41 protein-coding genes, 2 tRNA genes, 1 rRNA gene and 1 riboswitch are annotated in these 42713 nt (G+C 69.9%); of the genes, 20 read left to right on the top strand and 24 right to left on the bottom strand.

Annotated elements, in window-relative coordinates:
- The 8 genes from C1J01_RS14735 to pepN all read right to left on the bottom strand — a co-directional run.
- A partial coding sequence (locus C1J01_RS14735) for a serine/threonine-protein kinase (protein WP_146615592.1) occupies positions 1-1124 on the bottom strand: 1124 nt, incomplete at its 3' end.
- Between the two features lie 45 nt (positions 1125-1169).
- A complete protein-coding gene (locus C1J01_RS14730) occupies positions 1170-3389 on the bottom strand; it encodes a glycoside hydrolase family 31 protein (protein ID WP_111179524.1) in 2220 nt (739 codons plus the stop codon).
- Entirely contained in the window at positions 3386-4471 is a 1086-nt protein-coding gene (locus C1J01_RS14725; protein WP_220039917.1) for a glycoside hydrolase family 15 protein, read from the bottom strand. The genes C1J01_RS14730 and C1J01_RS14725 overlap by 4 nt, the downstream gene beginning before the upstream one ends.
- 39 nt (positions 4472-4510) lie before the next feature.
- Positions 4511-5773 carry an ABC transporter substrate-binding protein gene (locus tag C1J01_RS14720; protein ID WP_111179522.1) on the bottom strand — a complete coding sequence of 421 codons (1263 nt, stop codon included), beginning with the start codon at positions 5771-5773 and terminating at the stop codon, positions 4511-4513.
- 11 nt (positions 5774-5784) lie between these two features.
- Complete coding sequence (locus tag C1J01_RS14715; protein WP_111179521.1) at positions 5785-6591, bottom strand: carbohydrate ABC transporter permease; 807 nt, start codon at positions 6589-6591, stop codon at positions 5785-5787.
- Entirely contained in the window at positions 6584-7462 is an 879-nt protein-coding gene (locus tag C1J01_RS14710; RefSeq protein ID WP_220039916.1) for a carbohydrate ABC transporter permease, read from the bottom strand. Before C1J01_RS14710 ends, C1J01_RS14715 begins: the two co-directional genes overlap by 8 nt.
- The gene (locus C1J01_RS14705) at positions 7459-8676 is read right to left on the bottom strand and encodes an ROK family transcriptional regulator (protein ID WP_111179520.1); all 1218 of its coding nucleotides are present in this window, start codon (positions 8674-8676) and stop codon (positions 7459-7461) included. The genes C1J01_RS14710 and C1J01_RS14705 overlap by 4 nt, the downstream gene beginning before the upstream one ends.
- A 149-nt stretch (positions 8677-8825) precedes the next feature.
- On the bottom strand, positions 8826-11363 hold the full coding sequence (gene pepN / locus C1J01_RS14700; protein WP_111179519.1) for an aminopeptidase N: 2538 nt from the start codon (positions 11361-11363) through the stop codon (positions 8826-8828).
- Positions 11364-11454: 91 nt separating this feature from the next.
- Between pepN and C1J01_RS14695 the strand changes: the two genes are divergently transcribed.
- The gene (locus tag C1J01_RS14695) at positions 11455-12075 is read left to right on the top strand and encodes a mycothiol-dependent nitroreductase Rv2466c family protein (RefSeq protein ID WP_111179518.1); all 621 of its coding nucleotides are present in this window, start codon (positions 11455-11457) and stop codon (positions 12073-12075) included.
- A 127-nt stretch (positions 12076-12202) separates the two neighbouring features.
- On the top strand, positions 12203-13606 hold the full coding sequence (locus tag C1J01_RS14690; RefSeq protein WP_111179517.1) for an aldehyde dehydrogenase family protein: 1404 nt from the start codon (positions 12203-12205) through the stop codon (positions 13604-13606).
- A 55-nt stretch (positions 13607-13661) separates the two neighbouring features.
- Here C1J01_RS14690 and C1J01_RS14685 read toward each other — a convergent pair whose 3' ends face one another.
- Positions 13662-14393: an SDR family oxidoreductase gene (locus C1J01_RS14685; RefSeq protein WP_111179516.1), complete on the bottom strand. Its 732-nt coding sequence runs from the start codon at positions 14391-14393 to the stop codon at positions 13662-13664.
- Between the two features lie 9 nt (positions 14394-14402).
- Positions 14403-14888 carry a peptide deformylase gene (def, locus tag C1J01_RS14680; RefSeq protein WP_111179515.1) on the bottom strand — a complete coding sequence of 162 codons (486 nt, stop codon included), beginning with the start codon at positions 14886-14888 and terminating at the stop codon, positions 14403-14405.
- Between the two features lie 90 nt (positions 14889-14978).
- Here def and C1J01_RS14675 point away from each other — a divergent pair, with 90 nt between their 5' ends.
- Positions 14979-15446 (top strand): ribose-5-phosphate isomerase, encoded by a 468-nt coding sequence (locus C1J01_RS14675; protein WP_111179514.1) that lies wholly within the window; start codon positions 14979-14981, stop codon positions 15444-15446.
- Here C1J01_RS14675 and C1J01_RS49830 read toward each other — a convergent pair.
- Positions 15443-15589, bottom strand: coding sequence for a hypothetical protein (locus C1J01_RS49830; RefSeq protein WP_181448750.1), 147 nt, complete (start codon positions 15587-15589; stop codon positions 15443-15445). The genes C1J01_RS14675 and C1J01_RS49830 overlap by 4 nt on opposite strands.
- Before the next feature lie 35 nt (positions 15590-15624).
- Positions 15625-16854, bottom strand: a complete 1230-nt coding sequence (locus C1J01_RS14670) for a GNAT family N-acetyltransferase (RefSeq protein WP_111179513.1) — start codon at positions 16852-16854, stop codon at positions 15625-15627.
- 118 nt (positions 16855-16972) lie between these two features.
- Here C1J01_RS14670 and C1J01_RS14665 point away from each other — a divergent pair, with 118 nt between their 5' ends.
- Entirely contained in the window at positions 16973-18088 is a 1116-nt protein-coding gene (locus C1J01_RS14665) for a PP2C family protein-serine/threonine phosphatase (RefSeq protein WP_181448749.1), read from the top strand.
- 111 nt (positions 18089-18199) lie between these two features.
- Here C1J01_RS14665 and C1J01_RS14660 read toward each other — a convergent pair whose 3' ends face one another.
- Complete coding sequence (locus tag C1J01_RS14660; protein WP_111179512.1) at positions 18200-18796, bottom strand: response regulator transcription factor; 597 nt, start codon at positions 18794-18796, stop codon at positions 18200-18202.
- Between the two features lie 152 nt (positions 18797-18948).
- On the opposite strand from C1J01_RS14660, the gene C1J01_RS14655 reads away from it, so the two are divergent.
- The 3 genes from C1J01_RS14655 to C1J01_RS14645 are packed head-to-tail and all read left to right on the top strand — an operon-like array spanning position 18949 to position 21044.
- Positions 18949-20253, top strand: coding sequence for a M50 family metallopeptidase (locus tag C1J01_RS14655; protein ID WP_111179511.1), 1305 nt, complete (start codon positions 18949-18951; stop codon positions 20251-20253).
- A gap of 7 nt (positions 20254-20260) precedes the next feature.
- On the top strand, positions 20261-20614 hold the full coding sequence (locus tag C1J01_RS14650; RefSeq protein WP_111179510.1) for an MmcQ/YjbR family DNA-binding protein: 354 nt from the start codon (positions 20261-20263) through the stop codon (positions 20612-20614).
- A 52-nt stretch (positions 20615-20666) separates the two neighbouring features.
- Positions 20667-21044 (top strand): HIT family protein, encoded by a 378-nt coding sequence (locus tag C1J01_RS14645; protein WP_111179509.1) that lies wholly within the window; start codon positions 20667-20669, stop codon positions 21042-21044.
- 201 nt (positions 21045-21245) lie between these two features.
- Here the strand turns inward: C1J01_RS14645 and C1J01_RS14640 are convergent, their stop codons facing one another.
- From C1J01_RS14640 to C1J01_RS14620, 5 genes are all read right to left on the bottom strand, one after another.
- A complete protein-coding gene (locus C1J01_RS14640; RefSeq protein WP_146615591.1) occupies positions 21246-21977 on the bottom strand; it encodes a hypothetical protein in 732 nt (243 codons plus the stop codon).
- Between the two features lie 494 nt (positions 21978-22471).
- Positions 22472-22849, bottom strand: a complete 378-nt coding sequence (locus C1J01_RS14635) for a hypothetical protein (protein WP_111179507.1) — start codon at positions 22847-22849, stop codon at positions 22472-22474.
- 442 nt (positions 22850-23291) lie between these two features.
- A complete protein-coding gene (locus tag C1J01_RS14630; protein WP_111179506.1) occupies positions 23292-24248 on the bottom strand; it encodes a coiled-coil domain-containing protein in 957 nt (318 codons plus the stop codon).
- A 4-nt stretch (positions 24249-24252) separates the two neighbouring features.
- A riboswitch (cyclic di-AMP (ydaO/yuaA leader) is annotated at positions 24253-24395 on the bottom strand.
- A 69-nt stretch (positions 24396-24464) separates the two neighbouring features.
- Positions 24465-25538, bottom strand: coding sequence for a galactose-1-phosphate uridylyltransferase (galT, locus tag C1J01_RS14625; protein WP_111179505.1), 1074 nt, complete (start codon positions 25536-25538; stop codon positions 24465-24467).
- The gene (locus C1J01_RS14620; RefSeq protein WP_111179504.1) at positions 25535-26314 is read right to left on the bottom strand and encodes a DeoR/GlpR family DNA-binding transcription regulator; all 780 of its coding nucleotides are present in this window, start codon (positions 26312-26314) and stop codon (positions 25535-25537) included. The genes galT and C1J01_RS14620 overlap by 4 nt, the downstream gene beginning before the upstream one ends.
- Before the next feature lie 140 nt (positions 26315-26454).
- Here C1J01_RS14620 and C1J01_RS54100 point away from each other — a divergent pair, with 140 nt between their 5' ends.
- Positions 26455-26532, top strand: coding sequence for a 50S ribosomal protein bL37 (locus tag C1J01_RS54100; RefSeq protein WP_372513659.1), 78 nt, complete (start codon positions 26455-26457; stop codon positions 26530-26532).
- Between the two features lie 39 nt (positions 26533-26571).
- Here the strand turns inward: C1J01_RS54100 and C1J01_RS14615 are convergent, their stop codons facing one another.
- The 4 genes from C1J01_RS14615 to C1J01_RS14600 all read right to left on the bottom strand — a co-directional run bounded on the left by C1J01_RS14615 (position 26572) and on the right by C1J01_RS14600 (position 29074).
- Positions 26572-27882 (bottom strand): TrpB-like pyridoxal phosphate-dependent enzyme, encoded by a 1311-nt coding sequence (locus C1J01_RS14615; protein WP_111179503.1) that lies wholly within the window; start codon positions 27880-27882, stop codon positions 26572-26574.
- Positions 27883-27936: 54 nt separating this feature from the next.
- Positions 27937-28563 (bottom strand): nucleoside/nucleotide kinase family protein, encoded by a 627-nt coding sequence (locus C1J01_RS14610; protein WP_111179502.1) that lies wholly within the window; start codon positions 28561-28563, stop codon positions 27937-27939.
- A gap of 64 nt (positions 28564-28627) precedes the next feature.
- The gene (locus C1J01_RS14605; protein WP_111179501.1) at positions 28628-28879 is read right to left on the bottom strand and encodes a hypothetical protein; all 252 of its coding nucleotides are present in this window, start codon (positions 28877-28879) and stop codon (positions 28628-28630) included.
- A 121-nt stretch (positions 28880-29000) separates the two neighbouring features.
- Positions 29001-29074 (bottom strand) — tRNA-Gly (locus C1J01_RS14600).
- 89 nt (positions 29075-29163) lie between these two features.
- On the opposite strand from C1J01_RS14600, the gene C1J01_RS14595 reads away from it, so the two are divergent.
- Positions 29164-29240 (top strand) — tRNA-Pro (locus tag C1J01_RS14595).
- A 350-nt stretch (positions 29241-29590) separates the two neighbouring features.
- Here the strand turns inward: C1J01_RS14595 and C1J01_RS14590 are convergent.
- Positions 29591-30166, bottom strand: coding sequence for a DUF6461 domain-containing protein (locus tag C1J01_RS14590; RefSeq protein WP_111179500.1), 576 nt, complete (start codon positions 30164-30166; stop codon positions 29591-29593).
- A 72-nt stretch (positions 30167-30238) separates the two neighbouring features.
- On the opposite strand from C1J01_RS14590, the gene C1J01_RS14585 reads away from it, so the two are divergent.
- The 4 genes from C1J01_RS14585 (at position 30239) to C1J01_RS14570 (ending at position 33231) form a co-directional block, all read left to right on the top strand.
- The gene (locus C1J01_RS14585) at positions 30239-30490 is read left to right on the top strand and encodes an ATP-binding cassette domain-containing protein (protein WP_220039914.1); all 252 of its coding nucleotides are present in this window, start codon (positions 30239-30241) and stop codon (positions 30488-30490) included.
- Positions 30491-31055: 565 nt separating this feature from the next.
- Positions 31056-32321, top strand: coding sequence for a hypothetical protein (locus tag C1J01_RS14580; protein ID WP_111179499.1), 1266 nt, complete (start codon positions 31056-31058; stop codon positions 32319-32321).
- The gene (locus C1J01_RS14575; protein WP_111179498.1) at positions 32318-32698 is read left to right on the top strand and encodes a DoxX family protein; all 381 of its coding nucleotides are present in this window, start codon (positions 32318-32320) and stop codon (positions 32696-32698) included. The genes C1J01_RS14580 and C1J01_RS14575 overlap by 4 nt, the downstream gene beginning before the upstream one ends.
- A gap of 32 nt (positions 32699-32730) precedes the next feature.
- Entirely contained in the window at positions 32731-33231 is a 501-nt protein-coding gene (locus C1J01_RS14570; protein ID WP_235854446.1) for a DinB family protein, read from the top strand.
- A gap of 31 nt (positions 33232-33262) precedes the next feature.
- Here the strand turns inward: C1J01_RS14570 and C1J01_RS14565 are convergent, their stop codons facing one another.
- Entirely contained in the window at positions 33263-33739 is a 477-nt protein-coding gene (locus tag C1J01_RS14565; protein WP_111179497.1) for an ATP-binding protein, read from the bottom strand.
- Positions 33740-33971: 232 nt separating this feature from the next.
- On the opposite strand from C1J01_RS14565, the gene C1J01_RS14560 reads away from it, so the two are divergent.
- The 7 genes from C1J01_RS14560 to C1J01_RS14530 form a co-directional block, all read left to right on the top strand.
- Positions 33972-34838, top strand: a complete 867-nt coding sequence (locus C1J01_RS14560) for a Sco1979 family transcriptional regulator (RefSeq protein WP_111179496.1) — start codon at positions 33972-33974, stop codon at positions 34836-34838.
- Positions 34839-35004: 166 nt separating this feature from the next.
- Complete coding sequence (gene tig, locus C1J01_RS14555; protein WP_111179495.1) at positions 35005-36381, top strand: trigger factor; 1377 nt, start codon at positions 35005-35007, stop codon at positions 36379-36381.
- Positions 36382-36717: 336 nt separating this feature from the next.
- Positions 36718-37350, top strand: coding sequence for a ClpP family protease (locus tag C1J01_RS14550; RefSeq protein WP_111179494.1), 633 nt, complete (start codon positions 36718-36720; stop codon positions 37348-37350).
- Positions 37351-37362: 12 nt separating this feature from the next.
- Positions 37363-37986, top strand: coding sequence for an ATP-dependent Clp protease proteolytic subunit (locus C1J01_RS14545; protein WP_111179493.1), 624 nt, complete (start codon positions 37363-37365; stop codon positions 37984-37986).
- Between the two features lie 184 nt (positions 37987-38170).
- The gene (gene clpX, locus C1J01_RS14540; RefSeq protein WP_111179492.1) at positions 38171-39454 is read left to right on the top strand and encodes an ATP-dependent Clp protease ATP-binding subunit ClpX; all 1284 of its coding nucleotides are present in this window, start codon (positions 38171-38173) and stop codon (positions 39452-39454) included.
- Between the two features lie 174 nt (positions 39455-39628).
- On the top strand, positions 39629-42193 hold the full coding sequence (locus tag C1J01_RS14535; RefSeq protein ID WP_235854445.1) for a valine--tRNA ligase: 2565 nt from the start codon (positions 39629-39631) through the stop codon (positions 42191-42193).
- 432 nt (positions 42194-42625) lie between these two features.
- Positions 42626-42713, top strand: a 16S ribosomal RNA gene (locus C1J01_RS14530); the annotation flags it as partial.

Raw genomic sequence — 42713 nt, 5'->3', positions numbered from 1 at the left:
CCCCGGACGATCGACGGCGTGGCGGGGGCGAGATCGACGGGGGTGCCGCTGAGGGTCGGCGGCTGGACCACCTGGGTGCCGGTGGTGGGCTCGGCCGGCCGCAGCCAGACGGACCCGGCCACGCCCGCGGTCACCGCGACCGCCGCCGCCATGGTCAGCGCCACCCGCAGCGTGCGCCGGCGGCGCGAGGCGTCGATCCCGACCGGCGCCGTCGGGTGCGCGGCCGGGGCCGGGATCGGAGGCACGGTCGCCGGTGGGGTCGCCGGTGGGGTCGTCGGTGAGGCCGTCGTTGGGGCGAGGGGCATGTCCGGCGCGCGGCGCGCGGCCTCGGCCATCGCCGGCGCGCTCGGCCAGCGCGCCTCGGGCGCCTTCTCCAGCGCCCGCTCCACCACGTGGCGCACACCCGGCGGCACGTCGTCGGGCAGCGGCGGGACCGGGGAGTTGAGGTGCTTGAAGATGATCTGTACGGGGGTGTCGCCCTGGAACGGCAGCCGCCCGGTCAGGCACTCGTAGGCGACCACGCCCAGCGCGTAGACGTCGACCGCCGGGGTCACGTCGCTGGAGCTGGCCATCTCGGGCGCGCAGTAGCCGGCCGAGCAGAGCATCGTGCCGGTGGCCGTCAGGTGCCCGGCCGAGACGGAGTGGGCGATGCCGAAGTCGGTGAGCGCCACGCGGCCGTCGGGCCTGACCATGAGGTTGGCCGGCTTGACGTCGCGGTGCACGATGCCCTGCGCGTGGGCGGCCGCCAGCGCGCCGGCCACCTCGGCGACCAGTCGCATGGTGGCCTCCGGGCCGAGCGGGCCGCGCCGCAGGACACGGTCGAGCGACTCGCCGCTGACGTACTCCATGACGAGGAAGCTGACGCGGCGGCCCGCCACCTCGGTGGTGCCGTAGTCGTAGACGTCGACCACGCCCGGGTGGCGGAGCGTGGCCATGGCCCTGGCCTCGTTCTGGAAGCGCCGGGCGGAGGCGGCGTTCTCGGTGAGCGCGGGGATGAGCACCTTGACCGCGACCGTGCGCCCGAGGACGAGGTCGTCGGCACGCCAGACCTCGCCCATGCCGCCGCCGCCGAGGCGGTCTCCGAGCACGTAGCGGTCGATGAGGGTGGTCCCCGCGCCAAGCACGTTTCGAGGCTAACACCGCGGCTCAGCCCCCACCGGCAAGTCCGCTCAGTCCGCGAACACCGAGGCCAGGCGGTGCCAGTGGGCGGCGGCGCAGAGCACGGTGGGACGGTCCAGCTCGGCGGGCAGGCTCACCTCCCGGCCGCCGTCCAGGGAGCGTCCCGTCCAAACATCGATCCACTCACCGTCCGGGAGGTAAACCGTCACTTCGGAAACATCAGGTTCTGTCACCGGAGCCACCAGCAGCGCGTCGCCGAGCTTGTACTGCAGGGGCCGCCGCCAGACGCCCGGGTCGCGCGGGTGGTCGAAGAACAACCCCCGCATGAGCGGCGCGCCCCCGTCGATGGCCGCGCGGGCCTGCTCGGCGAGGTACGGCACCAGCCGCTCGCGCAGCTCGGCCAGCCGCCGGAACACCGGGATCACCCGCTCGTCGCCGGTCCGCTCGGCGACGTTCCACGGGGTGCGGTCCCGCAGGGGCCTGCGGTGGTGGTTGAACTCGGAGTGGTACTGCATGATCGGCATGAACGCCGCCGCCCCGGCCGCCCGCAGGTACAGCTCGGCGTCCGGCACCTCGCCGGAGAAGCCGGCCAGGTCCCAGCCCCAGTAGACGATCCCGCAGGCCGAGGCGGTGATCCCGGCCCTGATCGAGGACCGGAACGCCTCCCACGTGGAGTCCTCGTCGCCCGCCCAGAACGCGCCGTGCGGCTGCGAGCCGGCGAACCCCGCGCGGCTGAACGTCACCGGCGCCTTGCCGCACGACCTGAGCAGGTCGCCGAACGCGCGGGCGTAGTGGACGGGGAACAGGCCGTTGCCCTCGGCGCCGTCGCGCCCGTCGGCGTAGCGCAGGTCGTGGCCCCAGGCGTGCTCGCCGCCGTCGGTCTTGAAGCCGTCCACGCCGACCTCCTCCACCAGGTACCGGCGCTTGGCCGTCCACCAGTCGCGCACCTCCTGCGACGACAGGTCGGGCATGAGCGCGAGCGGGAACCACCAGCCCCGGTTGCGGTACGGCCGCCCGTCGGCCTCGCGCACGCCGTACCCGCGCTCGACGAGCTGCCCGGCGTCCACGGCGGCCTGGTGGCGAGGGTGAGGACGCATCTTCTGCAGCGGGATCTGCCACAGCAGCACCTTGATGTCACGGCGGTGCAGCTCGTCCACCATGCCCTTTTGGTCGGGCCACGGACCGTCCGCGGGGAAGACGTAGTCGGACAGACGGTGCGGCTCCTGCGAGGGTTCGTACGCGGCCCCCCGGAAGGCGGTGAACGTCGACTCGTCGCTCCAGGCCTCGATGACCAGCGCGCCCACGGGGATGCCGTGCGCGCGGTGGCGGTCCATCTCGGCCATCACGCGTTCCTGGGTGTTCCACTCGTTGCCGCTGGCCCACAGGCGGAACACCCACGACGGCAGTTCCTCGGGGCGTCCGACGTCTTCCAGGAAGGCGTGCAGCACGTCCGCCGGGCGGTCGCCGTCGTAGAGGCGCACGCCCAGGGCGCCGTCGCGGCCGACCTCGGCCTCGACGCGTACCCGCCCGGGCTCGGACGCCGCGACGTCGTACCAGGTGCGCCGGGTGGTCCCCACGTGCCAGCCCCAGCTCGACGGCCCGCCCACCACGAGCGCGAACGGCATCGGCAGGTACGTCCTGCCGTGCCGTCCCTGGCCCTTGTACTGCTCGAACACGACCGCGTCGAGCCGCCTGCCGCGCTGGTCGACCGCGTCGAACCGCTCGCCGAAGCCCACGACGTGCTCGTCCGGCCCGAGCTCCAGGTCGAAGCGCACGCGCAGCGGCCCGTCGGCGTCCGCCAGCCACCGCACGCTCCCGGGCACCACCCGGTCGCCGCCCTTGACGTCGAGCGTGCCGCCCCCGTCCGACCAGGTCGCCGCCGACACCTCGAACCACCGGCTGGTACGCGCCGAGCCGTCGGCCAGCGAGGCCCGGAAGCGGTAGGCGTACCGGCGCCCGGCGCGCAGGACGGGCGTGCGCACGGCCCAGGAGCCCGCGGCGGCGCGCGCGGCCCTGGCCTGGGCGGCGGCGAGATGCCCGCCGTCGGGGTCCGTTCCTGGCGCTGCTTTCGATCCGGTGTCGCGCCGCGTAAGGGGCAGCTCGACGGGCGCCGCGCCGTCGGCCGCCCACTCGGCGACGACCGCCACGACGCCCGCCGACGCGCGGACCCGCAGTTCCACCTCCTCACCGTCCAGCGGCCTGGCGGGTACGCGCTGGTCCTCGGTGGTGGCGTACGGGTGCCCGGACCCGTGCGGTCGATGGCGGATCATGTGCGCACTCCCAGCTCGTCGGCGAGGATCAGGTACATCCCGTGGGACCACAGCAGCGGCGTGGCCACCGGGCCCCAGCGGTCGAGCCACTCCTGGCGCCGCTCCGGCGCCAGCAGCAGGTCCGGCACCTGCTCGGGCAGGTCGCCCTCGGGGGTGGCCTGCGCGGCCATCCACTCCAGACAGCGCCGGGCCTCGGCGGTCCGCCCGGCCCTGGCGTGGTTCCAGCCGAGGAACCCGGACAGCAGCGGCCAGCGCCCGCCGCCGTAGAAGGTGTCGGCGAGGAAGCGGTACACGCCGCCTTCCATGGCCAGCCGCCGCTCCACCTCGGCGACCGTGGCCTCGCCCACCGGATGGCCGGCCGGGTAGAGCCCGAACGGCTCCACGCAGGCCAGCAGGCTGCCGTCCACGGCGTCGCTGCCGAGCCACTTGCGCAGGTGGCCGCCGTCCGCGACGCCCTCCCGGGCGACCAGCGCCTCGATGCCCGCGACGGCCTGCGCCGCCGCGGCCTCCTCTGCCGCGCTCAGCACGCCGAGCCCGGCGGCCGCGCGCAGGCCCGCGTGGACCGCGCCGAGCGTGGCCACATGGCGGTGCTCGACGTGCTCCTCCCACCAGTCGTAGCAGGGCAGGTGCCAGAACGCCGCCAGATACCGTACGGTCGCCCGCACCCCCTTCTCCACCGCCGGCACCATCCGGCCGTGGCGGGCGACGTGCTCACGCAGCGCCCACAGCCACGTGCCGTAGCCGTCGAGCTGGAAGTCCCACCAGTCGTCGTCGCCGTCCACGCCGTCCAGCGTGAACCGGGTCGGCAGCATCTCGGAGACGGGGACGGCCTCGCCGCGCGCGGCCCGCGCGACGAGGGCGTCCACCTGCCCGGCCCGGTCGCCGACGACGCGGGCGCACCAGGCATGGAAGGCGTCGGCCCCGGCCACGTCGCCGTGCCTGCTCACCCCCTCGGCGATGAAGGACCCGTCGCGCAGCCACGAGTAGCCGCGGTAGGCGGAGAAGGTGGGCGAGGCCGGATAGGCCCCGGTGGGGGACTGCAATCTGGTGATCACGTCGAGGCTGTGCGCGACGAGGGACAACGATTCTCCTGAAATGCCTAGAAAAGAGGGCGACGGTGGCTAGCTCAGCAGGGCGTCGACGTCGGCCGCCGCGGTCTTGAGCGCCTCCTCGACGGCGACGCGTCCGGCGACGGCCTCGCCGAGCTGCTCGGTCACGACGTCCTGCATCTCCTGCTGCCGCTTGACGACCGGCGGCAGCGCGATCGACTCCAGCGAGTCGAACACGGCCTGCCGGTTGGCCGGCTTCGGGTCCTTGAGGTAGCCGGAGAGCACCTGCTGGTCGGAGACCGGCGGCAGCTCCCACGACGACGCGATGCGCGTGGTCGCGGCGACGTCGGAGGCGGACAGGAAGCGGGCCCACGCGTACGCCTCCTTGCCGTGCCTCGTCGTGGCGGAGGCCGCGACCGCGTTGTAGAAGACCGCGCTGGCCTTGCTCGCGTCGCCGGGCTCGACGACCACGTCCCACTCGAACGGCACGTCCTTCAGGCCCGCGAACTGCCAGATGCCGTTGTGCCACATGGCGAGCTTGCCGGACTTGAAGAGGTTCGTGTCGTAGTCGGCGGTGCCGCCGATCTCCGCCTCCGTCGGCATGGTCGTGCCCACCTTGTCGACCAGCCACCGGGCGGCCTTGAGGCCCTGCGGGCTGTCGAAGGCCGCCTTCTTGCCGTCGGCCGACAGGAACTCGCCGCCCGCCTGCTTGAGCGTCTTGTAGAACTCGAAGAACGTGACCGGCTGGAAGTCGCCGTACACGCCGTTCTTCTTGTCGGTCAGCTTCCGCGCGGCCTCCTGCTCCTCGGCCCACGTCCAGTCGGCCGTGGGCGGGGCCACGCCCGCCTTGTCGAACAGGTCCTTGTTGTAGAAGAGCACGACCGTGGAGAAGGACGCGGGCAGGGCGTACTGCTTGCCGCCGTGCTTGAAGGCGTCGAGCGAGGCGGGGGAGTACACCGAGGTGTCGTCGCCCGCGCCCGCCGCGCCCAGGTCGAGCAGGGTGCCGGAGTCGGCGTAGGTGACGAAGTTCTCGTAGTTCAGCTCGAACGTGTCCGGCGCGGTGCCGCCCGCGATGCTGGTCTGGAGCTTGGTGAAGTACTCGTCGAAGGGCGAGGTCTCGACGACCACGTCCACCTTCGGGTTCTCCTTCTCGAACGCCTTCTCGATCGTCTCCAGGTCCTTGAGGTGGTCGGGAGCCGCCGAGAACGTGAAGTACCGCAGCGTGACCTTGCCGTCCTCGCCGGTCGCGGACCTGGTGGCGGAGCCCTGGGAGCAGGCGGAGGCGAGCAGCGCTACCGCGACGGCGGCCGTGGCGATGGTGCGATGTCTGGTCATGGGTGATTCCTTTACTTCAGCCCGCTCTGCGCGACGCTGGCGATGACGTGTTTCTCGGCGAAGACGTAGAGGACGAGAATCGGCACGACGCTGACCACGGAGCCGGCCATGACGACGTCCCACTCGGTGGTGAACTGGCCGTGCAGCGTGGCCAGGCCCAGCGGAAGCGTCATGAACTCGGGCGACTTGATGATGATCAGCGGCCAGAGATAGCTGTTCCAGCTGGCCATGAACCCGAAGATGGCGAACGTGGCCAGGGCGGGGCGGATGAGTGGCAGCACGACGTACGCAAAAATCCTGAAATGTCCGGCGCCGTCGAGCACGGCCGCCTCGTCGAACTCCCGCGGCACCTGCTGGACGGCCTGCCGCAGCAGGAACACCCCGAACGCCGAGGCGATGGTCGGCGCCAGGAGCGCGAAGTACGTGTCGACCAGCCCGAGCATGCGCATCTCGATGAACAGCGGCACCACCAGCACCGGCAGCGGCATCATCAGCGTCGCCAGGTAGACCGCGAACAACGCGCCCCTGCCGGGGAACGGCAGCCGGGCGAACGCGTAGGCGGCCATCGCGCTCGTGACCAGCTGCAACGCCGTGGACGCGACGCCGATCCAGAGGCTGTTGAGCACGATCCGCCAGAACGGCAGCGTCTCCAGCAGCTTGGCGTACGCGGCCAGGCTCGCCCCTTCCGGCGTGAAGTCGGGCGGCACGGCCAGCACCGCCTCGCCGGGCGTGATCGACGTGATCACCGCCCAGGCGAACGGGAACAGCATGACCAGCGCGCCCAGGCCGACCACCGCGTACTTGACGGCCTTACCCATAGGTCACCCACCTCCTCTGGCCCCGGATCTGCACGATCGTCACCAGCAGGACGAGGGCGAAGAGCAGCCAGGACAGCGCCGAGGCCGCGCCCGCCCTGCCGTAGCGGAAGGTGAGGTCGTAGATCTGCGACACCACGACCTGCGTGGCGCCGCCGGGACCGCCGCCGGTCATGATCTGGACCTGGTCGAAGACCTGGAAGCCGTTGATCAGGGAGATCACGATCACGAAGAACGTCGAGGGCGACAGCAGCGGCAGTGTGATGTGCCGGAAACGGCGCCAGGCGGTCGCGCCGTCGACCATGGCGGCCTCCTGGTACTCCCGCGGGATGGCCTGCAGGCCCGCCAGCAGGATGATCATCACGAAGCCGAGGTCCTTCCAGGCCGTGGCGATGATGATCGACGGCATCGCCCAGGCGGGGTCGGTCCACCAGCCGGGCCCGCTCACCCCGATGAGGCCGAGCGCCCAGTTGACGATGCCGCCGGCCGGGTTGAGCAGCCATTTCCACATCAGCGCGACGACCACCCAGCTCGTGATCACCGGCAGGAAGTAGACGCCGCGCAGCAGGCTCCGCCCCCGCATCGGCCGGTTGAGCAGGACGGCGAGGCCGAGGCCGCCCACGTAGACGAGGGGCAGGTAGCCGGCGATGAAGGACAGGGTGTGCAGGAAGGCGGCCCGCGTGCCGGGGTCGCCGATCAGCTCGGCGTAGTTGTCCAGGCCCACCCAGCGCATCTCGGAGATCAGGTCCCACTCGTGCAGGCTCGTCCAGAGCGAGCCGGCCATCGGGATCAGCGTGTACAGGGTCAGCGGGACGAGACTCGGCAGCAGGAACACCGCCACGGTCAGGGCGTAGCGCCAGCCCCGGCGGTTCACGGCCGGCCTCCGATGAGCCGGGCGCGCACCAGGCGGCCCTGCTCGCCGGCCGCGCCGACGGCGTCGAACGGGGTGGCGAGCACCAGCGCCGCCGCGCCCTGGGCCCAGCTGGTGTCGTCCCAGCCCTCGACCTCGACGGGGATGTCGCGCCGGCCCGGATACAGCTGCGACCGCAGCCCCGACTCGAAGCCGTCGTGCCACAGCGGCCAGTCGGCCGTGCCCTCGCCGAGCACGACCACGACCTCGGGGTCGACGATGTTGACCAGCCCGGCCGTGGCCCGGCCGAGGATGGTCGCCGCCCCGGCGAAGACGCCGGCGGCCGCCCGGTCGCCGGCCGCCCCGGCACGGCCGAGGGCCGACACCGCGCCGAGAGGGTCGGAGGCGTCGGCGACCGGCAGTCCTGCGGCGCCGGCGGCCGCCAGCAGGCCGGCCGAGCCGGCGAACGTCTCCAGGCAGCCCCGGGCGCCGCAGACGCACTCCGGGCCGTCCGGATCCACCGGCAGGTGGCCGAACTCGCCGGCTCCGCCCCTGGCCCCCCGGTACACCCGCCCGTCGGTGACGATCGCCGCGCCGACGCCGCGCCCGATCGTCACCACGAGGAAGTCCCGGTGCGTACGGCCCCGCCCGTACAGCCGCTCGGCCACCGCCAGCGCGTTCACGTCGTTCTCGACCAGCACCGGCAGCTCCAGGCGGCGGCGCAGCCGTTCGCCGACCGGCATGGCCTGCCAGCCGAGCGTCGGCGCGTTCACCGTGCCCACCGCCTGGTCCTCGACGCTGCCCGGCACCCCGACGCCGACGCCCAGCAGCGGCGCCCGGTCGGCCGCCGCGTCCGGCACCACCGAGGCGACCGCGTCAGCCAGGTCGTCGAGCGCGTCGCGTGCGGACGGCGCGAACGGGCGTTCCCACGATCCCAGGACCTCGCCGTCGAGCCTGACGTCGACGATCACCAGGCGGTCGGCCGTCACCTTCACGCCCAGCGCCCGCCCGGCGCCGCCCACCAGCCCGAGCCGCTGGGCCGGCCGGCCGCCGCGTGACGGCTTGAGGTCGAGCTGCTCCAGCATCCCGTGACCGATGAGCTCGCGGGTGAGCTGCGTGACGGTGGCGGGGCTGAGGTCGAGCCGGCGCGCTATCTCGGTGCGGCTGAGCGGGCCGACGGTGCCCAGGAGGGCGAGGATCGCCGTCCTGGTGAGGTCGCCGCGGTCAGTGCCTGCCATGGAGTGCTTACTTTCTTCAGGAGTAAAGTTAGTTCCGAAGAATCCTCCTTATGCCACATCTCTGTCAATCCGCCGTAACCGAACCGAAACCGGGCATGCGAAAGGCCCCCGCCCGGTGGGCGAGGGCCTTGTCGTGCGGCGCTGAGGCGTCAGGCGGAGGCGGCGTCCTTCGCGCGGTTGCGCAGCGCGCGGCTCACGCCGTCGGCGCCCTCCAGGACGAGGCGGCGCAGCGCCTGCGGCACCTCGCCGTCCTCCAGGAACCGGTTCGCGGCCTCGACCGTCGCCGGCTCGACGAGCAGCGCGGGGAAGCACCCGATCGCGAACGACGACGCCTGGTCGAACGTCCACTCGCGGTAGATCCGCCCCACCTCGGCGAAGTACTTCTCGCGGTACGGCGCCAGCAGCTCGGGGTGGTGCGGGTCCTGGAAGCCGTTGATCGTCGTGCGGGCGATGTGGTTGGCCAGCTTGCCGCCCACGATGCGCTCCCACGCCGCCGCCTTGGCCTCGGGCGTCGGGATCGCGGCCCGGCACAGCGCGGCCGAGCGCTCACCCGTCGCCGTGGGGTCGCGCTCCAGCTCGGCCGCGATGTCGGCCTCGCCGAGCTTGCCGCCGGAGACCAGCGCGTGCACGAGCGTCCAGCGCAGGTCGGCGTCCACGGTCAGGCCCTCGGGCACCGCCGTGCCGTCGAGGATGCCCCGCAGCGAGGCGAGGTCGTCGTCCGAGGTGGCCGCCGCCGCGAACGCCTGCAGGAAGGCGAGCTGGTGGTCCGAGCCCGGCTTCGCCGCGGTGAACATCGAGCGCAGCTCCTTGGCCAGCAGCGCCATGCCCTCGGCCCGCCAGGCCGGGTCGGCGTACTGCTGCACGGCCTGGACGGCCTGGCGCAGCACCGCCTGCAGGACCGTGATGTCGCTGACCGTGCCGGCGCCGGAGACGACCAGCCTGACGTAGTCGCGCGCGGACATCTCGCCGTCGCGCGTCATGTCCCAGGCCGCCGACCAGCACAGGGCGCGCGGCAGCGACTCGGTGAACGCGGCGATGCCGCCGTCGACCAGCGTGCGCAGCGAGCCGTCGTCGAGCCGGATCTTGGCGTACGTCAGGTCGTCGTCGTTGAGCAGCACCAGGTCGGGCTGCTCCTCGCCGACCAGCTCCGCCACCTTCGTACGCGCCCCGACCACGTCCAGCTCGACCCTCTTCGTCCGGGTCAGCCGGCCGTCCTGGAGCGAGTAGAGGCCGATCGCCACGCGGTGGGAGCGCAGCGTCGGGTAGTCGGCCGGGGCCTCCTGCAGCACCTCGAACGAGGTGAAGCGGCCCTCGGACACCTCGAACGAGGGGCGCAGCGTGTTGACCCAGGCGGTCTCCAGCCACTCCTTCGACCAGGCCGACAGGTCGCGGCCGGAGGTGCGCTCCAGGGCGTTGAGCAGGTCCTTCAGCTCGGTGTTGCCCCAGGCGTGCTCGGCGAAGTAGTCGCGCACGCCGGCCAGGAAGTTGTCCAGGCCCACGTAGGCGACGAGCTGCTTGAGCACCGAGGCGCCCTTGGCGTACGTGATGCCGTCGAAGTTGACCTCGACCGCCTGCATGTCGGGGATGTCGGCGGCGATGGGGTGGGTGGAGGGCAGCTGGTCCTGGCGGTAGGCCCAGGCCTTCTCCACGTTCGCGAACGTCGTCCACGAGCCCTTGCCCCACCGTGTGGCCTCGGCCTGGGCGAGCACGGACATGTAGGTGGCGAACGACTCGTTCAGCCACAGGTCGTCCCACCAGCGCATGGTGACGAGGTCGCCGAACCACATGTGGGCCATCTCGTGCAGGATCGTCTCGGCGCGCCGCTCGTACCTCGCGTCGGTGACCCGGGAGCGGAAGACGTAGTCCTCCAGGAAGGTCACGCAGCCGGCGTTCTCCATCGCGCCGGCGTTGAACTCGGGCACGAAGAGCTGGTCGTACTTCCCGAACGGGTAGCGCACGCCGAACACCCGGTGGAAGAAGTCGAAGCCCTGCCGGGTGACCTCGAGGATGTTGTCGGCGTCGAGGTGCTCGGACAGCGAGGCCCGGCAGTAGATCCCCAGGGGGATGCCGTCGTGCTCGGAGGTCACCTTGTGGTACGGCCCGGCCACCAGCGCGGTGATGTAGGTGGACATGACCGGCGTCGGGGGGAACGTCCACCGCTTGGCACCCGCGCCGGCGTCCTCGGTGCCGGAGGCGGCGGCGTTGGAGACGACCTCCCAGTCGCCCGGCGCCACCACGGTCAGCTGGAACGTGGCCTTGAGGTCGGGCTGGTCGAAGCAGGCGTACATGCGGTGGGCGTCGGCCGTCTCGAACTGGCTGTGCAGGTAGACCTTCTGGTCGACCGGGTCGACGAAACGGTGCAGCCCCTCGCCGGTGCGCATGTACGCGCAGTCGGCCTCGACGCGCAGCTCGTTGGACGCCGCCGTCGAGGGCAGCGGGAAACGGCCCTTCTCCGCGTCGTACGCCGCCACGTCGAGGTCCTCGCCGTTGAGCGTGACCTTGCGGACGACGGCGCCGTGCAGGTCGATGAAGGTCGAGGCGCCCGGTGTGGCGCTGGTGAAGCGGACCGTCGTGACGCTGTCGAAGCGCTCGTCCCCCTTCGTCAGGTCGAGGGCGACGTCGTACGACTCGACCTTCAGCGACCGGGCGCGCTCGCGCGCTTCCTCCCGGGTCAGGTTGCCTGCCAAGATGCGCTCCTTTTCACCACTTCGTCGGGGTTGTCCGTATCCTGTCATGGCCAGGGAATAGGACTAGAACCACCTCAGGTTATGGCCACACATGACTGAGAAGATGCCCGTGGACCTCTGGTTCGATCCCTCCTGTCCCTTCGCGTGGATCACGTCCCGCTGGTTGCTCGAGGTCGAGAAGGTACGCCCCATCGAGCCGCGCTGGCGGCAGATGTCGCTGTACTTCCTCAACGAGGAGAAGGACGTCCCCGCCGACTACCTCGAAAGGGCCGCCAAGGCCATGGGCTCGGTCAGGGTGATCGCCGCGGCCGCCGCCAAGCACGGCGAGCAGGTCATCGGCCAGCTCTACACCGGCATCGGCACCCGCCTGCACAACCAGGGCCTGAGCAAGGAGCCCGAGCGGCTGCGGGAGGTCATCGAGGGCGCGCTCGCCGACGCCGGCCTCGACACCGGCCTCGCCGACGCCATGCGCTCCGAGGAGTACGACGCCACGATCCGCGCCTCCCACGACGAGGGCATCGGCCTGGTGGGCCAGGAGGTCGGCACGCCGATCATCCGCGTCGGGTCCAACGCCTTCTTCGGGCCGGTCATCACGAAGGTCATCCGCGGCGAGGAGGCGGGCCGGCTCTGGGACGGCGTGCTCGCGGTCACGTCGTTCGACGACTTCTTCGAGCTGAAGCGCACGCGCACCAAGCGGCCGACGTTCGAGTGATATATCCCTTTTAAAGTGAAATAGGGACGTTTTCGGCAGGGGATAAGCCGGCACCGGTGGAAAAGGCTTATCCCCGGGTCGCGACGAGCTCTCGCATTGTCTCCCGTACGACTGTCAGGATGGGACCATGCGTCAGCTGTACATCGGCGGCTCCTGGACCGCTTCGGCATCGGACGAGCCCATCGAGGTCGTCAACCCGGCCACGGAAGAGATCATCGACCGGGTGCCGGCGGGCTCACCCGACGATGTCGAAGCGGCGGTCGAAGCCGCCCGGCGAGCGTTCCCGGCCTGGTCGCAGAGCGCCGCCGCCGAGCGTGGCAAGCTGCTCGGCGAAGCGGCCGAGCTGCTGAAACAGCGCTCGCAGGAGATGGCCGAGACGATCGCGACCGACATGGGCTCCCCGCTGGCCTTCGCGCTCAGGGTGCAGACCCTCATGCCGGCCACCGTCCTGAGCTCCTACGCCCAGCTGGCCGAGAGCCATCCCCGCGAGACCCGGGTCGGCAACTCACTGGTGGTGAAGGAGCCGGTCGGGGTCGTCGCCGCGATCACCCCGTGGAACTACCCGCTGCACCAGATCGTCTGCAAGGTGGCCCCCGCGCTGGCCGCCGGCTGCACCGTGGTGCTCAAGCCGAGCGAGGTGGCGCCGCTGGCCGCGTACGCGCTGGCGGAGATCTTCGACGAGGTGGGCCTGCCGCCGGGCGTGTTCAACCTGGTCAGCGGGCGCGGCCCGGTCGTCGGCGAGGCCATGGCCGCCCACCCCGACGTCGACATGGTCTCCTTCACCGGCTCCACCGCCGCCGGCCGCCGGGTCGCGGCGCTGGCCGCCGAGACGGTCAAGAAGGTCGCGCTGGAGCTCGGCGGCAAGTCGGCCAACATCATCCTGCCCGACGCCGACCTCGACCTCGCCGTCAAGGTGGGCGTCGCCAACTGCTTCGTCAACGCCGGCCAGACGTGCTCGGCCTGGTCGCGCATGCTCGTCCACCGCGACCGCTACGACGAGGCCGTGCGCCTGGCCGTCGAGCTGGCGCATGGCTACCGCGTCGGCGACCCGTTCGACGAGTCCACCAAGATCGGCCCGCTGGTGTCGGCGGTCCAGCGCGACCGCGTCGTCCGCTACATCAACCGGGGCCAGGAAGAGGGCGCCAGGCTGGTGACCGGCGGCACCGAACGGCCGCACGAGCGCGGCTTCTACGTCGAGCCGACCGTCTTCGCCGGTGTGGAGCCCGGCATGACGATCGAGCAGGAGGAGATCTTCGGGCCGGTCCTGTCGCTGATCCCGTACACCACGGAGGAGCAGGCCGTGCAGATCGCCAACGGCACGAAGTACGGCCTGGCCGGCGCCGTCTGGGCGGCCACCGAGGACCGCGCGCTCGCGGTCGCCCGCCGGTTGCGCACCGGCCAGGTCGCCGTCAACGGCGGCCGGTTCAACCCCCTCGCCCCCTTCGGCGGCTACAAGCAGTCGGGCGTCGGGCGCGAGCTCGGCGAACACGGACTCGAGGAGTACCTGGAGGTCAAGGCGCTGCAGCTGTAGCGCTCGCGGGCGCGGCGGGTGTGGGGCTCGCCGCACCGCGGCAGCCGTCACGCCGTCACACGTACAGGCCGCCGGTCGCCAGGAGGTTCTGCCCGGTGACCCAGCGCCCGTCGGGGCCGGCCAGGAACGCCACCACCGAGGCGATGTCGTCGGGACGGCCCAGCCGCCCCAGCGCGGTGAACGCCGGCGTGCGCTCCAGCGCCTCCGGCGGGTTGGCGCCCCGCAGCAGGTCGGTGTCGGTGGCGCCGGAGGAGACGGTGTTGACCGTGATGCCGCGCCCGCCCAGCTCGCGCGAGACCACCTTGGTGAACTGCTCGACGGCCCCCTTGCTGCCGCAGTAGAGCGACAGGCCGGGCGCGGGCACCTTGGTGTTGAGCGTGGACACGGTGATGATGCGCCCGCCGTCGCGCATCACCCGCGCCGCCCACCGCAGGGCCAGGAAGACCGAGCTGGTGTTGACCGCGAACACCCGGTCGTAGTCGTCGTCGGTGAGGTCGGCGACGGGTTTGTGCCCCTCGCCGGTGGCGGCGTTGTTGACCAGGATGTCGAGGCCCGGCAGCCGCGCCTCCGCCTCGGCGAACAACCGCTCCAGATCGGCCCTGCTCCCCAGATCGGCGCGTACGGCGTGCGCGCCCGTCGACTCGGCGACCTTCCGCGCCGCCTCCTCGGAGCTGCGGTAGCAGAAGACGACCTGCGCGCCGTCACGGGTGAGCCGCTCCACGACGGCCCTGCCGATGCCCCGGGATCCGCCGGTGACCACCGCGCCCTTGCCGGAAAGTACGCTCATGCCGCCAACCTACGCGCGCAACATGATCGAGCGGGCCTCGTTTCGCGGCAGGCGATCGATGTACAGCTTGCCGTCGAGGTGCTCGGTCTCGTGCTGGAAGCAGCGGGCGAGCGAGCCGCGCGCCTTGACGCGCACCGGCCGCTGCAGCCGGTCGATGCCCTCGACGGTCACGCCCGCGGCGCGACCGACGGTCGCGTAGATCGGCCGGCGCGTCCGGCGGTCGGGCACCGACAGGCAGCCCTCCTCGTCGAGCACCTCCTCCGGGTCGTCCACGGTCAGGACCGGGTTGATCACATGGCCCTTGCGCCCGCTGATGTCGTAGACGAACAGCCGGCGGGAGACCCCGATCTGGGGGCCGGCCAGGCCCACGCCCTGGACCGCGTACATGGCCTCGAACATCTCGTCGATCAGCCGGCGCAGCTCGCGGTCGAAGTCCGTCACCGGCTCGGCGGGCGTGCGCAGGACCGGGTCGCCGATGATGCGGATCTCTCGCATGGCTCTCTGCTTCCGTAAGGACTGGATTGGCGTACAGGCCCTTACTCTAGTCGGCGAGCCGCATCGCCGGGGCTGTGGAAGACTGGAGACGTGCGTGTCTACATCGGAGCCGACCATGCCGGCTATGAGCTGAAGAACCACCTGGTGTCCTGGTTGAAGGACCACGGCCACGAGGTGATCGACTGCGGTCCCTTCGTCTACGACGCCGAGGACGACTATCCCGCGTTCGTGCTGCGGGCGGCCGAGGGCGTGGCGGGCGACCCCGGCAGCCTCGGCGTGGTCATCGGAGGATCGGGCAACGGCGAGCAGATCGCCGCCAACAAGGTGCGCGGCATCCGCGCCGCGCTGGCCTGGAGCGACGACACCGCCCGCCTGGGCCGCGAGCACAACAACGCCAACGTCGTCAGCGTCGGCGCCCGCATGCACTCCACCGACGAGGCCACCCGCTTCGTGGAGATCTTCCTCAACACCGCCTTCTCCGGCGGTGAGCGCCACAGCCGGCGGATCGCCCAGCTCACCAGCTACGAGACGATCGGCCAGCTGCCCTCGCTGCCCTAACCCTTGCGCCGGGAATCGCGCCTCGGCATCTCGTCGCGCAGGGGCCGCCGATCGGCGGCCTCCTGCTGCTCCTTCGACGGCCGCGAAACGTCGCGGGCGCGCATGGCGACGACCGCGGTGATCTGAAGACTCTGCAGCGCCATGACCCGACACTACGCCGGAATCAGGCCCCGCGCTCTCAGAAGGTCAGCCCGCACCACGGCTTCGGGCTCCACGACAGGGCGGCGGCCAGTGCCCGCACCGCGCCGGGGGAGTGCTCGCGCAGCAGCCCCGCCTGCAGCCCCTCACCGAGCCGGCCGTCGCCCAGGTACGCCGACCCCAGCGCGGCCACCGGCAGCGTCACGTCCGGCGCGTCGTCCACCGGACGGCACACCGCTCCCGACGGGCCGGCGGTGAGCCGCCTGCGCCCCGCGTTCCACGGGCACACGTCGTCCTCGATCTCGAGCACCACGTCCACGGGCACCGCGTACGCGCGGGAGGCGAGCGCCTGGTCCACGTCGACCAGGCGTACCCACAGCTCGTCCGTCACCTCGGCGCGCAGCCGGCGCTGGTCGGCCAGCAGCGCGATGAGCGGGTCGTCCACCGGGCGGCCGCCCACCTCCACGCGGGAGACCAGGTCGCGTTCGAGCACGCTGCGCCACAGCAGGGCGTAGGCCGCGGGGTCGGCCGCCTCCAGCTCCTGGAGCTTCAGCTCGCCGTCGGGCAGGCCGTGGGCGTCCCAGGACATCTTCACGCGGAAGAGGGCGTAACCGCGCACACCGCCGTCGTCCTCGGCCAGCACCGAGCGCAGCGGGCCCGCCCCGCGCTGGTCGTACTCCTCGTCGGCCAGCACGGAGTCCCAGACCGTCTCGGGGCGCTCGTAGCGGCCGGGGCGGCGGGTCACGACGGAGGCGAACAACTTCTCCAGGTCGGCGCGGACGTCGGCGGGCCTGACGACCCTGAGCCTGAGCGAGGGGTCCTGCGGCCAGTCGCGCACGAACGCCGCATCGGGCTTGCGCAGGTGGAACGAGAGCTCGCTGCTGGCCCGGCCGTAGCCGTAGCGGCCGTAGATGGAGGCTTCGGAGGCGTAGAGGGCGGCGACGTGCTCGCCGCGCTCACGCACGTCGGCGAGCTGCCTGCGCATCAGGGACGACAGCACGCCCCGGCGCCGGTGGGACGGCAGCACGCTGACCGAGGTGACTCCCGCGACCGGCAGCGGCCCGCCCGGGACGGTCATCGTGAGGCTGAAGGCGGAGGCCGCTCCGACCAGCTGGTCGCCGTCGAAGGAGCCGATCGTGCGGTCGAACTCGGTCTGCGCCTTGAAGCGCGCGGACTGCTCGGGATGCGGCGTCCAGCCGAACGCCTCTTCGAGGACGCGGGTGAGGTCCGGCCACTCGGACTCGGCGATCGGACGGATGGGAAACGTCATCTGTCCACGGTAGGAGCGGGCAAAGCGGGTGGGCCACCGAATATCCGTGCTTAGCGATCAAGGCGTTGGTCAAGTGGGCTGCCCAAACATGGGTGAGACCGATACAGTCAGGCGCATCATGAGTTCCCGTACGGCGCCGCTGATCCCGCCCCGGGTCCGCGCCGTACTGGTGCGGGTTCCTTTTCTGGTGCCTGTAGTCCGGGTTGTCCGACGGGTGCTGCTGGCCCGCGACCGCAACCTGCTCATCACCCTCATCACGCTGGCCCTGGTCATCGGCGTGCTCGCGGCCGAGGTCTCGACCGCGTGGTTCTCGCCGTCGCTGCTCATCCTCGTCACCCTGGTCGGCGGGCTCCAGCTCCGGCTGCGCAGCCTCGTCAAGCTCCTGGTGGGCGTGGGCGCCTCGCTCGGCTACATCGCCCTCACCCTGGGGGCCGACCGGATCGGCCTGGGCCTGACCGTCACCATCGTCTTCACCACCGTGCTCGCCGTGCTCATGGCCCGCACCAGAGGCAAGCTCGGCGTGCAGGGGCTGCGCGGCGACGCGATGCTGCTGGAGCTGCGCGACCGGCTCAAGAGCCAGGGTGAGCTGCCGCCGCTGCCGAAGGACTGGGGCGGCAAGGTGGTGCTCAAGCAGGCGGGCGGGTCGTCGTTCGGCGGCGACTTCCTCGTCTCCATGCGCGACGGCGACTCCGTGGAGATCGCGCTGGTCGACGTCTCCGGCAAGGGCGTCGACGCCGGCACCAGGGCGCTGCTGCTGTCGGGCACGTTCGGCGGGCTGCTCGGCTCCGTCGACGACTTCCTGCCCGCGTGCAACGCCTACCTGCACCGCCAGCGCGCCGACGAGGGCTTCGTGACCGCGGTTCACGTACGCCTCGACCTGGCGACCGGCGACTACACGATCACCTCGGCCGGGCATCCGCCGGTGGTGAAGTTCGACGCCGGCACGGGCAACTGGCAGACCGCCTCGGCCAAGGGCGTCGTGCTCGGCGTCGTGCCCGACCTGCACTGCGAGCCCGACAGCGGCACCCTGCGCAAGGGCGACGCGCTGCTGCTCTACACCGACGGGCTGATCGAGCAGCCGGGGCGCGACATCGACGCCGGGCTCGACCGGCTGCTCGGCGAGGCCGAGCGGCTGCTGCCGTCGGGCTTCCGCGACGGCGCCCGTGCGCTGGTCAACGCCATGGCCTCGGGCCACAACGACGACTGCGCGCTGGTGCTCATCTGGCGCCCATGACGTTTCACACGGGTCAGGTCGTGATGACGGTCACTGGCCGCGGGCTCGGCCTGCCTGAAATCCTCTAGGACGTCGGGCTCCGGTGGAGCGGCGCGGCTCCACCGGAGCCCTTCACAACCACCCGTAGTCACTGGCGATGCGCACGGCGTCGAGCCGGTTGCGCGCGCCGGTCTTGCACATGATCCGCGACAGGTGGTTGCGGACGGTGCCGACCGACAGGAAGAGCTCGTCGGCGATCTCCGCGGAACGCGCGCCGCCCGCGGCGATGCGCAGCACGTCGAGCTCCCGCCTGGTCAGCGGGTTCGTCGCGCACTTGAGCGCGGCCAGGGCGACCTCCGCCTCGATGGCCCGGTGTCCGGCGGCGACCTGGCGTACGCCCTCCGTGAGGCGCTCCGGCGCCACGCACAGGCTCATGAACCCCAGCGCCGGCCCGGCCAGCGCCTCGCGCACCTGAGCGGGGTTGGGGTGGGCCGACAGGATGAGCACGCGGCACCGGGGCACCTGCTCGGCGAGCAGGCCGGCCGCGGGAGGGCCGGGCAGTCCGAGGTCGACGACGGCCACGTGGGCCCGCCCGGCCAGCGCCGCGCCGACCACCTCGTCCGCGTGCCCGACCTCGGCGACGACACTCAGGTCGGGCTCGGCCTCGAGGGTGGCGAGCAGGCCACGGCGTACCAAGAGCAGGTGTTCGGCGATGAGTATCCGGATCAAGACGTCCCCCTCAGTCGTCTCCCAGGGTGATCGTTTGATTGCGTACTGTCAATGCTTCCTCAAGTCGGGCAGCCGTGGGGTGTGCGGGTTTCGACTACTCTGGGGACACCGGACTCCTCGTCCTCCCTGTCGTCTGCCTGGAGCGCGCCTAGATGAACTGGCTCTACGTCGTGGGGATCGTCCTCTTCCTCCTCGGCCTGATGTTCTCCATCGCGCTGCACGAGCTCGGCCACCTCGTGCCGGCCAAGCTCTTCGGGGTGCGGGTGACCCAGTACATGGTGGGCTTCGGCTCCACGGCCTGGTCACGGCGGAAGGGCGAGACCGAGTACGGCATCAAGTGGATCCCGTTCGGCGGCTACATCCGCATGATCGGCATGCTGCCGCCGCGGCCGGGCGACGACCCGACCAAGGTCCGGAGCACCGCGACGGGGCCGTTCCAGGGCCTCATCGAGTCGGCTCGCGAGGCCGCGCAGGAAGAGGTGCGGCCGGGCGACGAGGACCGGGTCTTCTACCGCAAGAAGTGGTGGCAGAAGGTCATCATCATGTCCGGCGGGCCGCTGATGAACTTCGTGCTCGCGTTCGTGTTCTTCAGCATCCTGCTCGTCGGCATCGGCCTGCACACCTGGGTGCCGATCGTCTCGCCCGAGACCGGCACGTGCGTCATCCCGGTCAGCGAGCAGCGCACCGAGTGCCGGCCCAGCGACCCGCCCACACCCGCCGCGCAGGCCGGCCTGAAGCCCGGCGACCGCCTGGTCTCCTTCGACGGCCAGAAGATCGGCTCCTGGGACGACGCGACCCGCCTGATCCGCTCCCACGGCGCCGGCGCCGTGCAGCTCGGCATCGTCCGCGACGGCAAGCCCATGACGCTGGGCGTCACGCTCATCGCCCAGGACCGCCCCAACCCCGACGACCCCGGGAGGATCGACAAGAACGTCGGCTTCCTCGGCGTGCTGCCCACCCAGGTCATGGAGAAGCAGAGCATGGGCCAGGTCGTCGGCTACATGGGCGAGCTGACGGCCAGGGTGGCGGGTTCGCTGCTCAACCTGCCGGAGAAGATGGTCGGCGTCTGGCACGCGGCCTTCTCCGGTGAGGAGCGCGACCCCGAGGGCCCGGTGGGCGTGGTCGGCGCGGGCCGCATGGGCGGTGAGATCCTCGCCTCCGACCTGTCGGCCGAGAACAAGATCGCCATCTTCGTCAACCTGCTGGCAGGCTTCAACCTCGCGATCGGCATGTTCAACCTCATCCCGCTGCTCCCGCTCGACGGCGGCCACATCGCGGGCGGCCTGTGGGAGGGCGTCAAGCGGGCGTACGCCAAGATCATGCGGCGGCCGGAGCCCAGCTACGTGGACATCGCGAAGGTGCTACCGCTGACGTACGCGATCGCGGTCCTCATGATGATCATGGCGGGCCTGCTCGTCTACGCCGACCTGGTCAACCCGCTCACCCTGACGAACTGACGCCGCCGTGGACGCGCTCGACCGGTTGCGCGCCCTCTGCCTGGCGCTGCCCGAGACCACCGAACGCCTCTCCCACGGGGAGCCGGTGTGGTTCGTCCGCGGCAAGAAGGCGTTCGTGATGTTCGCCGACCACCACCACGACGACCGCCGGGCCTTCTGGTGCGCGGCGCCCGCGGGCGCGCAGGAGGCGCTGGTGGGCGGCGACCCCGAGCGCTTCTTCCGCCCGCCGTACGTCGGGCACCGGGGCTGGCTCGGCGTCTACCTCGATGTGCCGGAGGTCGACTGGGACGAGGTGGCGGAGCTGGTCGCCGACGCCTACCGCCAGATCGCCCCCAAGTCACTGATCGCCCGGTTGCCCTGACGCGTACCGACCGGCAGGAGGGTCGTCATCCCGCGCACGGAGAAGGAGGCCCATGGACTGCGTGTTTTGTGACATTTTGGACGGCAAAGAGCGCGACGTGCGCAGGGTCGGCACCGTCGCGTGCTTCCCCTCCGCCTATGCCGTCACCGAAGGGCATCACCTGGTCATCCCCGTTCGCCACGTGGAGACCTTCTTCGACATGTCACCTCCCGAGACGGAGGACACGCGGGCCGCGCTGCACCTCCTCCGCGAGGAGCTTTCGCGACAGGACGCGAGCATCGACGGCTTCAACATCGGCATGAACTGCGGGACCTCGGCGGGTCAGTCGATATTCCACGCGCACACGCATCTGATCCCGCGCCGGACCGGCGACGTCGAGAACCCACGCGGCGGCGTACGCGCGGTCATCCCGTCACGCCGCGAGTACTGAGCCCTTCTCATCCTCCCTCGAAGCGCCCTGAGCCACTGCGGACTCAGTTCATCGAGATGTGATGAAGCCACGATCATGACCTGGCGGAGTGTCTGAACCACCGTGCTGACCTGACGATGGTTGTCTCGGTGGTTCTCAACGTTTTGTGACTGATCGCGGCGTCATGTGCCCTGACTGTGCCCTCAGGTCCTGCCAGCCGCGTTACGCGGAGGGGATCGACACGGCCGTGGGCGCGACGAGGTCGTGAGCGGAACGGGCCAGCCAGACCACGGCCAGGACACCGGCGACCGCCACAACGTCGTCGTAAACCTCCAGCGGCACCCCGCTCAGCCCGCCCGCCATCGTGAGCACGAGGGGCAGGACCATAGCGAGGATGCCGTACTTGACGGTGGCCCGCTGGAAGCGGTCGTTGTCCCACTGCGCCCGCAGGACCAACACGTTCCAGATCAACGACCCGAGGCCGGCGACCAACGCGAGAGCTCCGATTGGGTGCCCGAACAACGCCAACCCCAAGCCGACGGCGGCGCACCCATATCCCAGGATGCCGCTGACATGCAGGATGAGGATATGTCTTCGGGTGCGTCCCACGACCGGAGAGAGCAGGAGTACGACCCCAAACATCGGCAGGAGCGTCACCAGCATCCCCCACAAGGACCAGGTCGTCAGGAACGGATTGACCAGAGATGACGCCGCCGCGACGTACAGCGCCACGCGCAACCGCCGCGTGTCCCGGTCCTGCTCCGCCGGCGGCCCGGTCAGCGGCCCGCGCAGGCACTCCCACAACGCCCAGGCCACCACCAGTCCCGCCAGGGTCAGCAGGACCACGTTCGGCCACGTCACCTGGACGCTCGCGTCCGGTGCCACGAACAACGTCAACCACCACAACGCGCCGAGGTCGCCAGCACCCAGTGCGACCACCACGGCGACGGCCACCGCGAAAAGGTAGACGCCTGTGACTATGAGGGCGGGAACGCCTAAACGGTGACGACGGAGCACGTGACACTTCCCGGAGGAGAGCAAGGGGGGCGGGACGCCTCACCCTAGCGAGCCGGGCACCCGCAGTCACGTGCGGGCCTCCCCGGAGGTCGGCATGACGAGCGGCCCCTTGCCTTGATCCAGGAAGGGAACCTGAGTGGTGTGTGCCTCAGCCTCAACCGAACTCCCGCGATAGGACTCGAACCAGCTGCCCGCTGTTTGGATCAGTTCACGGCGGTCCGGACATGATGTCGACCCAGCCACCCGGGTCCAGATCCGTTCAGGACCGTTCACCTGGCGTGGCACCCGCATTGGCTCCCCTTTGGGCGCTCAGCCAATCACGCTCTTGACGCGGGACCAACCCCTACATGACGGGCCAGCCTGTCGGCCGGGTTTTGTTCTACGCGCCGATCCACAGGTCTCGACATGCCTCGGGTGAGTGGCCACTCACGTCACTCCATCCAACGGGCAGCGGCCTCATAGGTAGTTTCCGGGGTGCTGTTGAACGCGATGGCCGCATTGGGTGCGTGCCGCCGGATCAAGTTGATCACCTGCTCAAGTAGTTCAACTCGATCGTCCGAGTGCCGCAGACCACCACCGACAGTCACGCATTCCCACGGATGGGCTTGCAACGCATTCCCGACGACGGCTTCCACGTCGTCACTTCCATCCAGGCCAATCAGGCAGGCCTCAACGCCCACGCCATGTTCTGCGAACTTGGCCAACCCCGCCTCGATCGCCTCGGCCACCGGCTCGGGGTCCCACGGCCCGGGCACCCGGTGCGGATCGAGCCCGATGACGAGCACGCGGGGTGAAGCAGCGGCGTCCACGCCTGCATGATACTTGTCGAACGACTCGACAAATCATGAGGCGACGCTCAAGCCGCGTGCGCCGATCCACAGGTTTACTATTGCTCGACCAGATCACCGCCGACGTGCTACTGGTACTCTCTGCCGCTGCTGACTCCTTGACCCCCAGTCACAGATCATCAGCGCCTGAACTGGTCTTTGCCCTGGTAGACGGACGTCTCAGTGTGCAGGGCTGTGCACCGGTGAGCGGGGCGATGCGCCCCGGATGTCACCCAGTTCGTCACTCGGTCTTTCGGACGTGATCTGCCTGCCTTGTGAGCTGACTCGAATAGGCGTTCATGCAGATACCTGGCCAGTCTGACTCAGAGGCTTGGTCCAAGATGCCGGCGGGCGGCTCAAGTGCCCTCGATGTGCCCTGAGCCACCCTGCCTGGACTGAACAAGCAGGTAGAGGCCCTGTCGCCTTAGTTCATCGAGATGTGGACGTGGTCGTAGTGGTTCTCGGTGACGCTGCCGCGGTCCGCCATCGCGCGCCAGCCGGAGCCCTGGTTGATGCGCTGCTTCCAGATCACGTACTTGACGCCGAGCTTGTCCTTGTTCTCGATGGCCCAGGCGGCGATCCGGTCGCCGAGGGCGTTGTTGGCGGCGGTGGGCATCGCGCCGCCGGCGCTCATCATGAAGTCGCACGCCCGCCCCAGCGGATGCTCGCCGCTCGATCCCGAGCGGAAGCAGCCCACCGCGAACGGCAGCGCGAAGTTCTTCTCCACCTGCTGCTTCATCAGCCGCGTGCGGGCGGTGATGTTGTCGGAGCCGGTGGGCAGCTCGGGCGCCCAGGAGCCGTCGGAGTTGCGTCCGGTCCCGTACGGGACGAGGTCCTCGAGCTTCTCCTCGATGTCGTCGATGACGTCCTCGGCCTCGTCACGCCGGTCGGCCACCTCGGCGGCGTCGGCGCCGATCTGCCGCGCCAGCGCGGCGGCCTCCTCGCTGGCCTTCTTCTTCTCGTCGCGCGCCCTGGCGATGCCCTGCACGACGGCCTGCTGCTCGGCCGTGAGCTGTTCGAGCAGGGCGATGTCGGAGGTGCTGGTCGGCAGCAGCATGCCGGCCAGGGACGGGTCGGCGTTCTGGTAGCGCAGCCGGGCGATCTCGGCCACCCGCTGCTCGGCGGTCGCGAGCGTCTGCTCGGCGGTGGCCAGCCGTTCCTTGGCCGTCTGGGCGGCCTCACGGGCCTTGGCCAGCTCGACCCGCTTGAGGTTGTAGGTCTCGATGAGCTTGTCGACCTTGGTGTTGAGCCGTTTGAGCTGGGCGCGCAGCTGCGCCTCCGTCGGTTTGGGGGCGGCCGAGGCCGGTGCCGCCGGCAGGACGGCGACGGCTGCCGCGGTGACGAGGCCAAGGGCGAAAATCGCGGGGGACGAAGCCGCCACGTGGTGTTCCTCTCCCTCTTGCCGGCCGGGTTAGCTGACGGGTTCGGGCATGGGAGGCGCGTCCCTACCACCGAAGTGGATTCACCCCAGTGCGGATTGGGTCCCCGGCTCCCGGGCGACGCGCCCGGGATTAGGCGATGCACCGGCTGTTACGGCCGGTGCATAAGGGGATATTAGTGGTAGATCACGAGTCATGCGACCTTAAGTAGAAATCTATTAGTGATCTACTTGTGATCGAAGCATGCGTGCGGCCTCCTCCGGCCGTACGTCGTTGACGAACGCGCCCATCGCCGACTCCGAGCCCGCCAGGAACTTGAGCTTGCCCGGCGCCCGCCGGATGCTGAACAGCTCCAGGTGCAGGTAGGCCAGCTCGCGCCCGTGCCGCACCGGCGCCTGGTGCCAGGCCGAGATGTACGGCATCACGACCCCGAACAGCCCGTCGAACGCCCGCAGCACCGAGGTGTACAGGGGAGCGAACCCCGCCCGCTCCTCCTCGGTGAGCGCGGGCAGGTCGGGCACCTGCCGGTGGGGGTAGATGTGCACCTCGAACGGCCAGCGCGCGGCGGCCGGCACGAACGCCGTCCACAACTCGTTGGCGGCCACCACCCGCGTGCCCGCCTTCCGCTCGGCCGCCAGCACGTCGGCGAACAGGTTGCCGTCGTAGCGGCTCGCGGCGCCGAGCTGCTGCCTGGTCCTCGGGGTGACGTACGGGTAGGCGTAGATCTGGCCGTGCGGGTGGGAGATCGTGATGCCGATCTCCTCGCCCCGGTTCTCGAAGCAGAAGACCTGCTCCACGCCCTCGATCCCGGACAGCTCGGCCGTCCGGTCGGCCCACGCCTCCATGACGAGCTCCACCTGCTCGTTCGAGAGCTTGGAGAACGAGGAGGAGTGGTCAGAGGTGAAGCACACCACCTCACACCGCCCCACCCCCGGACGGACCTCACTCAGCCCGCCCACATCCTCATAAGTGCCGAGATTTCCGGAAAAGGAGGGGAAGCGGTTCTCGAACACCACCACGTCGTAGTCGTGCGCCGGGATCTCGGTCGAGTGGCTGTCGGTCGACGGGCACAGCGGGCACTCCGCGACGCCCCCGGTCGGCAGGAACGTCCGCGTCTGCCGGTGCCCGGCGATCGCGATCCACTCCTCGGTCAGCGGGTCGTAGCGCAACTCCGAGGCCACCGGCCGGGGGTCGAGCGTCCGGCGGTCGATCGCACTGCGGTCGGCGTCGTCGCGCCGGTCGAAGTAGATCAGCTCTCGGCCGTCGGCCAGGTGGGTGATGGTGCGCTTCAAGACGAGCCCTCCGCGATGATCAGTTCTCCGGCCCGTTCGGCCAGCTCGGTGCGTGCGTCCTCGGGCAGGCCCGCGTCGGTGACGACGACGTCGGCCTCGCTCAGCTCGGCGATGGTGCTGATGCCGACGGTGTTCCACTTGGTGTGGTCGGCGGGGACGACCAGCCGGTGCGCGGCCGCCACCAGCTCCCGGTCGGTCTCCGACTCCAGCAGGTTGGGCGTGGTGAACCCGGCGCGTACGCTCATCCCGTGCACGCCCAGGAAGAGCGTGTCGACGTGCAGGCGGCGGATCGCGGCCACGGCCACCGGCCCCACCAGCGCGTCCGACGGAGTGCGTACGCCGCCCGTCAGCACCACCGTGCGGTCGGGACGCGGATTGCGGTGGAAGACCTCGGCGACCGGGATCGAGTTGGTGATCACTGTCAGCTCGGGCACGCCGATCAGGTGGTTGGCCAACGCCCAGGTGGTGGTGCCGGCCGACAGCGCCACGGCCGTGCCCGGCCGCACGAGCTTGGCGGCCTCGCGGGCGATGGCCTCCTTCTCCTGCTGCTGGCGGGCGGACTTGGCGGTGAACCCGGGCTCCTCGGTGGAGCCGGGCCCGACGGCGGTCGCGCCGCCGTGCACCTTCTCCAGCAGCCCGCGCTCGGCCAGCACCTCGAGGTCGCGGCGAATGGTCATGTCGGAGACGCCGAGCTCGCGTACGAGGTCGGCCACGCGGACGCCACCGTGGGTGCGTACGCGCTCGAGGATCGCCTGCTGCCGCTGCTGTGCGAGCACGCCCGCTCCTTCCAACAGATTCCACCAAATTATGACACGTAATTGTTGAGGAATGTTAGTTCAGGTTGAGGCGCTTGCGCAGGTCGATCGAGGAGATAGACGGTGGTGACACCGTGTACCCGATCACCGGAGGCGAGCTCATGGCGAGACGCGCACGCAAGGGCAGGGCACGCAAGAAGAAGAAGGCCAACCACGGCAAGCGTCCCACGGCCAGGTGACGTCGGCGGGGGCGGGCCCGGGCCCGCCCCCGCCGCCGGTCAGCCGGGAAGCTCGGTCAGCGCCTGCTCGATGCGCTCCTGGGGCAGCGTGTAGTCCTCCAGTCGTCCGGCCAGATGACGGTCGTACGCGCCCATGTCGAAGTGACCGTGGCCGCACAACGCGGTCAGGATGACCTTCTCCTCGCCGCTCTCCTTGCAGCGCAGCGCCTCGGCGATGGTCTCGGCCAGCGCGTGCGTGGGCTCGGGCGCGGGCACGATGCCCTCGGTCCTGGCGAAGCGGATGCCGGCCTCGAAACACTCGCTCTGCGAACGGGTGACCGCCTCGAACAGGCCCAGCTCGTACATGTGCGACAGCAGCGGCGCCATCCCGTGGTAGCGCAGGCCGCCCGCGTGGATCGGGTCCGGCACGAACGAGTGGCCGAGGGTGTGCATCTTGAGCAGCGGCGTCAGGCCGGCGGTGTCGCCGAAGTCGTAGGCGTACACGCCGCGGGTGAACGACGGGCAGGCCGCCGGCTCGACCGCGCGGAACACCGTCTGGATCTTCCCGGCCAGCTTGTCGCGCAGGAACGGGAAGGCGAGGCCGGCGAAGTTCGAGCCGCCGCCGGTGCAGCCGATGACCAGGTCGGGCATCTCCGGGAGCTGGGCGAGCGCCTCCTCGCCGATGACCGTCTGGTGCATGAGCACGTGGTTGAGCACCGAGCCGAGCGCGTACCGGGCGTCGGGCGTGGCGGCGGCCACCTCGACGGCCTCGCTGATGGCGATGCCCAGGCTGCCGGGCGAGTCGGGGTCGTCGGCCAGGGCCTTGCTGCCCGCTCCGGTGATGGGGGAGGGGCTCGCGTGCACCGTGGCGCCGTACACCTGCATGAGCGAGCGCCGGTACGGCTTCTGGTCGTACGACGCCCGTACCATCCAGATCTGGCATTCCATCCCGAACTGCGCGCACGCGAACGCCAGGGCCGACCCCCACTGACCGGCGCCCGTCTCGGTGGTGAGCAGCCGCACACCCTCCTTGGCGTTGTAGTACGCCTGCGGCACGGCCGTGTTCGGCTTGTGGGACCCGGCGGGGGAGACGCCCTCGTACTTGTAGTAGATCCTGGCGGGCGTGCCCAGGGCCTTCTCCAGCCGGTGGGCCCGGATGAGCGGCGTCGGCCGCCACAGGCGGTAGACGTCCAGCACCTCCTGCGGGATCGGGACGTACCGCTCGGCGCTCACCTCCTGCCCGATCAGCTCCATCGGGAAGAGCGGCGCGAGGTCGTCCGGGCCTATGGGCTGCCGGGTGGCGGGGTGCAGCGGCGGAGGCGGCGGCGCCGGCAGATCGGGAACGATGTTGTACCAGTTGCTGGGCATCATCGCTTCAGTCTGCGCCGGTTGCCCGCCGCGTTCCAGACAGACGTGCCGAACCCGTCAGCGGACCAGTACCGCGGGCCGGTCGGGATGGTCGGCCCGCACCACCACGTCGGCCGTCTCCTGGGGCCGCACCTCGCGCTCGTAGCGCTCGTACGCCGGCAACCGCCACCGCTCGTCCTCGGGCGTCCCCCGTTCCAGCGCCCCCCGGGACAACCACACGTGCACGCTCAGGTCGAACGCCAGCCACCTCCCCAGCAGCAGCGTCCCGTCGACCAGCACCACCCCGCCCGGCGGCACCTCCTCGTACGGCACCCGGTACGCCCGGTCCACCCGGCTGTCCCACAACGCCGGCAACACCCGCCCCGATCCGCCGGGATCGAGCGGATCCAGCACCTCCCGCGCCAGCGCCTTGACGTCGAGCCAGTCGTCGTAGAAGACGTCGGGGTCGGTCCGGCCGTACTCCAGCCGCAACGACGCCGGCCGCAGGTAGTCACCCGCGGACACCCGCACCGCCGCCCGCCCGCGCAACCGCAGGGGCGCCACGAGCGCGTCGGCCAGCTCTCCCGGCCGGGCGGCGGGCGCGCCGTCGACGGCCACCCGCGTCCACGCTCGGGACGGCCGCGCGGCGATCAGCTCGGCCAGCTCCTCGACGAGAGCCTCACGGGAGATCGGTCGCGCACGCATCACCCCTCAGCTTACGGCCGATCTTCGCGCCCGCCTTCCGCCTTCCGCCTTCGCCGGAGAGCGCTCATGCCACCCGGCGCACATCACCAGGAACGGCTCCTGCGATCCGGCGCCCCCGCCTGACCAGCCCACGCACGCCGCGGACCGCGTGCCGAACCAGGGCGACCACGAAAGCGATCCCGAACAACGCCTCACACAACGTCAGGCTCGCGCCCAGGAGTGCATGGTCGCCGACCAACGGAGCGACCGCCGGCGTAACCAGCATCCCGACCACATAGCCGAGCATCGCCAGTGGCTCGCTGTATCCCGCCCGCATGCGCTCCTCCTCAGCTCGCGGACAAGCCCAATGGGGCGCGAGTGGCACGACCCCTACGGACAAGATCGGATAACAGTAAGGCCCAGGCTCGGGATCACTCCCCGACCTGGGCCTTCGCACGTGGAGCGGACGACGGGAATCGAACCCGCGTAGCTAGTTTGGAAGACTAGGGCTCTACCATTGAGCTACGTCCGCGCGAACCGGTCGAACTCTGGTCTAGACTTCATCCGGTCGTCAGAGCGTAAGCGTACCGGAGTCGCGGAGCGCTTGCGTACACGACGATACGGGGCGTGGCGCAGCTTGGCAGCGCGCTTGCTTTGGGAGCAAGAAGTCGCAGGTTCAAATCCTGTCGCCCCGACCAGCTCAGCCACCCCTCCCGATCTGGGAGGGGCTTTCTGCTTGACTCCGAGCGAGTCAGAAGTGTGCATCGGCTGTTTCAGCAGCGGGTCGTGGAATCCGTGGGAGAAGACAGGCCAAGCGGTAGAAGGCAGCCAGCGCCTCCGGCACGTCCGCGAGCGTGCACTCCTCGTCTTCCCGTTCTGTCTCTTCGGCAGGGAACCAGCCGAGGACGAACTCTTCCAGGGCTCGGATCGCATCCGTATCCACAATCGGCGGGCGAGCTCCGGACAACAGTCACCCGCCCGCTTGACGGTCGCGTACGAAGGCCACTTGCCCATGGGGAGCGGCCCTGATGCCCGACCGGCGGCGACCCTACGGTAGGTCGGGGATGGCTCCGGACAGGTAGGCGGGCCCCTCCAGGAGCTGGGGGGTGAGTGTGATGCCGGTGAGGCGCTCGATCAGGACAAGCCCCGGCCCGCGGTAGAGGTCGTACTCGCGCTCCCCATAACCGCGGTCGATCTCCCGCATGGTCTCCGCGAGTTCCTCGGGAACGTCCTCGGAGTAGCCGTCCTGGGCCCAGAAGCCGAACCGGGTCTCGCCGTCCTCCATCCAGCGGAAGTCCTCCAGGCCCTTGATGCCGAGGCGATAGAGGGAGACGAGGCGGGTGCCCGCCGACAGCGGCGCGAGGAATCGGTCGTAGGCGCCGAGCCAGCTGTTGTGCTGCGCGACGAACGCCCAGTCGCCGACGGTCGTGACCGCGACGAACTCGGGCCGGTGGTCGCCGGTCCGGATCGACTCGTCGAGCGTCATCCAGGAGAAGTCCTCCGCTCGGTCGCCCATCCGCGTGACGAGCCGCTCGGGCGTGACCCCGCGCACGAAGATGAAGCTGTAGGCCTCCGCGAGGGCGGAGGCGGCGAACCAGGCATGGTCACCGGGGGGCGTGATCATGCGGTGATCATGGCAGGGCCTACCGACACGATCGCTCCCGAATACGACGTCAGGGTCCGGTGTCGATGGCCCGTGGTCCCAGGTCCGATCAAGACGATCCTGCGCGGCTTCGTCGCGGGGGGCGGCTCGATCGTGTTGTCCAGCCATGTGATGGCGCTGGTGGAGCAGCTGTGCGACCACGTGGCCGTGATCGACCGGGGCCGGGTGGCCGCCGCCGGCACGCTGGACGAGGTCCGGCGAGGCCGGAGCCTGGAAGAGCGGTTCGTACGGCTGGTGAACGCCGAGGGCGCCGGCGTGAAGGAGCTGGCGTGGCTGTCGAGCTGACCCCGCGAACAACAGCCCCAGCGAGACGCCCGTGGAAGTCATCGACCCCTGCGCGCCCTGGCGCGCGTGCCGCAGCACCGCGATCTTCATCCGGGCCAGGGCGGGACGCTCTACCTGGCCGCGACGGCCGACGCCGAGCTGCTCGCCGGGGCGTACGCGGTCTGGATGCTGGGCTGGATCCTGGGCCCGGTGGTCATGGGCGGCGGTGACGAGACTCTCAAGCCCGAGCATTTCGCCCTGCTCGGCCTCAAACCGCATCGACTGGCGAGCGGCCTGCTGGTGGCGGCGTTCGTCGGCCTGGCCCCGCTGATCAGCCTGACCGCTCTGCTCGGGCTGGCGGTGGCCGGAGCGCGGCATGCCGGGCCTGCCGGCGTGCTGTCGGCCGTGCCCGCGATCGTGCTGCAGCTGGCCCTGTTCGTGTTGTTGTCGAAGGTCGCCGTGGGCCTGCTCGGCCTGGCGTTGCGCTCCCGCCTGGGGGCGGTCGGCGCGGGCGTGGTCAACGGGGTCGTCCTGGCGGCGGGCAGCCAGATCTGGGTGTTCCTCGCGCTGTTCGGCCAGAGCGGGGGTGCCGGAGGCGGTCTGGTACCTGCCGTCCGGCTGGGGTCTGCTTGCGGCCCAGGGCGACCCCGCCGCACTGGGCGGGCTCGCCGTACTCGATCTGCTGTTGCTGATGGTCTGGGCCGCGCTCCTGGCCAGGCGATCCGGCGCACCGCGCACGTCGGGCCGTCCGCGCCGGCCGATCAGGGCGGCGAGCGCGAACGGCGCGGTCGTCGCCAAGGAGCTGCGCACCTGGTCGCGCGATCTGGCGCGCAACCACCAGCTGGTCTTCGCCCTGTCCTTCGCCGTCTGCTTCGGCGCCAGCCCGCTGCTCATCGGCTGGGACGGCATGCTGCCGTACGCGGGACCGATCTTCGTCGTGATGGCCGCCGGGATGACCTCCAACCTGTACGGCACCGACGGCACCGCCCTGTGGCTCACCATGCTGACGCCGGGCGCGAGCGACGTGCGCGCCCGGCAACGAGCCTGGCTGGCCGTGATCGCCCCGGTGGCGGGCGTGGTCACCCTGGTGAGCACCGCCGTCACCGGCGGGCCGTGGCCGCTCGTGCTCGCGCTGCTTCCCGCCCTGCTGGGCGGCGCCGCGGGGCTGGTGCCGTTGTTGTCGATGTACGGGCTGGTGCCGGGCACCGACCCGCACAAGCGCAGCGGCAACCCGCTGCGCGTCAGCGAAGACAACGGCGGTCTGACCGGGCTCGCCTATCTCATGCTGGCGCTCGTCGTGGTGACCGGCGTGCCCGCCGGCCTGACCGCCCTCTGGTACGGCTGGGCCGGCGTCCCGGTCGGCCTGGCGACGGGCGCCCTGTGCTCTTGGGGCCTCGGCCTCATGGCCGCACGACGGCTGCGCGCCCGGGCCCCCGAACTCCTGCACACCATGCGCACCGGCCGACGTACGGAGAAGGCGGCGGCCTCGAGACTGGCCACCCTGCCCAAGCCGCAGCAGACCATCGCCTGGATGGGCTTCGGTTTCGGCTCGATCCCGCTGTTCCCGCAGGGGATCGTGGCCGGGATCTTCGTCGCCAACGGCATGGAGCGCCACACCTGGTTCCTGGCCACGTACATGAGCCCCGGCCTGCGCTGGCCCGTGGTGACCGGCATGGTCCTGCTCGGCCTGACCATGTACGGCATGGCTCTCTACCAGGTCCAGACGGGCGGCTCCCCGCCGGGCGTGAAGCGGAGGTGTACCTGGGTGCACCCCATCCGGGCAGCCAGGTCGATTCTCCCCGGCCGCGTCCCCTTCCTAGCGTCGGAGGCAACGGAAGGGGGAGAAGAATGAGCACACGCGCGGGGAACGTCGCCCTGTGGATCCTCCAGGTGGTCGTGGCGGGATTTTTCGTGATGTCCGCCTTGGCCAAGTTCACGAACGCCGAGCCGGCCGCCTCCACGTTCGAGGCGATCGGGCTGGGCGACTGGTTCCGCCACCTGGTGGGCGTGCTGGAGGTGGCCGGGGCCGCGGGGCTGCTGGTGCCGCCGCTGGCCGGGCCGGCCGGGCTGGCGCTCGCGGCGCTGATGGTCTGCGCGACGCTGACGGAGCTCTTCGTCCTCGGCGGGGGAGCGGTGCTCATGCCGCTGTCCCTGCTCGTGCTCTGCGCGGTCATCGCCCACGGCCGCCGCGCGGCCACTGCGCGCCTTCGGACGCGGATCGTCGGATAGGCGGCGTTTCGTCCGGGATAGGGTCTGGCGTCGTGACCGACACCCGAGTACCCCCGCCCTACCTCGGCGACGAGGCGACCATGCTGAACAACTGGCTCGAATGGCACCGCGAGACCCTCGCCGTCAAATGCGCGGGCCTGTCGGACGAGCAGCTGCGCGAGCGTTCCGCGCCGCCCTCCGGCCTGTCCCTCCTGGGCCTGGTCAGGCACATGGCCCACGTCGAGCGCATGTGGTTCCGCCGTGTGCTCGACGGCCAGGACGTCCCCAAGCTGTGGGACAAGGACAAGGACAACGACAACGACTTCAAGGAGGTCGGCACCGCCTCGGTGCGGGAGGCCTTCGACACCTGGCGGCGGGAGATCGAGCACGCCCGCCGCATTTCGGCCGCCAAGCCCCTGGACGCCGTCGGCGACCGCAACGGCAGCGACTGCTCGCACCGCTGGATTCTCGTGCACATGATCGAGGAGTACGCCCGCCACAACGGTCACGCCGACCTGCTACGCGAGCGTATCGACGGCGTCACGGGCGAATGACGCCCTGAGATGCCTGCTGAAAGGTCAGGGCTCAGGAGTCGGCGTGGAACAGCGCCCAGACGGCCTTGCCGCCGCGGGCCAGCGGGTCCCAGCCCCAGCACTGGCTGTAGGTTTCGACGATGTAAAGGCCGCGGCCGTTCTCGGAGATGAAGTCGGGCTCCTTGCGCCGCGGCACCTCGTCGCTCGGGTCGGCCACGGCCAGCAGCACGTGCGGCGCGACCCGCATCAGCAGCAGCTGGATCTCGCGGCGGCCGCCGGCGTACATCGCGTACCTGACCGCGTTCGTCACCAGCTCCGACACCACGAGCGCGGCGTCGTCGCTGAGGTCGTTCAGGCCCCAGCCGCGCAACGTCGAACGGGTGACGTCCCTGGCTGTCTTCACCGAGTCGGCCTGGAAGGGCAGCGGACACGAGGTCGTGTACGGCTTGCCGCCCTGGAGGAGGTGGTCGAATCCCACCTCGCGGGTGATCTGCAGGCAATCGGCAGTGGCCAGAGGGTCCTCCACCATGCCGCCGATACCTCCCGATTCAACCTTGGTTAGTGCATGTTTGGCCCAATATGCACTAAGCCATCATGGGTCACGACCGCCGTCGCTGCAAGACCCAAATGCACGTGCATGTGCAGTGTGCAGGAGCAAGAAGCGTTTTTGGTCATTAGCCCTGAATCGGACACCAGGTTGAGACCTTGTCATACCCGGCAATCTGGTGTCACTGTGTGTGCGGACCTTGATAGGAGGCAAAGTGACGCAGAACCAGCCGGGTTCCGGGCCGACGGCGCTGCGCATCCTCCTGGGCTCCCAGCTGCGCAAGCTCAGGGAAGCGAAGAACGTCACTCGCGAGGAGGCGGGCCACCTCATCCGGGGGTCCGAATCCAAGATCAGCCGTATGGAGCTGGGCCGGGTGGGGTTCAAGGAACGCGACGTCGAAGACCTGCTGACCCTGTACGGGGTGATGGATCAGCAGGCTCGCGCCGCGGTGCTGGACCTGGTCGCCACCGCCAACGAACCGGGCTGGTGGCACCGGTTCAACGACGTCCTGCCCACGTGGTTCCAGGCGTACGTCGGCCTTGAGGAGGCCGCCGCCAGGATCAGGACCTACGAGGTCCAGTTCGTGCCGGGACTGTTGCAGACCAAGGAGTACGCACGTGCTGTGGTGACCGCCGGCGCGGCGGGCATCGGAGCGGAGGAGATCGCCAGGAGGGTCGATCTCCGCCTGGAGCGCCAGAGGATCTTCGACCGGCCGGACGGGCCGGTGTTCTGGGCGGTGATCGACGAGGCCGCGCTGCGGCGGCCCATCGGCGGCGTCGAGGTGATGCGGGCCCAGCTCGAGCACCTCAGCGACCTCATGCGCCAGCCCAACATCACGATCCAGATCATGCCCTTCAGCTACGGCGGGCACAGCGCCGAGGGCGGGGCGTTCAGCATCCTGAGATTTCCTGACACCGACCTGCCCGACGTCGTGTACGTCGAGCAGCTGGCCAGCGCTCTCTACCTGGACAAGCGCGAGGACGTGGACCGATACAGCGAGGTGATGGAGCGGCTGTGCGCCGTGAGCACCACTCCTGACGAGACGATCGAGTTGCTGCGGACGATCGCCGAGGAGTTCTGAGAGCGGCGAGCGTCGTGGTTGGGTGTGCATCTGCCCTAGACTGGCCAACGGCGTTGGATCCCGCCGTGGCGGAGCATGCCCAACACCGCTCATGTGGGCGCGGCGCGTGGGCCGTACCGATGGACGCGCCCGCGATCACTCGTAGCTTGATCAAGGAGACCATTCCGTGAAGACCGCTGTCGAGGAGCTCAGCCCGACCCGGGTCAAGCTCACTGTCGAGGTGCCGTTCGAAGAGCTGCGCCCCAGCATGGATGCGGCGTACAAGAAGGTCGCGCAGCAGGTGCGCGTCCCCGGGTTCCGGCCTGGCAAGGTTCCGGCCCGCATCATCGAGCAGCGCTTCGGCCGGGCGGTGGTGCTGGAGGAGACCCTCAACGACGCGGTGCCCAAGCTGTACGGCCAGGCCGTCGACGAGGTCGACGTGTTCCCGGTCAGCCAGCCTGACATCGAGGTGACGAAGATCGACGACGGTGAGCAGATCGAGTTCACCGCCGAGGTCGACATCCGTCCCAACTTCGAGCTGCCCGACTACCAGGGCATCGAGATCACCGTCGACGCCGCCGAGGTCTCCGACGAGGACATCGACACCCAGCTCGACGCGCTGCGCCAGCGCTTCGCCACGCTGACCGGAGTCGAGCGGCCCGCCGCCAACGGCGACTTCGTCGTGATGGACCTGCGCGCCGAGATCGACGGCCAGAACATCGAGGAGCAGCAGGCCAGCGAGGTCTCCTACGAGGTCGGCGCCGGCTCCGTGCTGCAGGGCCTCGACGCCGCCCTCGAGGGCATGTCCGCGGGCGAGGAGAAGAGCTTCAAGACCGAGCTCGTCGGCGGCGAGAACGCCGGCGAGGAGGCCGACGTGATCATCAACGTCAAGTCGGTCAAGGAGAAGGTCCTGCCGGAGCTCGACGACGAGTTCGCCCAGCTCGCCAGCGAGTTCGACACGCTCGACGAGCTCAAGGCCAGCATCCGCGAGCAGGTCCGCCGCAACAAGCTCATCGACCAGGTTGTGCAGGCCCGCGAGAAGGCGCTCGACGCGGTGCTCGAGCAGATCGACATCCCGCTGCCCGACAGCGCGCTCAAGGCCGAGATCGACGCCCGCAAGCACAACCTCGACCACCAGGTCGCCGAGAGCGGCCTGAGCCGTGACGCCTTCTTCCGTCTCTACCAGACGACGGAGGAGGAGCGCTTCACCGAGTTCGAGACCAACTCCGCGCGGGCGATCAAGGTCGGCTTCGTGCTCGACAAGGTCGTCAAGGCCGAGGAGCTCGGCGTCTCGGAGCAGGAGCTGACCAACTTCGTGGTCCGCCGCGCCATGGAGATGGGCGTCCAGCCCAATGAGCTGGCCCAGCACCTCGCCGACAACGACCAGCTCACGCTGGCCATGGTCGAGATCGTCCGTGACAAGGCCAAGGCCGTGCTCGGCGACGCCGCCAAGGTCGTCGACACCGACGGCAACGAGGTCGACCTCAAGGCCATCTACACCGAGCTCAACGGTGGCGAGGCCCCTGAGGAAGAGCCCGCCGACGAGGACAAGCCCGAGGCGTAACGCTCATCCGAGCCGCTCGTCAAGCCCCCGGACCGACCGGTCCGGGGGCTTACCCGTTCCCGGGGGCGCCGTACGCGGCTCTCAGCGGCCCCCTGGTGGCCTGTGAGCCAACGGAGGGTTACGGGGGAGGGATGCGCGCGTTCCCCCTTCTCGGGCCGCCCAGAGCGCCCGTTCCGCCCAGGCCGGGTACGAAAGCGACGCGATGTGGCAAGCCCTCGGGCCCTTGCGACATGCGCCGTCAGCGAACAGTCCCGGGGACCGGGCATGAGCTATGGGTAGCGCGCGTTAAGGTCACAAGCAAAGCCAATCGATTACGACGCATCGGAAGGTGACGCTGTGACCAGCCCGCCGACCTTCTATCAGCCTGAGTCTCGAGGCCGTGAGAACGGCTCCGCCTTCCGGCTTGAAGACCAGCTCTACCAGCGCCTGCTCCGGGAGCGGATCATCGTGCTCGGGCAGGAGGTCAACGACGAGATCGCCAACCGGATCTGCGCCGAGCTGCTGCTGCTCGCGGCCGACGACCCTGAGCGCGACATCACGCTCTACATCAACTCACCGGGGGGTTCGGTGAGTGCCGGTATGGCGATTTACGACATGATGGAATACGTGCCGAATGACGTATCCACCGTGGTGATGGGCATGGCGGCCTCGATGGGGCAGTTCCTCCTCACCGCGGGGGCCCAGGGCAAGCGTTACGCGCTGCCGCACGCCCGCGTCATGATGCACCAGCCGTCCGGCGGCATCGGCGGCACCGCCGCCGACATCGCCATCCAGGCTGAGCAGATGCTCTACGTGAAGAAGACGCTCGCCGAGCGGATCGCCTTCCACACGGGCCAGCCGCTGGACCAGATCGAGGCCGACTCCGACCGCGACCGGTGGTTCACGGCCGAGGAGGCCAAGGACTACGGCTTCATCGACCACGTCGTCCGCAGCGCGCGTCAAGTGCCCTCGCGGGGCCCGGTTTCCTAAGGGGGAGCTCCTGTGAACATCGAAAACCGCTACGTGCTCCCGCAGTTCACCGAGCGCACGTCGACCGGGTCCAAGACGATGGACCCGTACACCAAGCTGTTCGAGGACCGCATCATCTTCCTCGGCGTGCAGATCGACGACGCCTCGGCCAACGACGTCATGTCGCAGCTGCTCACGCTCGAGTCGCTCGACCCCGACCGTGACATCAGCATCTACATCAACTCGCCCGGCGGCTCCTTCACCGCCATGACGGCGATCTACGACACGATGCAGTTCGTCCGGCCGGAGATCCAGACCGTCTGCCTCGGCCAGGCCGCCTCCGCGGCGGCCGTGCTGCTGGCCGGCGGCACTCCGGGCAAGCGCTTCGCGCTGCCCAACGCCCGGGTGCTGATCCACCAGCCGTCCACCGAGGGCGGCGGTCAGGGAAGCGACATCGAGATTCAGGCCCGCGAGATCCTCCGCATGCGCACGCTGCTGGAGGACATCGTGGCCCGGCACACCGGTAAGTCCTCCGCCGAAGTCCGCAAGGACATCGAACGCGACAAAATTCTCAACGCGGACGAGGCGAAGGCGTATGGTCTGATCGATGACATCATCCCGTCCAGGAAGAAACGCGCTCAGGCCGTGGCTTCCTAGACGAGACGTGACGCACCGGGGCGCTGCCCTATAGGGCACGTTCCGGTGCGACTCGCCGCTAGGGGGCTCACTGAGGGCCCAGAAGACGGTAACGTCGAAACCTGAGCGGTTCGGCCTAGTCCGGAGAATGTCCGGAGACACTGCTCGCGTGAGCAGGGCGGTCCCACGCAAAGGAGTATCTGGGGTGGCACGCATCGGCGACGGGGGAGACCTGCTGAAGTGCTCGTTCTGCGGAAAGAGCCAGAAGCAAGTCAAGAAGCTCATTGCCGGTCCAGGCGTCTACATCTGCGATGAGTGCATTGATCTCTGCAACGAGATCATCGAGGAGGAGCTGTCGGAGTCCTCCGAGCTCAAGTGGGACAACCTGCCCAAGCCCAGGGAGATCTACGAGTTCCTCGACGCCTACGTCATCGGTCAGGACAAGGCGAAGAAGGCTCTCTCGGTGGCGGTGTACAACCACTACAAGCGGGTGCAGTCGGGAGACCGGGGCAGAGACGACGGCCTTGAGCTGGCCAAGAGCAACATCCTGCTGCTCGGGCCCACCGGCTCGGGCAAGACACTGCTGGCGCAGACCCTGGCGAAGATGCTCAACGTGCCCTTCGCCATCGCCGACGCCACCGCGCTCACCGAGGCGGGATACGTCGGCGAGGATGTCGAGAACATCCTGCTCAAGCTCATCCAGGCCGCCGACTACGACGTCAAGAAGGCCGAGACTGGCATCATCTACATCGACGAGGTCGACAAGATCGCCCGTAAGAGCGAAAACCCGTCGATCACCCGCGACGTCTCCGGCGAGGGTGTGCAGCAGGCCCTGCTGAAGATCCTGGAGGGCACGACCGCGTCGGTGCCTCCGCAGGGCGGCCGCAAACACCCGCACCAGGAGTTCATCCAGATCGACACCACCAACGTGCTGTTCATCTGCGGCGGCGCGTTCGCCGGCCTCGAGCAGATCATCGAGTCGCGCATCGGCAAGAAGGGCATCGGCTTCAACGCCATCATCCGGTCGAAGGAAGAGGTCGACTCGGCCGACATCTTCGCCGACGTGATGCCCGAAGACCTGCTGAAGTTCGGGATGATCCCCGAGTTCGTCGGCCGCCTGCCGGTCATCACCTCGGTGCACAACCTCGACCGCGAGGCGCTCATCCAGATCCTCACCGAGCCGCGCAACGCCCTGGTCAAGCAGTACCGCAAGCTGCTCGAGCTCGACGGCGTGGAGCTGGAGTTCACCGACGGAGCCCTGGAGGCCATCGCCGACCAGGCGATCCTGCGCGGCACCGGCGCCCGTGGTCTGCGCGCCATCCTGGAGGAGGTGCTCCAGTCCGTCATGTACGAAGTGCCCTCCCGGCAGGACGTCGCCCGCGTGGTCATCACCCGCGAGTCGGTCATCGAGCACGCCATCCCGACGCTCGTCCCGCGCGACCAGCTCGCCGCCAAGCAGCAGCGCACCCCGCGCGAGAAGTCGGCCTGACCTGCCACACCTGAGCGCCCCGCGGCATCCCGCCGTGCGGGCGCTTCCGGTTTTCCAGGACACATGCGGAGGCCGTACGGTGTCGGGGTTTGCCACTCCGATACGGGATGCCGCGTGCGGCGGTTCCCCGCTCAGGGCGTTTTCCGCTTGCCCGCGTCCTTAGAATTGGTCACTGTGACAACGCCAGAGCTGCCTACTCAATACACACCGGCCGACGTCGAGACCCGTAGCTACGAGCGCTGGGTATCCGAAGGCTACTTCCGCGCCGACCCGGGCAGCTCGCGCGAGCCGTACAGCATCGTCCTCCCGCCGCCCAACGTGACGGGTGTCCTGCACATCGGGCACGCGCTCGACCACTCCATCCAGGACGCGCTGACGCGCCGCGCCCGCATGCAGGGGCGCGAGACGCTCTGGCTGCCCGGCATGGACCACGCCGGCATCGCCACCCAGAACGTCGTCGAACGCGAGCTGGCCAAGGAGGGCAAGTCCCGCCACGACCTGGGGCGCGAGGCGTTCGTCGAGCGCGTCTGGGAGTGGAAGGAAGAGTCCGGCGGACGCATCCTCGGCCAGATGCGCAAGCTCGGCGACGGCGTCGACTGGTCGCGCGAGCGCTTCACGATGGACCCGGGGCTCTCACGGGCCGTGCAGACCATCTTCAAGAAGCTGTTCGACGACGGGCTGATCTACCGCGCCGAGCGCATCATCAACTGGTGCCCCCGCTGCCTGACCGCGCTGTCCGACATCGAGGTCGAGCACAGCGAGGACGAGGGCGAGCTCGTCTCGATCCGCTACTCCGACGAGATCGTGGTGGCCACCACGCGAGCCGAGACCATGCTCGGCGACACCGCCGTGGCCGTCCACCCGTCCGACGAGCGCTACGCCCACCTGATCGGCACGATGGTCGAGCTGCCGCTCACCGGCCGCATGATCCCGGTGGTCGCCGACGAGCACGTCGACCCGGAGTTCGGTACCGGCGCGGTCAAGGTCACCCCGGCCCACGACCCCAACGACTTCGAGATCGGCCGCCGTCATTCGCTGCCGTCGCTCACCGTCATGGACGAACGCGGCGTCATCACCGCGCACGGCCCGTTCCAGGGGCTCGACCGGTTCGAGGCCCGGCCCGCCGTGGTGGCCGCGCTGCGCGCCGAGGGCCGCATCGTCGACGAGAAGCGTCCTTACGTCCACTCGGTCGGTCACTGCTCGCGTTGCAAGACGGTGGTCGAGCCCCGGCTGTCGCTGCAGTGGTTCGTCAACGTCGGGCCGCTGGCCAAGGCCGCGGGCGACGCCGTCCGCGACGGCCGCACCCGCATCCACCCGCCGGAGCTGGCCAAGCGCTACTTCGACTGGGTCGACGACATGCACGACTGGTGCATCTCCCGCCAGCTGTGGTGGGGCCACCGCATCCCGGTCTGGTACGGCCCCGGCGGAGAGGTCGTGTGCGTCGGCCCCGACGAGGAGCCGCCCGCCGGCTACACGCAGGACCCGGACGTCCTCGACACGTGGTTCTCCTCGGCGTTGTGGCCGTTCTCGACCATGGGCTGGCCCGACTCGACCCCCGAGCTCGCGCGCTTCTACCCGACCTCCGTGCTGGTCACCGGCTACGACATCCTGTTCTTCTGGGTCGCCCGGATGATGATGTTCGGCCTGTACGCCATGGACGGCGAGCCGCCGTTCCGCGTCGTCGCCCTGCACGGCATGGTCCGCGACCAGTACGGCAAGAAGATGTCGAAGTCGTTCGGCAACGTGGTCGACCCGCTCGACTGGGTCGAACGCTTCGGCGCCGACGCCACCCGCTTCACCCTGCTGCGCGGCGCCAACCCGGGCGCCGACGTCGCGGTGAGCGAGGAATGGGCGGCCGGCTCCCGCAACTTCTGCAACAAGATCTGGAATGCCACCAGGTTCGCCCTGATGAATGGCGCCGCCGTCGGCTCGCTCGACGGCGCCGACCTGACGCCGGCCGACCGGTGGATCCTGTCGCGGCTGCAGACCGTCATCACGGCGGCCGACGCGGCCCTCGAGGAGTTCGAGTTCGCCAAGGCCTCCGATCTGCTCTACCACTTCGCGTGGGACGAGGTCTGCGACTGGTATCTCGAGCTGGCCAAGATCCAGCTGGGTGAGGGGCTGGAGCACACACGGCTGGTGCTCGGCCACGTGCTCGACGCGCTGCTGCGGCTGCTGCATCCGCTGGTGCCGTTCGTCACCGAGGAGTTGTGGCGGGCCGTCACCGGCAAGGAGTCGATCGTCGTGGCGTCCTGGCCGACGGCCGACGCCCGTTACGCCGACCCGACCGCGGAGGCGGAGATCGAGGCGCTGCAGGAGCTGGTGACGGAGGTCCGCCGGTTCCGATCCGACCAGGGGCTGAAGCCGGGCCAGAAGGTCGCCGCACGGCTCGCCCTGGCCGGCACGCCGCTGTCCGGTCAGGAGACGGCGATCCGTTCGCTGTCGCGGCTGACGGAGCCGTCCGAGTCGTTCAACGCCACGGCGCGCCTCACGGTGGGCGGAGTGACGGTGGAGATCGACACCGCCGGCGCCATCGACGTCGCCGCCGAGCGCAAGCGGCTGGAGAAGGACCTGGCGGCCGCGCGCAAGGAGGCCGCCCAGGTGGCGGCCAAGCTGGAAAACGAGCAGTTCATGGCCAAGGCGCCGCAGGAGGTCGTGGACAAGGTCCGCGGCCGTGCCGAGCAGGCGTCCGCCGACATCGCACGGCTGGAGGCCCAGCTCGCCGGGCTGGGTGTTTGAACCGTACGCGAACGGGGGAGGTCTATTCGTTACCGAAGATGGACCTTCCCCGTCGCGGAGGCTGCTAGAGTTTTGTCCGCAGGGCCGGTGAGCTCTGACAAACCCCTTCTGATGAGCCACGGCTCTCGGACGGCTCCGGCCACGCGGTTGGACAAGCGCCGAAAGTTAGAGTAAGTTAGCAGGGTTGCCTCCGAGCGGGGCAAGTCCGGAAGCTCCCAGATCGGGCGGTTTGACAAGGATCGTCCCGATAGGGTAGATTGAAGGAAAAGAAGTGTGAGCGCCTCGCGCACGGGGGTCTAAGGATCCTGGTGCGGATGTACGCGTCCGTTTCTTGAGAACTCAACAGTGTGTTAAAAGCCAGTGCATGATTTTCATGCAACACCTCGTCAAGAATGATTGACGGTTTTGCTTGGACGAAGTTTCCAACAGCATTGTTTGGAGAGTTTGATCCTGGCTCAGGACGAACGCTGGCGGCGTGCTTAACACATGCAAGTCGAGCGGAAAGGCCCTTCGGGGTACT

Origin of the sequence: Nonomuraea aridisoli (assembly GCF_003236395.1) — a bacterium.
GTDB classification, from domain to species: domain Bacteria; phylum Actinomycetota; class Actinomycetes; order Streptosporangiales; family Streptosporangiaceae; genus Nonomuraea; species Nonomuraea aridisoli.
The sequence above is the reverse complement of the archived record's forward strand: the minus strand, read 5'-3'. Positions and strand labels throughout refer to the sequence as shown.

Excerpts from the sequence above, each read along its gene's own strand:
- C1J01_RS14730 (WP_111179524.1), bottom strand. The coding sequence starts at position 3,389 with ATGATCCGCCATCGACCGCACGGGTCCGGGCACCCGTACGCCACCACC.
- C1J01_RS14720 (WP_111179522.1), bottom strand. The coding sequence starts at position 5,773 with ATGACCAGACATCGCACCATCGCCACGGCCGCCGTCGCGGTAGCGCTG.
- C1J01_RS14715 (WP_111179521.1), bottom strand. The coding sequence starts at position 6,591 with ATGGGTAAGGCCGTCAAGTACGCGGTGGTCGGCCTGGGCGCGCTGGTC.
- C1J01_RS14705 (WP_111179520.1), bottom strand. The coding sequence starts at position 8,676 with ATGGCAGGCACTGACCGCGGCGACCTCACCAGGACGGCGATCCTCGCC.
- C1J01_RS14695 (WP_111179518.1), top strand. The coding sequence starts at position 11,455 with ATGACTGAGAAGATGCCCGTGGACCTCTGGTTCGATCCCTCCTGTCCC.
- C1J01_RS14690 (WP_111179517.1), top strand. The coding sequence starts at position 12,203 with ATGCGTCAGCTGTACATCGGCGGCTCCTGGACCGCTTCGGCATCGGAC.
- C1J01_RS14685 (WP_111179516.1), bottom strand. The coding sequence starts at position 14,393 with ATGAGCGTACTTTCCGGCAAGGGCGCGGTGGTCACCGGCGGATCCCGG.
- def (WP_111179515.1), bottom strand. The coding sequence starts at position 14,888 with ATGCGAGAGATCCGCATCATCGGCGACCCGGTCCTGCGCACGCCCGCC.
- C1J01_RS49830 (WP_181448750.1), bottom strand. The coding sequence starts at position 15,589 with ATGGCGCTGCAGAGTCTTCAGATCACCGCGGTCGTCGCCATGCGCGCC.
- C1J01_RS14670 (WP_111179513.1), bottom strand. The coding sequence starts at position 16,854 with ATGACGTTTCCCATCCGTCCGATCGCCGAGTCCGAGTGGCCGGACCTC.
- C1J01_RS14665 (WP_181448749.1), top strand. The coding sequence starts at position 16,973 with ATGAGTTCCCGTACGGCGCCGCTGATCCCGCCCCGGGTCCGCGCCGTA.
- C1J01_RS14655 (WP_111179511.1), top strand. The coding sequence starts at position 18,949 with ATGAACTGGCTCTACGTCGTGGGGATCGTCCTCTTCCTCCTCGGCCTG.
- C1J01_RS14645 (WP_111179509.1), top strand. The coding sequence starts at position 20,667 with ATGGACTGCGTGTTTTGTGACATTTTGGACGGCAAAGAGCGCGACGTG.
- C1J01_RS54100 (WP_372513659.1), top strand. The coding sequence starts at position 26,455 with ATGGCGAGACGCGCACGCAAGGGCAGGGCACGCAAGAAGAAGAAGGCC.
- C1J01_RS14615 (WP_111179503.1), bottom strand. The coding sequence starts at position 27,882 with ATGATGCCCAGCAACTGGTACAACATCGTTCCCGATCTGCCGGCGCCG.
- C1J01_RS14610 (WP_111179502.1), bottom strand. The coding sequence starts at position 28,563 with ATGCGTGCGCGACCGATCTCCCGTGAGGCTCTCGTCGAGGAGCTGGCC.
- C1J01_RS14605 (WP_111179501.1), bottom strand. The coding sequence starts at position 28,879 with ATGCGGGCGGGATACAGCGAGCCACTGGCGATGCTCGGCTATGTGGTC.
- C1J01_RS14590 (WP_111179500.1), bottom strand. The coding sequence starts at position 30,166 with ATGATCACGCCCCCCGGTGACCATGCCTGGTTCGCCGCCTCCGCCCTC.
- C1J01_RS14575 (WP_111179498.1), top strand. The coding sequence starts at position 32,318 with ATGAGCACACGCGCGGGGAACGTCGCCCTGTGGATCCTCCAGGTGGTC.
- C1J01_RS14565 (WP_111179497.1), bottom strand. The coding sequence starts at position 33,739 with ATGGTGGAGGACCCTCTGGCCACTGCCGATTGCCTGCAGATCACCCGC.